The 54,730-nt window shown below is 47.3% G+C and carries 60 protein-coding genes and 1 other RNA gene (1 of these 61 running past the window's edge); 19 read left to right on the plus strand and 42 right to left on the minus strand.

Features of this window, described 5'->3' with window-relative positions; all coding sequences use genetic code 11:
• From hisB to EKM92_RS03445, 6 genes are all read right to left on the minus strand, one after another.
• Positions 1–154, minus strand: the start of a protein-coding gene (gene hisB / locus EKM92_RS03420) for an imidazoleglycerol-phosphate dehydratase HisB (protein WP_125707888.1). Its footprint begins 431 nt before the window's first position; 154 of the gene's 585 nt are visible here — the first part of the coding sequence; its start codon is at positions 152–154; its stop codon lies off the left edge, out of view.
• A gap of 10 nt (positions 155–164) precedes the next feature.
• Positions 165–1,454, minus strand: coding sequence for a histidinol dehydrogenase (hisD, locus tag EKM92_RS03425; protein ID WP_125707890.1), 1,290 nt, complete (start codon positions 1,452–1,454; stop codon positions 165–167).
• On the minus strand, positions 1,451–2,083 hold the full coding sequence (gene hisG / locus EKM92_RS03430; RefSeq protein ID WP_125707892.1) for an ATP phosphoribosyltransferase: 633 nt from the start codon (positions 2,081–2,083) through the stop codon (positions 1,451–1,453). The genes hisD and hisG overlap by 4 nt, the downstream gene beginning before the upstream one ends.
• Complete coding sequence (locus EKM92_RS03435) at positions 2,080–3,210, minus strand: ATP phosphoribosyltransferase regulatory subunit (RefSeq protein ID WP_125707894.1); 1,131 nt, start codon at positions 3,208–3,210, stop codon at positions 2,080–2,082. Before EKM92_RS03435 ends, hisG begins: the two co-directional genes overlap by 4 nt.
• Before the next feature lie 431 nt (positions 3,211–3,641).
• Complete coding sequence (locus EKM92_RS03440; RefSeq protein WP_125707896.1) at positions 3,642–4,196, minus strand: NUDIX hydrolase; 555 nt, start codon at positions 4,194–4,196, stop codon at positions 3,642–3,644.
• A 45-nt stretch (positions 4,197–4,241) separates the two neighbouring features.
• A complete protein-coding gene (locus EKM92_RS03445; protein ID WP_125707898.1) occupies positions 4,242–5,105 on the minus strand; it encodes a DegV family protein in 864 nt (287 codons plus the stop codon).
• 126 nt (positions 5,106–5,231) lie between these two features.
• Between EKM92_RS03445 and EKM92_RS03450 the strand changes: the two genes are divergently transcribed.
• The 5 genes from EKM92_RS03450 (at position 5,232) to EKM92_RS13855 (ending at position 10,499) form a co-directional block, all read left to right on the plus strand.
• Positions 5,232–6,929: an NFACT RNA binding domain-containing protein gene (locus EKM92_RS03450; protein ID WP_125707900.1), complete on the plus strand. Its 1,698-nt coding sequence runs from the start codon at positions 5,232–5,234 to the stop codon at positions 6,927–6,929.
• 193 nt (positions 6,930–7,122) lie between these two features.
• A complete protein-coding gene (locus EKM92_RS03455) occupies positions 7,123–7,869 on the plus strand; it encodes a LysM peptidoglycan-binding domain-containing protein (RefSeq protein ID WP_420812557.1) in 747 nt (248 codons plus the stop codon).
• A 657-nt stretch (positions 7,870–8,526) separates the two neighbouring features.
• Positions 8,527–8,982 (plus strand): hypothetical protein, encoded by a 456-nt coding sequence (locus tag EKM92_RS03460; protein WP_125707904.1) that lies wholly within the window; start codon positions 8,527–8,529, stop codon positions 8,980–8,982.
• Positions 8,983–9,081: 99 nt separating this feature from the next.
• Positions 9,082–9,408 carry a hypothetical protein gene (locus tag EKM92_RS03465; protein ID WP_125707906.1) on the plus strand — a complete coding sequence of 109 codons (327 nt, stop codon included), beginning with the start codon at positions 9,082–9,084 and terminating at the stop codon, positions 9,406–9,408.
• A gap of 260 nt (positions 9,409–9,668) precedes the next feature.
• On the plus strand, positions 9,669–10,499 hold the full coding sequence (locus tag EKM92_RS13855) for a LysM peptidoglycan-binding domain-containing protein (protein WP_125707908.1): 831 nt from the start codon (positions 9,669–9,671) through the stop codon (positions 10,497–10,499).
• Positions 10,500–10,595: 96 nt separating this feature from the next.
• Here EKM92_RS13855 and pyrE read toward each other — a convergent pair whose 3' ends face one another.
• The 12 genes from pyrE to EKM92_RS03530 all read right to left on the minus strand — a co-directional run bounded on the left by pyrE (position 10,596) and on the right by EKM92_RS03530 (position 23,959).
• Positions 10,596–11,228, minus strand: a complete 633-nt coding sequence (pyrE, locus tag EKM92_RS03475) for an orotate phosphoribosyltransferase (RefSeq protein ID WP_125707910.1) — start codon at positions 11,226–11,228, stop codon at positions 10,596–10,598.
• On the minus strand, positions 11,221–11,940 hold the full coding sequence (gene pyrF / locus EKM92_RS03480; protein WP_125707912.1) for an orotidine-5'-phosphate decarboxylase: 720 nt from the start codon (positions 11,938–11,940) through the stop codon (positions 11,221–11,223). Before pyrF ends, pyrE begins: the two co-directional genes overlap by 8 nt.
• A 58-nt stretch (positions 11,941–11,998) precedes the next feature.
• On the minus strand, positions 11,999–15,178 hold the full coding sequence (gene carB / locus EKM92_RS03485) for a carbamoyl-phosphate synthase large subunit (protein ID WP_125707914.1): 3,180 nt from the start codon (positions 15,176–15,178) through the stop codon (positions 11,999–12,001).
• Positions 15,171–16,265 carry a carbamoyl phosphate synthase small subunit gene (locus EKM92_RS03490; RefSeq protein ID WP_125707916.1) on the minus strand — a complete coding sequence of 365 codons (1,095 nt, stop codon included), beginning with the start codon at positions 16,263–16,265 and terminating at the stop codon, positions 15,171–15,173. Before EKM92_RS03490 ends, carB begins: the two co-directional genes overlap by 8 nt.
• Before the next feature lie 32 nt (positions 16,266–16,297).
• Positions 16,298–17,566: a dihydroorotase gene (locus tag EKM92_RS03495; RefSeq protein WP_125707918.1), complete on the minus strand. Its 1,269-nt coding sequence runs from the start codon at positions 17,564–17,566 to the stop codon at positions 16,298–16,300.
• Positions 17,550–18,488: an aspartate carbamoyltransferase catalytic subunit gene (locus tag EKM92_RS03500; protein ID WP_125707920.1), complete on the minus strand. Its 939-nt coding sequence runs from the start codon at positions 18,486–18,488 to the stop codon at positions 17,550–17,552. Before EKM92_RS03500 ends, EKM92_RS03495 begins: the two co-directional genes overlap by 17 nt.
• A 1-nt stretch (position 18,489) precedes the next feature.
• Positions 18,490–19,776 carry a solute carrier family 23 protein gene (locus tag EKM92_RS03505; RefSeq protein WP_125707922.1) on the minus strand — a complete coding sequence of 429 codons (1,287 nt, stop codon included), beginning with the start codon at positions 19,774–19,776 and terminating at the stop codon, positions 18,490–18,492.
• A gap of 3 nt (positions 19,777–19,779) precedes the next feature.
• The gene (pyrR, locus tag EKM92_RS03510) at positions 19,780–20,322 is read right to left on the minus strand and encodes a bifunctional pyr operon transcriptional regulator/uracil phosphoribosyltransferase PyrR (RefSeq protein WP_054716312.1); all 543 of its coding nucleotides are present in this window, start codon (positions 20,320–20,322) and stop codon (positions 19,780–19,782) included.
• Positions 20,323–20,473: 151 nt separating this feature from the next.
• On the minus strand, positions 20,474–21,391 hold the full coding sequence (locus EKM92_RS03515) for an RluA family pseudouridine synthase (protein ID WP_125707924.1): 918 nt from the start codon (positions 21,389–21,391) through the stop codon (positions 20,474–20,476).
• Positions 21,391–21,846, minus strand: a complete 456-nt coding sequence (gene lspA, locus EKM92_RS03520) for a signal peptidase II (RefSeq protein ID WP_125707926.1) — start codon at positions 21,844–21,846, stop codon at positions 21,391–21,393. The genes EKM92_RS03515 and lspA overlap by 1 nt, the downstream gene beginning before the upstream one ends.
• Positions 21,847–21,873: 27 nt before the next feature.
• On the minus strand, positions 21,874–23,547 hold the full coding sequence (locus tag EKM92_RS03525; RefSeq protein WP_125707928.1) for a formate--tetrahydrofolate ligase: 1,674 nt from the start codon (positions 23,545–23,547) through the stop codon (positions 21,874–21,876).
• Positions 23,540–23,959 carry an EbsA family protein gene (locus EKM92_RS03530; protein ID WP_125707930.1) on the minus strand — a complete coding sequence of 140 codons (420 nt, stop codon included), beginning with the start codon at positions 23,957–23,959 and terminating at the stop codon, positions 23,540–23,542. The genes EKM92_RS03525 and EKM92_RS03530 overlap by 8 nt, the downstream gene beginning before the upstream one ends.
• A gap of 108 nt (positions 23,960–24,067) precedes the next feature.
• Between EKM92_RS03530 and EKM92_RS03535 the strand changes: the two genes are divergently transcribed.
• On the plus strand, positions 24,068–24,454 hold the full coding sequence (locus tag EKM92_RS03535; protein WP_125707932.1) for a ribonuclease HI family protein: 387 nt from the start codon (positions 24,068–24,070) through the stop codon (positions 24,452–24,454).
• A 55-nt stretch (positions 24,455–24,509) separates the two neighbouring features.
• Here the strand turns inward: EKM92_RS03535 and EKM92_RS03540 are convergent, their stop codons facing one another.
• Positions 24,510–25,112 (minus strand): nitroreductase family protein, encoded by a 603-nt coding sequence (locus tag EKM92_RS03540; RefSeq protein ID WP_125707934.1) that lies wholly within the window; start codon positions 25,110–25,112, stop codon positions 24,510–24,512.
• Between the two features lie 103 nt (positions 25,113–25,215).
• Here EKM92_RS03540 and cls point away from each other — a divergent pair, with 103 nt between their 5' ends.
• Complete coding sequence (gene cls, locus EKM92_RS03545; protein WP_125707936.1) at positions 25,216–26,661, plus strand: cardiolipin synthase; 1,446 nt, start codon at positions 25,216–25,218, stop codon at positions 26,659–26,661.
• Between the two features lie 143 nt (positions 26,662–26,804).
• A complete protein-coding gene (gene nrdH / locus EKM92_RS03550; protein ID WP_125707938.1) occupies positions 26,805–27,038 on the plus strand; it encodes a glutaredoxin-like protein NrdH in 234 nt (77 codons plus the stop codon).
• A gap of 93 nt (positions 27,039–27,131) precedes the next feature.
• Here the strand turns inward: nrdH and EKM92_RS03555 are convergent, their stop codons facing one another.
• From EKM92_RS03555 to EKM92_RS03580, 6 genes are all read right to left on the minus strand, one after another.
• Complete coding sequence (locus tag EKM92_RS03555; protein WP_125707940.1) at positions 27,132–29,024, minus strand: M13 family metallopeptidase; 1,893 nt, start codon at positions 29,022–29,024, stop codon at positions 27,132–27,134.
• 82 nt (positions 29,025–29,106) lie between these two features.
• Positions 29,107–29,334 carry a hypothetical protein gene (locus EKM92_RS03560; protein ID WP_125707942.1) on the minus strand — a complete coding sequence of 76 codons (228 nt, stop codon included), beginning with the start codon at positions 29,332–29,334 and terminating at the stop codon, positions 29,107–29,109.
• Between the two features lie 48 nt (positions 29,335–29,382).
• Positions 29,383–30,300, minus strand: coding sequence for an NAD(P)-dependent oxidoreductase (locus EKM92_RS03565; RefSeq protein WP_125707944.1), 918 nt, complete (start codon positions 30,298–30,300; stop codon positions 29,383–29,385).
• A gap of 63 nt (positions 30,301–30,363) precedes the next feature.
• Entirely contained in the window at positions 30,364–31,290 is a 927-nt protein-coding gene (locus EKM92_RS03570) for a DUF7916 family protein (RefSeq protein WP_125707946.1), read from the minus strand.
• Between the two features lie 18 nt (positions 31,291–31,308).
• On the minus strand, positions 31,309–32,478 hold the full coding sequence (locus tag EKM92_RS03575) for a GNAT family N-acetyltransferase (protein WP_125707949.1): 1,170 nt from the start codon (positions 32,476–32,478) through the stop codon (positions 31,309–31,311).
• A gap of 14 nt (positions 32,479–32,492) precedes the next feature.
• Positions 32,493–33,746: a PTS sugar transporter subunit IIC gene (locus tag EKM92_RS03580; RefSeq protein WP_125707951.1), complete on the minus strand. Its 1,254-nt coding sequence runs from the start codon at positions 33,744–33,746 to the stop codon at positions 32,493–32,495.
• A 120-nt stretch (positions 33,747–33,866) separates the two neighbouring features.
• On the opposite strand from EKM92_RS03580, the gene EKM92_RS03585 reads away from it, so the two are divergent.
• The gene (locus tag EKM92_RS03585) at positions 33,867–34,508 is read left to right on the plus strand and encodes a helix-turn-helix domain-containing protein (RefSeq protein WP_164509880.1); all 642 of its coding nucleotides are present in this window, start codon (positions 33,867–33,869) and stop codon (positions 34,506–34,508) included.
• A gap of 38 nt (positions 34,509–34,546) precedes the next feature.
• Here EKM92_RS03585 and EKM92_RS03590 read toward each other — a convergent pair whose 3' ends face one another.
• The 9 genes from EKM92_RS03590 to lepB all read right to left on the minus strand — a co-directional run bounded on the left by EKM92_RS03590 (position 34,547) and on the right by lepB (position 39,453).
• Positions 34,547–34,927, minus strand: coding sequence for a hypothetical protein (locus EKM92_RS03590; RefSeq protein ID WP_125707956.1), 381 nt, complete (start codon positions 34,925–34,927; stop codon positions 34,547–34,549).
• Positions 34,928–34,942: 15 nt separating this feature from the next.
• A complete protein-coding gene (locus EKM92_RS03595) occupies positions 34,943–35,473 on the minus strand; it encodes a DUF3278 domain-containing protein (protein ID WP_164509881.1) in 531 nt (176 codons plus the stop codon).
• Positions 35,466–35,663 carry a helix-turn-helix transcriptional regulator gene (locus EKM92_RS03600; protein WP_125707960.1) on the minus strand — a complete coding sequence of 66 codons (198 nt, stop codon included), beginning with the start codon at positions 35,661–35,663 and terminating at the stop codon, positions 35,466–35,468. The genes EKM92_RS03595 and EKM92_RS03600 overlap by 8 nt, the downstream gene beginning before the upstream one ends.
• 85 nt (positions 35,664–35,748) lie before the next feature.
• The gene (locus EKM92_RS03605; RefSeq protein WP_125707962.1) at positions 35,749–36,489 is read right to left on the minus strand and encodes a LytR/AlgR family response regulator transcription factor; all 741 of its coding nucleotides are present in this window, start codon (positions 36,487–36,489) and stop codon (positions 35,749–35,751) included.
• A complete protein-coding gene (locus EKM92_RS03610; protein WP_164509882.1) occupies positions 36,486–37,607 on the minus strand; it encodes a sensor histidine kinase in 1,122 nt (373 codons plus the stop codon). The genes EKM92_RS03605 and EKM92_RS03610 overlap by 4 nt, the downstream gene beginning before the upstream one ends.
• A gap of 325 nt (positions 37,608–37,932) precedes the next feature.
• A complete protein-coding gene (locus tag EKM92_RS03615) occupies positions 37,933–38,304 on the minus strand; it encodes a hypothetical protein (protein ID WP_125707966.1) in 372 nt (123 codons plus the stop codon).
• An 18-nt stretch (positions 38,305–38,322) separates the two neighbouring features.
• Entirely contained in the window at positions 38,323–38,634 is a 312-nt protein-coding gene (locus EKM92_RS03620) for a role in replication (protein ID WP_125707968.1), read from the minus strand.
• 18 nt (positions 38,635–38,652) lie between these two features.
• Positions 38,653–38,850, minus strand: a complete 198-nt coding sequence (locus EKM92_RS03625) for a hypothetical protein (RefSeq protein WP_125707970.1) — start codon at positions 38,848–38,850, stop codon at positions 38,653–38,655.
• Between the two features lie 30 nt (positions 38,851–38,880).
• On the minus strand, positions 38,881–39,453 hold the full coding sequence (lepB, locus tag EKM92_RS03630) for a signal peptidase I (protein WP_225420709.1): 573 nt from the start codon (positions 39,451–39,453) through the stop codon (positions 38,881–38,883).
• A gap of 260 nt (positions 39,454–39,713) precedes the next feature.
• Here lepB and EKM92_RS03635 point away from each other — a divergent pair, with 260 nt between their 5' ends.
• Positions 39,714–40,232: a hypothetical protein gene (locus EKM92_RS03635; RefSeq protein ID WP_125707972.1), complete on the plus strand. Its 519-nt coding sequence runs from the start codon at positions 39,714–39,716 to the stop codon at positions 40,230–40,232.
• Between the two features lie 80 nt (positions 40,233–40,312).
• Here the strand turns inward: EKM92_RS03635 and EKM92_RS03640 are convergent, their stop codons facing one another.
• A complete protein-coding gene (locus tag EKM92_RS03640) occupies positions 40,313–40,807 on the minus strand; it encodes a hypothetical protein (RefSeq protein ID WP_125707974.1) in 495 nt (164 codons plus the stop codon).
• Positions 40,808–41,006: 199 nt separating this feature from the next.
• Between EKM92_RS03640 and EKM92_RS03645 the strand changes: the two genes are divergently transcribed.
• A complete protein-coding gene (locus EKM92_RS03645; protein WP_125707977.1) occupies positions 41,007–41,444 on the plus strand; it encodes a hypothetical protein in 438 nt (145 codons plus the stop codon).
• 313 nt (positions 41,445–41,757) lie between these two features.
• Here EKM92_RS03645 and EKM92_RS03650 read toward each other — a convergent pair whose 3' ends face one another.
• The gene (locus tag EKM92_RS03650) at positions 41,758–42,102 is read right to left on the minus strand and encodes a hypothetical protein (RefSeq protein WP_125707979.1); all 345 of its coding nucleotides are present in this window, start codon (positions 42,100–42,102) and stop codon (positions 41,758–41,760) included.
• Between the two features lie 193 nt (positions 42,103–42,295).
• Here EKM92_RS03650 and EKM92_RS13560 point away from each other — a divergent pair, with 193 nt between their 5' ends.
• Positions 42,296–42,442 carry a hypothetical protein gene (locus tag EKM92_RS13560; RefSeq protein ID WP_164509883.1) on the plus strand — a complete coding sequence of 49 codons (147 nt, stop codon included), beginning with the start codon at positions 42,296–42,298 and terminating at the stop codon, positions 42,440–42,442.
• Positions 42,443–42,774: 332 nt separating this feature from the next.
• Here the strand turns inward: EKM92_RS13560 and EKM92_RS13565 are convergent, their stop codons facing one another.
• Entirely contained in the window at positions 42,775–42,948 is a 174-nt protein-coding gene (locus tag EKM92_RS13565) for a hypothetical protein (RefSeq protein WP_164509884.1), read from the minus strand.
• A gap of 259 nt (positions 42,949–43,207) precedes the next feature.
• On the opposite strand from EKM92_RS13565, the gene EKM92_RS03655 reads away from it, so the two are divergent.
• The 4 genes from EKM92_RS03655 to EKM92_RS03670 all read left to right on the plus strand — a co-directional run bounded on the left by EKM92_RS03655 (position 43,208) and on the right by EKM92_RS03670 (position 47,527).
• The gene (locus tag EKM92_RS03655) at positions 43,208–43,408 is read left to right on the plus strand and encodes a hypothetical protein (protein WP_125707981.1); all 201 of its coding nucleotides are present in this window, start codon (positions 43,208–43,210) and stop codon (positions 43,406–43,408) included.
• 5 nt (positions 43,409–43,413) lie between these two features.
• Positions 43,414–43,965, plus strand: coding sequence for a hypothetical protein (locus EKM92_RS03660; RefSeq protein ID WP_125707983.1), 552 nt, complete (start codon positions 43,414–43,416; stop codon positions 43,963–43,965).
• Positions 43,966–44,103: 138 nt separating this feature from the next.
• Positions 44,104–45,846, plus strand: coding sequence for a helix-turn-helix transcriptional regulator (locus EKM92_RS03665; RefSeq protein ID WP_125707985.1), 1,743 nt, complete (start codon positions 44,104–44,106; stop codon positions 45,844–45,846).
• Positions 45,847–46,237: 391 nt separating this feature from the next.
• Positions 46,238–47,527 carry an LPXTG cell wall anchor domain-containing protein gene (locus tag EKM92_RS03670; protein ID WP_125707987.1) on the plus strand — a complete coding sequence of 430 codons (1,290 nt, stop codon included), beginning with the start codon at positions 46,238–46,240 and terminating at the stop codon, positions 47,525–47,527.
• 308 nt (positions 47,528–47,835) lie between these two features.
• Here the strand turns inward: EKM92_RS03670 and EKM92_RS03675 are convergent, their stop codons facing one another.
• Positions 47,836–48,201, minus strand: a complete 366-nt coding sequence (locus EKM92_RS03675) for a hypothetical protein (RefSeq protein WP_125707989.1) — start codon at positions 48,199–48,201, stop codon at positions 47,836–47,838.
• A gap of 273 nt (positions 48,202–48,474) precedes the next feature.
• Between EKM92_RS03675 and EKM92_RS03680 the strand changes: the two genes are divergently transcribed.
• Positions 48,475–48,912 (plus strand): hypothetical protein, encoded by a 438-nt coding sequence (locus EKM92_RS03680; RefSeq protein WP_125707991.1) that lies wholly within the window; start codon positions 48,475–48,477, stop codon positions 48,910–48,912.
• A 65-nt stretch (positions 48,913–48,977) separates the two neighbouring features.
• Here the strand turns inward: EKM92_RS03680 and EKM92_RS03685 are convergent, their stop codons facing one another.
• From EKM92_RS03685 to EKM92_RS03700, 4 genes are all read right to left on the minus strand, one after another.
• Positions 48,978–50,111 carry a THUMP domain-containing class I SAM-dependent RNA methyltransferase gene (locus EKM92_RS03685; RefSeq protein ID WP_125707993.1) on the minus strand — a complete coding sequence of 378 codons (1,134 nt, stop codon included), beginning with the start codon at positions 50,109–50,111 and terminating at the stop codon, positions 48,978–48,980.
• 122 nt (positions 50,112–50,233) lie between these two features.
• Positions 50,234–50,592, minus strand: an RNA gene (rnpB, locus tag EKM92_RS03690) — RNase P RNA component class B.
• Positions 50,593–50,604: 12 nt separating this feature from the next.
• Positions 50,605–51,003, minus strand: coding sequence for a cell division regulator GpsB (gene gpsB, locus EKM92_RS03695; protein WP_056962188.1), 399 nt, complete (start codon positions 51,001–51,003; stop codon positions 50,605–50,607).
• A gap of 90 nt (positions 51,004–51,093) precedes the next feature.
• Positions 51,094–51,648: an SLOG family protein gene (locus tag EKM92_RS03700; RefSeq protein WP_164509886.1), complete on the minus strand. Its 555-nt coding sequence runs from the start codon at positions 51,646–51,648 to the stop codon at positions 51,094–51,096.
• Positions 51,649–51,720: 72 nt separating this feature from the next.
• Here EKM92_RS03700 and recU point away from each other — a divergent pair, with 72 nt between their 5' ends.
• Positions 51,721–52,338 (plus strand): Holliday junction resolvase RecU, encoded by a 618-nt coding sequence (gene recU / locus EKM92_RS03705; RefSeq protein ID WP_125707997.1) that lies wholly within the window; start codon positions 51,721–51,723, stop codon positions 52,336–52,338.
• Positions 52,331–54,649 carry a PBP1A family penicillin-binding protein gene (locus EKM92_RS03710; RefSeq protein ID WP_125707999.1) on the plus strand — a complete coding sequence of 773 codons (2,319 nt, stop codon included), beginning with the start codon at positions 52,331–52,333 and terminating at the stop codon, positions 54,647–54,649. Before recU ends, EKM92_RS03710 begins: the two co-directional genes overlap by 8 nt.
• Positions 54,650–54,730: the final 81 nt, after the last annotated feature.

Consider the following 54,730-nt stretch of genomic DNA (forward strand, 5'->3'; position numbering starts at 1 on the left):
CTAACCCAAAGCGACCGTGTTTGGCAAAAGCATTCAACATATGATCGAAAAAGCCGATCCCAGTGTCGATATCGATGGTTGAATAATCATCTAAGTTTAAGCTGACGTAAATTTTCGTTTCTTTGGTATTGCGAGTGATTTCTGCTGTGCGCATAAGCTGCCTCCTATTTTGCGTCGTCTTCAAAACGAGATTCAATGGCGCGAGCGTGGGCTTCGAGGCCTTCAGTGCGAGCCAATATGGTGATGGCACTGGCTTCTTTTGCTAAGGCTGGTTGGGTGTATTGCACGAATTGGATACGTTTGACGAAATCTTCAACGCCTAGTGGTGAGAAGAACCGTGCTGTCCCAGCAGTCGGTAAAATGTGGTTAGGACCCGCCACGTAATCGCCTAAAGGTTCTGAGGCGGTCCGGCCTAAGAACACTGAGCCGGCGTTTTGAATGCGGTTGAGGTAAGTGATCGGTTCGTCGACTTGGACTTCCAAGTGTTCAGGAGCGATCAAGTTCATTAAATCAAAGGCTTGATCTAAATCTTTGGTGATGGCAATGAAGCCTTCGTTTTCAACCGAAGCGCGAGCGATTTCTTCCCGTGGTAAGGTTTTGAGTTGACGTTCGATTTCTGCGCTGACCGCTTTAGCAACTTCAAGGCTTGGGGTGACGAGCATTGGCCGAGCGAGCTTGTCATGTTCCGCTTGAGATAATAAGTCAGCAGCTAGTTGCCGAGCGTTGGCCTTTTCGTCAGCGATCACACCGATTTCAGAAGGTCCGGCGATCATGTCAATGGCAACTTGGCCGAAGACTTGCTTTTTCGCAGTGGCGACGAAGATGTTCCCAGGGCCCATGATCTTATCCACCCGCGGGATGCTTTCAGTGCCAAAAGCTAATGCTGCGATGGCTTGCGCACCGCCGATTTGGTAAACGGCATCGACGCCTGCGAGTTTTGCCGCAGCCAGTACTGCCGGGTTGATGCCTTCTGGTTGTGGTGGTGTCACCATGACGATGTTTTTAACCCCGGCAATTTTTGCTGGAATGGCCGCCATCATGATCGTGGAAGGATAGGCAGCTGTGCCACCTGGGACGTATAAACCAACTGCGGCTAATGGGGTGAGCTTTTGGCCGCGGATGACACCTAGTTGTTTGGCATCGATAAAGCCGCGGGAGACTTCTTGCTCATGGTAGCTGGTGATGTTTTTCTTAGCCAAGCGCAAGGCGTCGAGTAGTTCTTCAGAACAAGCGTTGTAGCCGGCTTCAATGGTTTCATCAGAAACTCGGAATTCATCGACTTGGGTTTTATCGAATTTGGCGGAATATTCTTTTAACGCTTCATCGCCTCGAGTGCGAACATTGGCAATAATGTCTTGAACTGCCGATTCCACTTCTGGGCGGCTAGCCGCTTGTTGTTCACGTTTGGTAACTTGGTTTTCTAATTCTTCAAATGATCCAGTTAAAATTTTCATAAGGCAGCCTCCTGAATGGCTTGTTGTAATTGTAAAAGCAGTTGTTTGATCTCACCTTGTTTTTGCTTTAAGGCGAGTTTGTTGACGACTAGGTGCGTGGATACTGGCATTAACTCCGCGTAAACTTGCAGGTGATTTTCTCGCAAGGTATCGCCAGTTTCAACGATATCGACGATCGCGTCGGCTAATCCGACTAATGGTGCTAATTCGACTGAGCCTTCAATTTTGATGATTTCAACATCTTCGCCGATCGTGTTGAAGTAGTCTTGAGTGATTTGCGGATACTTGGTGGCGATGATCTTGCGTCGCGCCAGCCCTGGGTCAAAATCTTTGGTTGACGCTAAGACGAAGTGACAACGACCAGTATTGAGATCGAGCATGTCGTATTGTGGATTGCGTTGTTCGACGAGAATGTCTGACCCGACGATTCCCACATCCATCGCTCCGCCGTTGAGATAAGTTAAAACGTCTGGGCCTTTAGCTAAGATCACATGATAGTTGGGATCATCATTGAAAATCAACCGCCGTCCTTTGTTGAGGATCGGGTCAATGTTCATACCTGCGCGTTTGAGTAGTGGTAACACCATTTTTTCGGTGCGGCCTTTGGTTAAGGCAATGTTGATCGTCATTGTGTCACCTCCTGAGTTAAATCAATTAATTTGGCACCGAGACTTTCTGCTTGGGTGCGGGCTTGGCGCAAGTTGTCATATAAACAAAGCGTTGCATTAGGCGTTTGTTGCACCAAGGATTGGGCCTGTGCCCACTGACTTTCGTTGAAAAAGATCAAGGTCGGTTGTGGTTTGGGGGTGTCTGGTAAAGCAAGGCTTAACGCGTCAACATCAAATGAGAAACCAACTGCTGGCTGCAAGGTTTGTTGAAAACTGGATAATAAGCGATCATAGCGACCACCGGAGAACAAGTAATCTGCAGACTGTTTGGCATAAGCGCGAAAAACTAAGCCGGTGTAATAAGGTTGTGGTGTCGGGCTAGATAAGTCGACGGTCAGCTGCAATTGTGGGGCGTTTGTTTGCAGAAATGCCACCGTCGCTTTCAAGTTAGCGACCGCTTGTTGCAAGGCTGGCAGCGCTGGGATCTTGGCTAAGACCTCTGAAGCGTCCCCGAACAACCAAGGCCATTGGGCTAAGAAATCATTTAGCGGGGATGCTGGGAGACGTTTGAGTTGTTCAGCATATTGGGTGAGGTTTTTGGCAAACAAGGCTTGCTTTAGAGTGTCACGGGCAACTTCTGGGAGTTGTTCAAGGACAGTGTCGACGAAGCTGGCGTCTGATAATTCTAAGGTGACGTTTTGAATCCCTAAGTCTTTGCATAAGCCTGCTGCCAGCAACAAACATTCTGCTTCAGCTTTTTGACCAGGATAACCGATAATTTCTACGCCAGCTTGGGTGATTTGGTTGTAGCCGCCTGAGTGCCGCTTTTTGATGCGAAACACATCGCCGACGTAACACCACTTAGTCGGTGGCGTGATCCCAGTGGTACTCATCACCCGCGCGACTGGCAACGTCAGATCAGGTCGCAAAACTAAAGGTTCACCAGATTCTTCTAGGAATTGATAGGCATTTTCTAAAGTTGGTGCCATGGCATCAAACACAGCGCGATATTCCAACACTGGGGTTTTGATCGGGGCAAAGCCGGCTTTAATAAAACGTTGTTGTAAGGTGTTGGTCAGTTGCACTTTTTTTAATGCTAACGGTCCGAATTCATCGCGGGTACCGATGGGTAAGTTGCGTTTGGACATGTGTTTCACTCCTTTTGGTCATGAGGATACAAAAAATCGCCCACGACAAGTCATTAGACTTATCGAGGACGATTCATTCACCGCGGTTCCACCTCTGTTTGTCGCCACTTCACAATGACGACCTCACACTGCCGATCAACAGCGGCCACATGGCGATTGTTGAGGGTAGCTATGATAACGCAATTCCTGCGTGCCCTCCTACTTGATTCAGAAAGCAAGTTCATAGATGTGGACGTGTTGGGTAGCGATCCCTTCTCAGCTAGTGGGACTCTCTTAACACCCTGAACAACACGCGGTTTCTAATCACAACTTCATTTGATTAATGTTTATTTAATATGTCTATCATATTAGCTCATTTTTCGAGGATGTCAAGCACCCAATTTAATTTTTTTCACAAAAAAAGCGCCTGCCGCAGCAGACACTTTGAACCGTTAGCGAACAAACGCCATATAATAGCTAATTGCAGACACACTTTGGGCACTGGCGATACGACCGTCTTGTACCGCTTCAAGCACTTCTTTCAACGGGACGAAGGCGCTGGTAACGAATTCATCTTGATCAAAATGTTTCGCGGCTTTTTTCTCAGGATCAACAGCCGCCAAAAACAAATGCACCACTTCATCGGTCATGCCTTCACTGGAGCGCACGGCACACAGTGGGGTCAAGCTTTGGGCTAAATAGCCGGTTTCTTCTTCCAACTCGCGTTTGGCTGCTTGCTGTGGTGTTTCACCCTCATCGATCAAGCCCGCAGGCAAGGCGTAAGCTTCGGCGTTGATGCCGATACGATATTCGCGATTGATCAAAACTTGATCGTCATCAGTGATCGCAAGCAGCGCCACAGCTGGCGCGTGTTCGATCAAATCACGTTGCACCGTTAACCCATCTGGCGTTTGAACTTGATTGTTGGTGACGTTAAAAATATGGCCGGTGTAGCTGATTTCACTGGATAAAATTTTCCCTTTGGCACTATCAGATTGAATAAACATGTCTGCCTCCAAAAAACAGCCGCTGAACGCGCGGCTGTTCGTCAATTATTTACTTTCGTCTTTGATCCAGCCTAACGCGATCGCGCGTTCACCTAGGTGAGTGCCGATGACCGGACCGAAATAAGAGCGTTCAATGCGTACTTGCGGGAACTTGGCTTGTAGTTCCGCTTGCCAACGGTCACCTTCTTCAGGATCGTTGGCATCGATCACCCAAGCAAGGATCGGATAATCGACGCGTTCAAGTTCTTGGGTAAATAAATCTTCGATCCGTGCGTAGGCTTTTTTCAGCGAACGGATCTTCTCAAAGGCAACGATTTTGTGTGAGTCATCGTCAAAGGTCAGCAAAGGTTTGATCTTAAGCATCCCACCGATAAACCCTGCAGCGTTAGACAAACGCCCACCGCGGACTAAGTTTTGTAAATCGTTGACTAAGAAATATTCGCCGGTGGTCGCCCGTAGTTCATCCATGTGGGTGACGATTTCATCAACGTTTTTACCTTCGGCGGCCATGTGGGCAGCGGTTAAGACTAATTGACCCATTAAGATCACGGTGATCTGAGAATCATACACCACGACATGTGCTGGTTCGAAGTCCGCAGCGGTAGCTTTTAATGTGTTCACGAAACCGGAGATCGTGCTGGCTAAGTGAATACTTAAAATTGTGTCATAGCCTTCATTAGCTAAGTCTTCATAAACCTTCAACACTTCGCCTAAAGGAGGCTGGGAGGTGTTGGGGAAAGTTTTGGCGGTGCGTAATAACTTATAGTAATCTGCAGTTTGAATATCCTTGCCTTCATCGTAAACCGTCCCATCCAAAATCACTGGAATCGGCACGACTTTAATGTGGTTAGCTTGGATCTGTTCTTCAGAAAGATACGCAGTGCTGTCGGTGACGACGGCGATCTTCATGCGGTTCACCCACTTTTCTAGAATTCACTGCATTATCGTACCATATTTTCACAGATTTTTGAATGCAGAGGCGTACTTGTCATAAATGGTATAATAGAAACAGACATTTTTTTACAGGAGGCGCTCATGTCATTTGATGGTATTTTCACCCACGCCATGGCCCACGAACTGGCTGACTTATTAGTCGGTGGTCGGGTCAACAAAATTCAACAACCTTATCCTTATGAAGTGGTGCTCACAATTCGTGCTCGGCGCAAAAACTGGCCGTTGTTATTGTCTGCCCATCCAGAATACGCCCGTGCGCAAATTACGCAAATTCCCTTTGCCAATCCCAAAACTGCAAACACCTTTACGATGACCTTGCGCAAGTACCTAGCCTCGGCCCAATTGATGCGCTTGGCGCAAGTCGATAACGATCGGGTATTGCACTTAGATTTTAAAACGCGCGATGAACTCGGTGATGACTTATCGCTGCGCTTGGTGGTCGAATTCATGGGTCGGCACTCGAATATCACCTTAGTCAATTTGGTGACTAATAAAATCATTGACTTGATCCACCACGTTTCCCCTGATCAAAACCGCTACCGATTGTTGTTGCCTGGAGCTGATTATGTGGAACCGCCAAAGCAAGACAAAGTTGATCCTTTCGTTGACGATACCCGCGGCTATTTGGAACTGATGAAAACCACAGATGTGCCGTTGGCCAAGTTGTTGCAACGGCATTATCAAGGCTTAGCCAGTGATTCCGCTAATGAGTTGGCGGCTCGATTGATGAGTGGGGATGCTGATGCCGCTTGGAATCAGTTTATCGCTGACATCAATCACGCAACCCCAACGATCACGACTGGTGACAAAGTCTATTTTTCAGCGACACCTTATCAGACTTTGGCTGGTGACGTTGAGACTTATCCTACCGCCAGTGAGATGCTGGATGCTTTTTACGCTAAAAAAGCGGAACATGATCGCGTCCGTCAGCTTGGCAGCAACTTGATCCATCCGTTGAAGAATTTGATCGAAAAAGATGAAAAGAAGCAAAAAAAGCTTGCAGCTACATTGAAGTCCACTGAAAAAGCTGATGATTATCGAATTCGCGGGGAGTTGTTGTCAACGTATTTGAATCAAGTGGAACGCGGGATGACTGAAATCACCTTGCCGAACTTCTATGATGACAACAAACCGTTGAAGATCAGTTTGTCCAATGAATTGTCACCGTCGAAAAACACGCAACGCTACTTCACCAAATATCAAAAACTCAAAAATGCTGTGGCCTTCGTACATGAACAAATGGCTGATAACCAAGCAGAATTGGACTATTTGACTGGTGTTATGACCCAAATCGAATTGGCCGCGCCAAAAGATTTGGATGATATTCGCAGTGAACTGCAACAAGGTGGCTTTTTGAAAGTGCAACACAAAGGCAAAAAAGCCCCTAAGCATAAAGTCGCTAAGCCGGAAGAATTCTACGCTAGCGATGGCACCAAGATCCAAGTCGGCAAAAACAATTTGCAAAACGACCAGTTGACCTTACGGACGGCCAATAAATCAGACATCTGGCTCCATGCCAAAGATGTCCCAGGCTCGCATGTCATCATCAGCTCCCCAAACCCCAGCGACAAAACCTTGCTGGAAGCGGCGAACTTGGCAGCTTATTTCTCGAAGTCTCGTGCTAGTGCCAATGTGAAAGTCGATTGGATCGAAGTCAAAAAGATCCGCAAACCAAACGGCGCGCGCCCAGGTTTTGTGGTTTATGAAGGCCAGCGCACTGTGGTGGTGACGCCAGACGAAGAATTAGTCGCCAAATTGCGTCAAAAGCCCACAATGTAACTCTGACGTAACATTATAATCAAAATTAAATATTTTGTTACAGTTTTGCCCCTACTCTTGTCAAGTGAAATCGCTATACTCATGGTAGGAAAAACAATTAGACCCGTAAACTACTTGAGGAGTGAGCATCATCAAAAAATCACAATTAGCATGGCTCTTCACCCCTGCGCTGGCGCTGCTTCCTGGCACTATCTTGGCACAAGGACACGAAGTCAAAGCCGATACCAATACCGACACCGATACTGACTACACCGTTAAATCTGGTGATACCTTGTCTCAAATTGCTTTGGACAAGAACACGACAGTCAATGACTTGGCAACGACCAACAACATTGCCAACAAGAACTTGATTTTGGTGGGTCAACAATTAAAAGTTAAAACCGCTACCCCTGTTGCTGACAACACCTATACGGTTAAAGCCGGTGACACCTTATCTCAAATTGCGTTAGACCACGATACGACCACTGCGGCATTGGCTGCAGCAAACAACTTGTCCAATGCTGATTTGATCTTGGTGGGTCAAACGTTAAAGCTTACCGCTGCCGCTGCTACTACCACTAGCACGCAAACGACGACGGCGCCTGCACAAACGACCACCACGCAACAATCGACAAGCACTGCGACGACGACATCAACTAGTACCGCTGCCGCAACGACCACTGGTGCTACCACCAACTACGGCACATTCAAGTTGTCATTCTACGATCCTGCTGTGTTAGGCTCCAACATGGGCTACAGCGGTGTTGCTGCCAATTTGTCCGTCTTCCCTAAAGGCACGCATTTGAAGATCACGTTGTCCAATGGCACTGTTTGGTATCGGACCGTTAATGATACCGGTTCGTTTGCTTATTCCAACCCGCATCAATTAGACGTTGCCATGCCTTCCAGCCAAATTCCAAGTGCTGGGATCTTGTATGCAACTGTTGAAGTGTTACATTGATCTTCTTAGCCTCCTGTCATGGGAGGCTTTTTTTATGCGATAAAATTTTTTGCACCAAATGCTTGACAACTTTGTTAGCGCTTGCTAAAATGCGATTACCATGTTAAGGGTATGGCTTCTTGACATGGTATGGGTCAACCTGGCAAAGTTTAAGACTCATGGTTTCAAAGTGACGTGTGGTGGCTGGAACGCACGCACTGCTCCCCGCGGGCTAGTCTATCGGCATGCCAAAGTTCTGCCGACCAATTTCCTATTGCGGCCAAAGTGAGTCACCGCTGGTTTGATTGATTGAAATAATTTTCGTTGCGTCGCTTCCTCAAATGGATGGTCTTCAACTTCACAAAGCTCTGTTGGCCTCAGGTTGTAGATGTGCGCTTCAACGTTAGTTCAATTGATCAGATCATGTGCAACGCGGATCCAAAGTTCTACCTTTACCCACAGTGATCTTGGTGCTGTGGCGCAGCCCCCAAAGTGCCCGTGGTGACGTTAGTTTTACCCTAGTTTTTTGGGACTAGGCCCTACTTAATGATGATATTTTTGAAGAGTCAGGCGATGCCTGGCTATTTTTGCGCCTCAAAATTGAAATGGTTTGAATTTAGGAGTGTTTTTTAGGAGGTTGGCGCATGCGGTGATATGCTAAAAATGGAGGTGAACGCGATGCGACTCTCAGAATATATCAAACTTCCCTATTCCGCTAAAATCTTAGCGCTGTATCTACATGTCTCCAATCCAACGTATAAGAAGCTGGTCACCAAACAAACGGTGCAACGTACTGTTATTAAACAATTGATGCCGAAATTACAACTTGACCGTTCCCTAATCCTTGCGCATTTAGATTCCTTAAAAGCAGCGCAACTGCCCTTTGAGCCACCTGTGCTGGCAATCGATGAATTAAAGGTGACATCACATGCACCGATCGCAAACATTGAGAAGCATGTTAATATGTTCGTCATTGAGGACTCAAAGGGCCCTAACGATGAGCTGATTGTGTGTGCGACTAAGAGCTCAGCCACCATGCGACGCCGTGTGAATCAATCACTGTATTCGGGAAGATGGCCTCAACTAGAAGCGTGTCCGCGCGAACAACTGACAAGCGATCAGTTGGTGGCGTGAAGCAAATATTTCGGGCACAAACTTCCCAAAACTGTCGCTTTGGTTTTCCATCATGTTCAACCTAGGCGTGATTTATCGCGATTGCTGCCTGATTTCGCCATGATTGCTTTGATCATCCAGCAACACGATCAGCAAAAAGGGCTACAGTTTGTCATCGGTAATCATTCAGGAAAAGTTGATAGTCCGCGATTGGCACGGTTGTTGAGAAAGCTTGAGCTACTTTTATATGAGACCTTCGATGTTCACGTGGTGATTCAGTTCGAATCACCAGATCACAGCTTGGAACTTCAAGCAGCTGATATTTTTGCTAAAACGCTGTTAAAGTTACCAGAAGAACAGTGGCCACTGCGCGTTATCGTGCCTGTGAAATACGAGACCTTGGCGATGAATGCGTTATTCAAAACCATCATGCATATGAAAGTCTAAAAACTATTAAGAATTATATAACACGATATTTTATATAGATGTGATACTGCAATGACTGTAACGTTTTGCAATAACATCTGAATGCAACAAAACGATGACAATGTGTCAAAATACGCACTTTTTGTCACCTCTTTGGCTTTGGCTTGTTATCTGTGGCCGGTATACTGGTCCCAGTTGTTAAGCAATCCAGACATTCAAAATAGGAGTGACATATTATCAAAAAAGCACATCTCGTATGGTTATTCTCGACGACCCTTGTCTTGACCGCTGGTGCGGCCTTTGTCTCGAGCAACCGAGTAGACGCAGCCACTGCTCAGTCTGCTTACACCGTCAAAGCTGGTGATACCCTTTCAGCAATCGCCAACGCCAATGACACGACTGTTGCGAAATTAGTTTCCGCCAACAGCATTCAAAATGAACATTTGATCCATGTGGGTCAACAATTAAAATTATCTGAAGCGGCCACGACTTACACCGTTAAATCCGGTGACACATTAGGTGCCATCGCTGAAGATACTAAAGTGACTGTTGCTAACTTAGTGACCTACAACAATATCACCGATGCTAACTTCATTCATGTGGGTCAAGTCTTGAAGTTGACTGGCACGACTGCAACAACTGCTGCAGCAGCCACCACAACCAGCGCGCAAGCAACGACCCCTGCAGCTTCGACCCAAACAGCGGCTACAACAACGCCTGCAACCACGAGTCAAGCAACGACGACTCAGTCAACGACAACGTCAGCAACCACGAACACCACACCTGCAGCATCGACTACCACTGCTGCGACGGCGCAAGCTAACACCACCACGAGTACGACCACTAGCTATGGCTCATTTAAGTTATCCTTCTATGATCCAGCGGTATTAGGTTCAAACCTTGGCTACAGTGGTGTTGCCGCCAACTTGTCGGTGTTCCCTAAAGGCACGAAGCTGAAGATCACCCTTTCTAACGGCACAGTTTGGTACCGGACCGTCAATGATACTGGCTCTTTTGCTCAAAGTAATAGTCACCAATTAGACGTTGCGATGCCTTCCAGCCAAATTCCAAGTGCCGGCATCTTATACGCGCAAGTATCTGTTGTGAAATAAAGCTAAATTTCGATTTGATCCCTCGCTAACCAGCGAGGGATTTTTTTGCCACAATCAAAAAGCCGTCGCGATAATTTCGCGACGGCATAGACCAAATTATGCTTGCCAATGTTCCGGATCTTGACGCCAAGCGTGCAATAAAGCTAATTCTTGGTCGTCGATTTGACCTAAACTTTTGGCTTGTTCGATCAAGGCGGTGTAGTTGGTCAGCGTAGTAAATGGTACCCCTGCCTCAGCGAAGTTCGTGGTGGCAGCAGGTAATTGGTAACTAAAAATTGCAGCCACGCCGATCACATTAACACCTTCACGCTTGGCAGCCGCGGCTGCTTTTAACACTGAGCCACCGGTACTGAGTAAGTCATCGATCAAAACCATTTTTGCACCTTCGACCAAGCGGCCTTCGATTTGACGGCCTTGACCATGATCTTTAGGCTTACTGCGGATGTAAGCCATTGGCAAGTGCAAGCGATCTGCGACTAATGCGGCGTGCGGAATGCCAGCTGTGGCAACACCGCCGATGGCTTCCACATCAGGAAATTGCCGTTTGATGACTTGGGCCAAGCCACTAGCGATGCGATCGCGGACCTCTGGATAAGAAATCGTGATGCGATTATCGGTGTAAATTGGAGATTTAATGCCACTGGCCCAAGTAAAAGGTTGTTTTGGGCGTAAAGTAACCGCGCCGATGGTGAGAAGATCTTGGGCAATTTGATTTTCAATTTCAGTCATGATCAATACTCCATTCTGTTTGAATTGCATGATATGCAGCAATTGGATCTTCTGCTTTGGTGATCGGTCGTCCCACAACAATGCCAGAGCTCCCAAGTTGTTTGGCTTGCGCCGGCGTGACGACGCGTTTTTGATCACCGATTGCAGCCCCTGCTGGTCGAATGCCAGGGGTGATGATCAAAAAGTCTGGACGCACCACTTGCCGAATGTCTTGTGCTTCTTGTGCGCTGGCGACAACACCGTCAGCACCCGCCGATTGCGCCAAAGCAGCTAAGTGCTTTACTGATTTACGCACTGGACCTTGAATTTGCAATTGCTGATGAAGCATGTTTTCGTCAGTTGATGTCAATTGCGTGATAGCCAGCAATCGCGGTGGTAAACACCCAGCATCCTTGGCCCCTGCTAATAATCCGCGTTTGGCGGCGGCTAACATCTCACTGCCGCCAGCAGCATGGGCAGTGGTTAAGGCGACGCCTAAGCGCCCAAGTTGATATGCCGCCATTTCTACAGTATGCGGGATATCATGTAACTTTAAGTCTAAGAAAATATTCAATGGGCGCAGTGCTTGCAAGTCACGAATAATTTGTGGCCCTTCAGCGTAATACAATTCCATTCCCACCTTGACGAACAACGGCTCATTCCTGTCGAAGCCAGCGACAAAGTCCAAGGCGTGCTGTTTGTTAGGAAAATCTAAGGCGATGATAGGTTGCATGGTGTTGACTCCTTTCTCACAAAAACTACCAGACGACGTCGGTCTGGTAGTTTTTCGCTTATAATGCCGTCGTGGTAAATGCCCGTGATTCAAGCACTGAAGCGATGGCATTGGCAGTGTCTAGACTGGTCATCAGCGGCACCCCATGCATGATGGCGGTTTGCCGGATCAAGTAACCATCACTAGTGGTGGCGCGATCGGCACTGGTTGTGTTGACCACCAATTGCAGTTTTTGATCGGCGATCGCATCGAGGATCGCATTTTCACCATTTTCACCGAGTTTCGCAATGGCGGTGACAACGATACCTGCGTCTTCCATGGCTTTAGCAGTGCCGGCAGTGGCAACGATTTGATAGCCCACTTCACGGAAGCGCTTGGCTAAAGCGACTGCTTCGGCTTTATCGTTGTCAGCAACGGTGAATAATGCGGTACCAAAGGCTGGCAAATGCGTATGGCTAGCTTCAAAAGCTTTGTACAACGCTTTTTCAAGTGTCGCGTCAGAGCCCATGACTTCACCGGTAGATTTCATTTCTGGTCCGAGCATCGAATCAACAGCGTTGAGCTTGGAGAAGCTGAACACTGGCGCTTTGACATGCACACCAGGACGCACTGGCAAGATCCCAGTTTCAAACCCTAATTGACTTAAATCTTTGCCTAAAATCGCTTGCGTTGCCACTTGCGCCATTGCCACGCCGGTAACTTTACTCAAGAATGGTACCGTCCGACTAGCACGCGGGTTAACTTCGATGACGTAAACCTGACCATCATGAACAATGAATTGAATGTTCATGATGCCGATACAATGCAAGGCATGTGCCAATTTAATGGTGTAGTCTTCGATTTGGGCTTTGACAGCTTCAGAGAAATCTTGTGGTGGGTAAACCGCCATGGAATCCCCTGAGTGCACCCCAGCGCGTTCGATGTGTTCCATGATGCCAGGAATGACGACGGTTTTACCGTCAGTGATGGCATCCACTTCACATTCAGTGCCGATCAAGTATTGGTCGACTAACACCGGATGATCGTTGGAAACCGACACCGCGCGATCGATATAATTTGCCAGTTCTGCTTCGGAGTGAACAATTTCCATTGCACGGCCACCTAAGACATAACTTGGTCGAACTAAGACAGGATAACCGATTTCGTTACCGATTTTTAAAGCCCCTGCTTTGTCAGTGGCTGTGCCGCCGACTGGTTGTGGGATCTTCAATGCTTTGATGATTTCATCGAACCGATCACGATCTTCAGCAGCATCCAAGTCATCTAAGGAAGTCCCTAAGATTTTGACGCCATGCGCTGCTAGTGGCGCTGCTAAGTTGATCGCCGTTTGTCCGCCAAATTGAACGATGACGCCTTTTGGTTGTTCCAAGTCGATGACGTTTAACACGTCTTCAATGGTCAGCGGTTCAAAGTACAATTTGTCAGAAATTGAGAAGTCGGTAGAAACTGTTTCTGGGTTGGAGTTCATGATGATGGCTTCATACCCAGCTTTTTGAATCGCTTTAACGGAATGCACCGTCACATAGTCAAATTCGACCCCTTGACCGATGCGGATCGGGCCAGATCCTAAGACTAAGATACTTTCGCGATCAGAACGTACCGATTCCGTTTCCGTTTCATAGGTGCTGTAGAAGTATGGCGTCGTGGATTCAAATTCACCAGCGCAGGTGTCGACCATTTTGTAAACTGGCACTAACCCAGTCGCTTTGCGATGATCACGAATCTCGTCAGCAGATTCATGCCAGAACTTCGCAATGGTTTCGTCGGCAAAACCATTTTCCTTGGCGATCTTCAACAAGTCATCGTCATCCACATTAGCTTTGAGTTGGTCTTCCAGTTCGATGATATGCAAGATCTTATCCAAGAAGAACTCGTTGATGCTGGATAATTCTGCAATTTCAGCGATGGTGTAACCGCGACGGAATGCTTCAGCGATGGCAAACAAACGCATGTCGTTTGGGGTGATGATCTTGTCTGACAATTCTTGATCAGTGAAGTCGGCATCTTCTTTGCGCCATAAGTGCACAGCGCCAACTTCCAAACCGCGGACGGCTTTAAGCAACGCTTCTTCAGCGGTGCGGCCGATCGCCATCACTTCACCAGTGGCTTTCATTTGAGTGCCAAGGGTGCGATCGCCATTTTCAAATTTATCAAATGGGAAGCGTGGAATCTTGGCGACAACATAATCGAGCATTGGTTCAAATTCAGCGTAAGTGGCGTCGGTGATCGGGTTTTTGATTTCATCAAGCGTCAAGCCGACAGCAATTTTAGCAGCCATTTTGGCAATTGGATAACCAGTGGCTTTAGAAGCTAAAGCTGATGAACGACTGACCCGTGGGTTAACTTCAATGATGTAGTATTTGAAGCTAGTGGGATCCAAAGCTAACTGCACATTGCAGCCGCCTTCGATTTTCAATGCACGAATGATCTTCAGTGACGCATCCCGCAACATTTGGACTTCTTTATCAGTCAAGGTTTGCACTGGTGCAAACACGACGGAATCGCCGGTGTGCACCCCGACTGGATCGAAGTTTTCCATGTTGCAGACCACCATGGCGTTGTCTGCAGCGTCGCGCATCACTTCAAATTCAATTTCTTTGTAGCCGGCAATGGAGCGTTCGATCAAACATTGGGTCACTGGTGACAAGTTCAAGCCGTTTTCGACGATGGTGGCTAATTGATCAGCGTTTTTGGCGATCCCACCACCGGTGCCGCCCATGGTAAAGGCAGGCCGGACGATCACTGGAAAGCCGATTTCATCGGCGAAAGCTTTGGCTTCGTCATAGTTGTGCGCGATCGTAGATTCAGGGATCGGTTCATGGAGCTTTTGCATCAAGTTCTTGAATAATTCCCGATCTTCTGCTTGATCGATCGCTGAAAGCTTGGTGCCCAGTAATTCGATGTGAAGTTCTTCCAAAATGCCAGAGTTAGCGAGTTCCATGGCTAAGTTCAAGCCGATTTGTCCGCCGATGGTCGGTAAAATGGCATCTGGGAGTTCTTTGCGTAAGATCTGGCTGACGAATTCTTTGGTCAAGGGTTCAATATACACTTGATCGGCGATTTCTTTGTCTGTCATGATCGTTGCTGGGTTGGAATTGACTAAAACAACTTCGTAGCCTTCTTCTTTTAACGCCAAGCAAGCTTGGGTGCCAGAGTAATCAAATTCTGCTGCTTGGCCAATGATGATCGGGCCAGAGCCAATGACTAAGATTTTATGAATATCTTCGCGTTTAGGCATGAGTCAGTTCCTTTCCTTCACGGTTGTTGAACGCATCCATCATTTCCATGAACTCATCAAATAGGTGATCAGCGTCATGAGGACCAGGGGCTGCATCTGGGTGAAATTGCACAGAAAATGCGGGATACAAGCGGTGACGTAACCCTTCGACAGTGTGATCATTAATTTCTTCATGGGTGACAAGTAATTGGTCTGGATCGATTGAATCAGGATCAACTGCGTAACCATGGTTTTGACTGGTAAAGTCGATGCGTCCAGTGGCAATTTCGCGTACTGGGTGATTAAAGCCTCGGTGGCCGAACTTCATTTTGAAGGTGTCGGCGCCGTTAGCTAAAGCGAATAATTGGTGACCTAAGCAGATCCCAAATAATGGAATTTTACCTTCGATACCGCGGATCATGTCTAATGCCGCGGGCACATCTTTTGGATCACCAGGGCCGTTGGTAAGCATCACGCCGTCAGGATTGAGATCCAGAATTTCAGCAGCGGTGATGGTTGGTGGCAAAATCGTCAAGTTGCAGTTGCGCTTGGCTAACTCCCGTAAAATCGAGTGCTTCAAACCAAAGTCGACGACGGCAACATTGCGACCAGTGCCAGGGGCTGGATAAGCTTGAGTGGTTGCGACTTGTTGCACTTGGTTTTTCGGTAACACTAAGGCTTTAAGTTGATCAAAGGCATGGGCGTCAGCAGCGTCAACGATACTTGCTTTCATCGTACCAACTGACCGCAACCGCTTGGTCAACGCGCGGGTGTCGATCCCAGAGATCCCAGGGATGTGCTTGCGCTTCAAAAATTCGTCTAAACTCATTTGGGCGCGCCAGTTACCGGTGACGCGCGCTAAGTTTTTAACCACGACCCCTTTGGCTGTGGGGTTGATACTTTCATAGTCGTCGCGGTTGATGCCGGCGTTGCCGATCAATGGATAAGTGAAGGTGATGATTTGACCGTTGTAACTTTGGTCGGTGATGGTTTCTTGATAACCGCTCATCCCAGTGTTGAATACAATTTCGCCAGTGGTGACAGATTCAGCGCCAAAGCCTTCACCTGCAAATACACTGCCGTCTTCAAGGATCAAATAACGTTTCAAAATGACTGCTCCTCCCTTTTTGCGATGATGCGTTAGGCTTTGTAGGCGATCCGGCCGCCGGCGATAGTGTAAAGCGTGCGACCGTATACTTGTTCGCCGATAAATGGACTGTTGTGCCCTTTAGAGAACCAATCTTTAGGATCGATGGTGTAAGGGTCGCAGAGATCCATCACCGTCAAATCTGCAGGTTCACCGACTAACACATGACCGGCGTTCAACCCGAATTTCTCAGCCGGGTTAGTGCTCATCCAGTTAACCAGCTGTTCCAAGGTGAAGATGTTGGTCATCACAAAGTGGGTATACAACAAGGCAAACGCGGTTTCGCTGCCGACGATCCCAAATGATGCCTTCAACATGGAACCAGTTTTTTCAGCGGCAGTGTGTGGCGCGTGATCAGTCGCGATCATGTCTAGCGTCCCGTCTAATAAACCGGCGATCAATGCTTGACGATCTTTTTCGCTCCGCAATGGTGGGTTCATTTTATACATGGCGTCATCTGCTGGAATGTCCTGGTCCGCTAACAACAAGTGATGCGGACTGACTTCGGCAGTGACGTTCACGCCGCGGGCTTTGGCAAAGCGGATCAAATCAACAGAGGTCGCAGTTGACACATGGCAAGCGTGATAATGTACGCCGCTAGCTTCTGCTAGGACTAGGTCGCGCGCCAGTTGTGCAGTTTCCGTTAAATTGCTCATTCCTGGCAAGCCCAGTTCGTCTGCCTTAGGCCCAGCGTTCATCACACCATCGCCTTTAAAACCTTCATCTTCAATGTGAGCAACGATCGGCGCATTGACTTTTGCCGCGCCTTGCATCGCTTGATACATGGTGGCAGCATCTTGAACGCCGACCCCATCGTTGGAGAACCCGAGGGCACCTGCAGCACGTAAGCCGGCATAGTCGGTATGCTTTTGGGAATGCAGGCCTGCGGTGATCGCCGCAAATTGATAGACGTGGATCTTGGCATCAGTGTGATTTTTAGCGATCAGGTTTTCTAAGTCAGTCACATTATCAGGTACTGGGTTTAAGTTCGGCATGGCGACCACAGTGGTGTAACCACCATGAGCGGCGGCTTGGGCCCCGGTTTTAATGGTTTCTTTGGCTTCGTAGCCTGGTTCGCGGAAATGCACATGGACATCGACCAATCCTGGCATCAAAGTCGCGCCTTTTAAATCGATGACTGTGGTTTTAGCAGGGGCTTGTAAATCGTGACCTAAAGCACTGATCACCCCATCGGTGGTTAACAAGTCGCCGTCGAATGGTTCCGGGCCGACAACATGAGCGTTTTTAATGAGTAAATGCATGAACGCGACTCCCTTCAGTGGCTTGTGGCATCATCACTTGTTCCAACATGGCCATCCGCATGAAGACGCCGTTGTGCATTTGTTGGAAGATCCGCGATTGTGGGCATAAGACTAAGTCATCAGCGAGTTCAATGCCGCGATTGACTGGCGCTGGATGCATGATGATCGCAGATTTTTTTAATTTCGGATATAACTTGTCGGACAACCCGAAGCGTTCATGGTAAGTCGCTTCGGAAAATTCTGACTTCTCGGCTTCGCTTAAACGTTCGAATTGCACTCGCAAAAGCATCAGGACATCGACTTTAGGCACGATGTCAGCCATCGGTTCGTATGGCCCATATTTCTCAAATTCTTTGGTGTACCAAGCTTTGGGACCGGAGAATGTCAGCTCGGCGCCAAGTTCGTGCAACATTTGCATATCGGACTTGGCGACGCGTGAGTGGCTTAAGTCACCGACAATTCCGATTTTCAAGCCTTTGAAGTGACCAAATTCTTCATGGATCGTCATCAGATCAAGCATCATTTGACTGGGATGTTGCCCGGCGCCGTCGCCTGCGTTGACGATGTGCAATGGGAGATGTTCTGCGAGTAGCGATTGATAGTAAGCTTTGACAGGGTGACGAATGACGGCGACTTGGACGCCGATGGCAGCTAGCGTCCGTAAGGTGTCCGCCAACGTTTCGCCTTTGGTGACGGAACTTTGTCTTGGATCAAAAGGCAGTACCGTTATGCCGAGTTTACGTTCGGCCATTTCAAAGCTGGTGTGTGTGCGCGTGCTTGGTTCAAAAAACAGATTCGCTGCATACATCGGTAATGGCAAGTTGGGTGTTGCCCCGCCCTTGAACGCCTCGGCCCGGCGGATCAATTGATCTGCGAGTTGCGGGGTGACTTGGTTTGCTGAAACGAAATCTGTAATGGACATGCTATGCCTCCTCGTTGGCAGCGTGCTGTGGCAAAATGAAGTTGAGCAAAATGCCGATGACTGTGGCTAACGCTAAACCGGAAAATTGGAAAGTCCCGATTTTCAAAACGGCGTTGCCGATCCCGATGACTAAAATCGTCGAGCCGATCATCAAGTTACGCTTTTTGTTGAAGTCGACGTGTTTGTCGATCAAGACTTTCAACCCGTTTGAAGCAATGACCCCAAACAATAGGAAGGAGATCCCACCGATAACTGGACTTGGGATGGTGCGGATCAAGGCTGAAAGCTTACCGATAAAGGCGAACAAGATCGCAAACCCGGCAGCGCCGCCGATGACCCATACAGAGTGGACTTTGGTCATCGCCATGACGCCGATGTTTTCACCGTAAGAAGTCACTGGCGGGCCGCCGACAAAACCTGCGATGATCGAGGCGGTACCATCACCTGCTAAGGTGTGATTCAAGCCTGGGTCTTTGAAGAAGTCACGATGCGTCATTTCATTTAAAACCATGATATGACCCATGTGTTCGGTCATAGTGACGAAGGCAATGGGTGCCATTGAGAGAATGGCGTCTAAATATAATTTCGGGGTGTAAGTGATCCCTGGAATTTGGAATTTTGGTAACGATAACCAAGCGGCTTGTTGCACTGGGGTGAAATCAACGATTCCGACGATCACGGCGAGAATGTAGCCGGTGATCAACCCCAGCAAAATCGGCAGTAAGGAAATGAATTTCTTGAGGTACATGTTGTAAGCAATCGTTGCCGCTAAGGTGACGATCGCAACGGCAAAGTATTTGATGTCGTAGACGCTAGTGCCATTTGCTAAGGTGCGCATCGTTGCATCGGTGGCGGCGGTGCCGGCTAACGACAAACCGATGACCATGACGATCGGGCCGACCACAATTGGTGGTAAGGCTTTGTCGATCCAAGCAGAGCCGGCAAAGTTGACGATCGTGGCGACGATCAAGTACACGACCCCAACGGCGATGGTGCCTTGGGCGATGGCCGGATAGCCGGCGCCTTTCATCAAGGCTTGCATGACAGTGATGAAGGAGAAGCTGGAACCCATATATGCAGGAATTTTGCCGCGGGTGATCAAAATGTAAAGCAAGGTGCCGACACCGCTTGAAAACAACGCGATCGATGGATCCAAGCCGACTAAGATCGGAACTAAAACGGTGGAGCCGAACATGGCGAACAAATGTTGAATCGAAAGCCCTAGCCAGTGACCAAAGGCTGGGCGGTCATGAATATCTAAAACCGCGTCATCGTTATGGTAAGCCATCAATTACGCCTCCAGCTTGGAAATGGAAATGCCATCTTCGCCATCGAGCTCAGAAACTTCAACGTTGATTTCTTCAGACAAGGCAGTTGGAATGTTCTTCCCGACAAAATCTGGGCGAATTGGCAATTCGCGATGACCGCGATCGACTAAGACGGCCAAGCTGATCTTGTTCGGACGACCTTGATCCATCAAGGCATCAAGTGCGGCGCGGATGGTACGGCCAGTGAAGATCACGTCATCAACTAAAATCACATGTTTGTTGGTGATGGATACTGGCAAGTCAGATCCTTCAACGTCAGGGGTCAAGGAATGATCAAGTTTGTGGACATCGTCACGATACATGCGGATGTCGAGTTCCCCGACTGGCACGTCGATATTTTCCAATTGGTTCAAGCGCTTGGCGATGCGATCTGCCAAGTAAATGCCGCGAGTTTTGATCCCCACGATCACCAATTCATTCAGATCCTTGTTTTGTTCGATGATCTCATAAGTGATCCGTGTTAATGCCCGTTGCATGGTGACCCCATCGACTACTTGCTTTGCCATAATTCTCTCTCCTTTTGGTATAAAAAAAGTCGCCTTCTATCCAGTTTGGTTAGAAGGCGACCGTCAGTCGTAATTGATCTGCCGCAGCAGACGTGATACCTTCTAAGCCTCTCTGGACTTAGTTAAAGGTGCTTGTTAAGTTGTGAATAGCTTATCGAATCACGCGAGTTTTGTCAATGCCTGCACGCAAATCCGTTAAAGTTTTTTGAAAAATTGTTGGCGGGTCGGCGTGAAATTCCAAATATTTGCCAGTGGTGGGATGCACAAAGCCTAAGGTTTGGGCATGGAGAAACTGGCCATGGTTCGGTAATGTGCGCTTGGGACCATATAACGGATCCCCTGCCACTGGGTGATGAATATACGCCATATGCACCCGAATTTGATGGGTGCGCCCAGTTTCCAGTTGGCATTGCACCAACGTATAATCACCAAAGCGCTCCAACACTTTAAAATGCGTCACCGCATGGCGGCCATCGGCGACAACTGCATGTTTCTTGCGATCTTTAAAGTCTCGCCCTAACGGTGCGTCGATGGTACCAGAATCTTCTTTGATGTTGCCGTGAACGATCGCCAAGTAAACGCGAGTGTTGGACTTGGCTTTCAATTGCGCAGATAATGACGCTTGTGCGACAGCAGTTTTAGCAATCATCAGCAAACCACTGGTGTCTTTATCGATGCGATGGACGATCCCAGGGCGCAACACATCGTTGATCCCAGAAAGCTTGGTATGACCTAAAATGGCATTGACCAAAGTGCCATCAGGATGACCAGGTGCTGGATGCACCACCATACCTTGAGGTTTGTTCACGACGATCACTTGGTCATCTTCATAAACAATGTCCAATGGAATATCTTGCGGGACAGCTTCAAGCGGAACCGGTTCAGGGCGGATGATGGTGATCACATCGCCTGATTTCACCTTATATTTGGCTGCGACTGGTGCCCCATTGACTTGGGCGTGCCCACTCGTGAGCCACTTTTGCGCTTGCGAACGGGTGACATCAGTAAAATTATCAGCAATGACTTTGTCAATGCGGCCAGTTTGGTCGGTAATGGTTAACTGATTCATTAGCGCACCGGCTTTTTGCCATCAAAAAACAGCAAATGGATCAACACCAAGATCACGCCGACAGTCAAGCAAGCATCCGCAAAGTTAAAAATCGCAAAATTCATAAAGTCCACTTGGAACATATCGGTGACAAAGCCTTGTCGCAAACGGTCGATAAAGTTACCAATCGCGCCTGCCAAGACAAACACCAAGCCTAAGCGATAGGTCCGAAAGCCTTTGGAGTCTTTCCATAACCAAATGACAACTGCAATGGCAGCGACGGTGATCAAATAGAAAAACCACTGCTTGCCTTCCAACATTGAAAATGCTGCCCCAGTGTTTTTAATGTGGGTCAAACTCAACACTCCAGGGACAAAGCCGATGGTTTCGCCGATCGCTAAGTGGGCCACGACCCATGCTTTGATCAATTGGTCTGCGGCAATCAAGCCCACAGCCAATAACAAGTAAATCACCAAAAAACGATTCCTCCAAAAGATAAAAGTTTAAAACAATCCTGAGATCACGCCATCATCAGACACATCCATATTCATCGCAGCTGGACGTTTTGGTAAACCAGGCATGGTTAATACCGATCCTGTCAATACGACTAAGAAGCCGGCGCCAAGTTTTGGTTGAATGTCACGGACATGCATAGTGAAGCCAGTGGGTGCCCCTAGCGCTTTGGGATCATCAGATAATGAATATTGGGTTTTCGCCATACAAATTGGAAGCTTATCCCAACCGTTTTGGGCAATGGTCTTCAACGCCAACTCTGCTTTATGATCATACACAACATCAGCCCCACCGTAAATCTTTTGGACAATGGTCAAGATCTTGTCTTTGACTGGGGTGTTGACGTCATACAATGGTTTGAAGTCGCCTGGTTGATCAAGGGCTGCAACTAAAGCGTCTGCTAACGGCAATGCGCCTTTCCCACCTTGACCCCAAACATCAGAAGCAAAAGCTTGAACGCCAAGGTCAGCGCAAGCTTTGATCAATGCATCCAGTTCTGCTGGAGTATCAGACACAAATTGGTTGATCGCTACTAACACTGGACGACCATAACGTTGCATGTTTTCGATATGCTTTTTAAGGTTCTTGAAGCCGTTTTGTAAGGCGTCAAGATTTTCAGTGGTTAATTCTTTAAGGGGTTGACCACCGTTATACTTCAAGGCACGCACTGTAGCGACGATCACCACGGCGTCTGGGGTTTTGCCAAGGACTGGGGTTTTGATGTCCATGAACTTCTCGGCACCAAGATCCGCACCAAAGCCCGCTTCAGTCAAGGCGATGTCCCCTAATGCTAAAGCAGTTTGGGTGGCCAAGACAGAGTTACAACCATGTGCAATGTTAGCAAAAGGCCCACCATGGATGAGCGTTGGTGTGTGTGCTAAGGTTTGCACCAAGTTCGGCTTTAAGGCATCTTTTAACAACATCGCAATGGCACCGGTCACTTCAAGATCTGCCACGGTGACAGGTTTGCGGTCATAAGTGAAGCCGATGACGATATTTGAAATGCGTTGCTTGAGTTCGTGCATATTTTTAGATAAGCACAATACCGCCATTAATTCAGAGGCGACAGTAATATCAAACGAATTCTCCCGTGGCACCCCACTCGTAGCACCACCGACACCGATCACTGTGTGCCGCAAAGCGCGATCGTTGATGTCTAACACGCGATTCCAAGTAATGCGTCGCGGATCGATGTTTAACGCATTGCCTTGTTGCAAATGGTTATCGATCAAAGCGGCTAAGGTGTCAACCGCAGTGGTCAAGGCATGCATGTCACCGGTGAAGTGTAAGTTGATATCTTCCATTGGTACCACTTGAGAGTACCCGCCACCAGTGGCACCGCCTTTCATCCCCATCACCGGACCGAGGGATGGTTCACGTAAAGCAATCACCGCATTTTGGTGACGTAAGTTTAACGCGTCGCCTAAACCGATAGTGACGGTGGACTTCCCTTCACCTGCAGGTGTTGGGTTGATCGACGTGACTAAGACTAACTTACCGGGCTCAACGTTTTCGAGGCGTTTAAGCGTCGGGTAGCTTAACTTTGCTTTGGCTTTGCCATATAATTCCAGATCATCTGCGGTTAAACCGACAGTTTCGGCCACTTGGGTGATCGGCAACATTTCAGTTTTTTCATTTGCTTGGGCAATTTCAATATCAGACATTAGTTTCCCCTTTTTGTGTGACGTGGATGCCAACAGTTGATAGTGTCGAAAGCATCGGTTTGAGCTTGCCGATGCGAACTAGTTTTATTTTACCATACGAACGGGTGTCGATGATAAAACTATATTTGTTCGCATCTACGCCAATAATTGTATTAATTGGGAGTTTAATATTATTTCCGGGAAAAATTCGCCGAATGATCACTTGCTGATGATCGATCACCAACTGCAAGCGCCACACTTGAACAGCAGCAATCACGAACATGATGACGATCAAGGCGATCGGTGGCCAATATAAATAATCATAAGCGCCGATCTCCATTTGAAAAATCACGCCAACGCCGATCCCCGTTAAGATCAAACCCCAAAAAATCGCGCAGTCAACGCCGGTGGGTTGATAACGATATGTATGCACGCGGTTGCCTCCTTTGAATCCATAGGTTTAATGATACCACGCCGGCGAGTACTTGGGGATGTTGTGCTACAATACAGAAGTCAAATTTACGAAAATGTGAGGCCTAACATGATCAAATTAAACACTGATGCAGCAACATTAGGCAATCCAGGTCCAGCAGGTGCTGGTATTTTGATCGTGGCGAATGGTCAACAAGATCAAAGCCATTTGCACCTACCAAACATGTCAAATCATGAAGCTGAATTTGCCGCAGCCATTGCCGGATTCAAGCGACTTCACGCGTTGAACTTGCAAGGGTTAGTGAGTTTTGCCAGTGACTCCAAGCTGGTGATCCAGTCCCTTGATAAACGCTACGCCAAACACTACCAACCGCAAGTAGACGAATTGTTGGCTTTGATCGAAAGTTTTGATCAAGTGCTTTGGCAATGGGTCCCAGAGCGCGAAAATCGCGGTGCGCATATGCTGGCACAACAAGGATTACATGCCGCCGACTAAAAAATACCCGCATTGCTTCTTATATAGAAGCAATGCGGGTTTCATTTTGTTACAATTAACCTAAGACTTTGAATTGATCGTCTTTGCTCATGGTGTCTTTGTCGCCGGCTGGTGACAAGATCTCACCGAAAGGCATTTGGGCACGTAAAGTCCAACCTTCTGGGATATCGAAAGCTTTAGCCACTTCTTCATCGATCAGTGGGTTGTAATGTTGCAAAGAAGCGCCGATGTGGTTGTTGGCAAGGGCTACCCAAGTGTTGAGTTGTGCAGAACCTTGGCCTTGTTCAGCCCAAGTGGCAAAGTTGTCAGCATAAAGTGCAAAGTCCTTTTCTAATTGGTGAACGACCTTGGTGTCAGTGAAGTACAAGATCGTCCCGTAAGCAGCTTTGAAGCTGGCAATTTTTTGCTTGGTTTTTTCATAAGCGGCTTCAGTTGGCACTTCAGACTTCAGGCGCTTGACCACGATGTCCCACAATTGATCATGCTTGTCACCGAATAAGAAAACGGCGCGCGTGGTTTGGGAGTTGAAAGCCGTTGGGGTTGCTTGAATGGTATCTTCAACCAAGTCAACGATTTCTTGCTTCGAGGCGTTGATGTTCTTGCCTAAAGCGTAAATGGAGCGGCGTTGTTGCAATAAGTTTAATAAGTCTGTATTCATAATTGGGTTCCACCTTTGATTTAAGTATGGTTACATTGTACCAACTTGCTTTTAGTAAGTAAAGCGAATAAGCATAAATTAATTATTTTGTTCGGAGGAACTCATGTCGTTATTTACAGAACTGTTCATGATTTTCTTAATATTAAACACCATTGGCGCGATTTTCACCGTGCTGCGTTCCGTACGGGATATCGCGACAACTTGGGCGTGGCTCTTGGTGTTGATCTTTTTACCTGGGATTGGGTTTGTCATTTATTTGTTTGTTGGACGACGCTTATCTGCGAAAAAAATGCGCCTGATCCAAGCTGAATATGCCAAAGCCTCTGCCGCCTTCGTCCACCTCCAAAAAGCAGCCAATGCCAAAGGTCGCTTAGTCCCTACCACCACTAAGGCGGGACAAGAGTTGATCAATTTATTTTTAAATTTGGCCCGCGCGCCTTTGCTACATAACCAACAGGTGAAATTGTTTTATGATGGCCAAGCGAAGTTTGCATCCTTATTTGCTGATATCGAAGCCGCACAAAACGAGATCTTGGTGGAATACTACACGATTTATCCTGATGCGTTAGGGACACAATTGCGTGATTTGTTAGTCAAAAAGGCCAAACAAGGCGTCACCGTCCGCGTTGTGTATGATGCTTGGGGATCGATGGGCGCAACCGCAACTTGGTGGCGACCGTTGATCTTGGCAGGTGGTTGGGCAGAATCTTATTTTTCATCCAAGCATTTGATCGCAGATTTTCGGATGAATTACCGTTTGCACCGTAAGATTGTGATCATTGATGACAAAATTGGGTACATCGGCGGGTTCAACGTCGGTGATCAATATGTCTCACGCTCTCAGAAATTCGGTTTTTGGCGCGATACCCATCTGCGCATTGTCGGTAACACCGTAATGGCATTAAAAATTCAATTTATTATGGATTATAACGCCACTGTCAGTCACGGTCGTCAACTGCCTTATCCCAGTCAACCACTTGCCGACGCCCCTTTACCGACGCAAGGCGCGATGCAAATCGTGGCTTCTGGTCCTGAATCTGCAGGCCAGCAGATCAAATTCGGCTATGTGAAATTGATCTCTGGCGCCACGAAGTCTGTGTGGTTGCAAACCCCTTACTTGATCCCTGATGACACGGTGTATGATGCGTTGATGAATGCCGCGTTATCTGGCATCGATGTGCGGGTGATGATCCCTGACATGCCGGATCACCCGTTTATCTTCCGTGCAACGCAATACTATGCTACGGCGTTGACCAAAGTCGGCGTGAAAGTCTACCACTATCAAAATGGGTTCTTGCATGCCAAAACCATGGTCGTCGATGGTCATCTTGCGAGTGTCGGCTCGGCCAACTTAGATATTCGCAGCTTCAAATTAAATTTTGAAGCCAATGCCTTTATTTATGATGATGACTTGGCGCAACAGCTACAACAAGCGTTTCTCGACGATCAAAAACACGCCTATTTATTGACGATGGACGCGATCAATGCCCAAAGTCACTGGTTGAAATTCAAGCAACAATTCTCGCGGTTGTTGTCGCCAATCTTGTGAAAACCGCCTAGTGGTGCTATGATAGCTCTACCCCATATCTTGGGGATGACATCGTCTCCTACTATATCTAGTGATATTTCTTGACAGCTACCACAACTGCCAGTATACTTACAATATCTACTAACCAAGAGAGGCGATTTTCCATGAATAACGACGTCACATTATTTACTAAAAACGGTTGCCCGCAATGCCGCATGACCAAAAACTACTTGCGGACGCACGGGATCGATTTTGTTGAACACAACATCAATGAGGAACCTGAATACATCGACTACTTGAAAAACAAAGGTTTCCAAGCAGTGCCTGTACTTGAAGCAGAAGGTCTTGAAGCCTTCTCCGGTTTCCGTCCTGATGCTTTAAAGCAACTCGCCAGCTAACAAATAGGCGCCATGCTCATTCACTTGAGCATGGCGCTTTTTTTGCCTGACAAGAAAAAACGTGCCGCGACTAAATCGCGACACGCTTTTCAATTACCAAATCGTAATGCGTTTGTCTGGGGCTAAATACATCCCATCGCCTGGTTGCACATCAAAGGTCGTGTACCAGTCTTCAAGGTTTTGGACTTGGACATTGGCGCGCAGCTTTGCTGGGGCGTGGACATCGATGCTCAATAGCAATTGCATATATTGCTTGCGGGCTTTCATCCGCCAGACTTCCGCCCAGTTGGTGAAGAAGGCCTTCAAGTCCGTGTCGTCTAGACCTTTAGCAGTTTCCAACGCGGCAGCTAAACCACCAGCATCGGCAATGTTTTCAGATACGACGAGTTTGCCGTTGACGGGACCGGCTTCAGTTTCCAAACCATCAAATTGATCGATCATCTTTTGAGTCAAAATCTTGAAGTGATCGTAATCTTCTGGTTGCCACCAGTCGGCTAAGTTCCCGAATTCATCAAATTGCGCGCCATTGTTGTCGAAACCATGAGAGATTTCATGAGCGATCACGGCGCCGATGCCCCCAAGGTTTTGGGAATCGGATTGCGTCAAGGCATAAAATGGTGCTTGCAAAATTGCCGCTGGGAACGTGATGTCGTTGCGTGAAGGGTCGTAGCATGCGTTGACCAAATGGCCTGGCATTGCCCATTCACCGCGATCAACTGGTTTGGTCAATTGTTGCAAGTGATAGGCGTGACGCGTTTTGGCAATTTCCGTCGCTGCAGTCAACAAGTCTGCTTTCTCGTCAACATGAAGCAAGTCGTATACCGCATTGGCTTTGTCTGGGTACCCCATTTTCAAAACCATGGTGTTGAGTTTGACAATGGCTTTGTCTTTAGTCGATTGCGACAACCAATCAGACTGGGCTAAGCGGCGTTTGTAAGTGGCGATCATTTTCTCGACGAGTTTGGTGACGTCGGCTTTAGCGGCTTCACCAAAGTAAGTCTTCCCGTAGTAAATGCCGATTGGTTCAGAGAACACGCTATTAGCTAAGCGATAAGCGTGCTTGGCTTGAGTTGGTGCGGCTGCTAAACCAGATAAGGCACGCGAGAAGCTCCCGCCTAACACACGTAAATCGTCGGACAAGTAGCCGGTGTTGCTCAGCAATTCGATCACGTAAGCCCAGTGTGCATATTGAATGAAGGAACCCGCATTGAACAATTGCGTGAATTCATCTAAGAAACGCGGATCTGCGACGATCACCGTATCTGGATGTGCAGGCAACAAGGTGTCAGCATATTTTGCAAAGTCAAACTCACCGAATTTTTCAGCGACGTCTGCGAATTTATACGGGTTGTAAGCTTTGGGATAGTCGGCCCATTCTTCTGAAGACTTCACGTGTTTTGCGATTTCCGCATCAAACGCAATGGTGTCGTTCAAATAAGCAGTTTGATCTTCTGGCAACAAATCGGTTTGCGCGAGGATCTTTGCCGCCATGTCTTTCCACAACTCCAGCAGTTGTGGGCCTTGGGGGTTATCGTCAGCGTAATAAGTCGTATCTGGCAAAATGGTACTTGGGCCAGAGACAGTGAACACATTTTGTGCCGTGTTCTTCATATCAGGTTCCACCCCTGCAGAAAATGGCAGTGGGAAGAGATCCAAGTCCAGTTGCGCAGCTTTGGCGTTAAACCCTGCCAAAGAGTCCACTTGATTTAAAGTGGTCAAGCGATTTAACACTGGGGTGATGCCAGCAGCGTCGCGTGCTTTGAAATCTGCGGCTTTTTGATAAAGTTTCACCGCTTCAGCAAAATATTGATCAGGTGCTGGTTTGTCACCTTTGGCAACTGCATCAAAGTCACCCATTAATTTCTTTTCAACATCATCTGCGAGGTCTGCAAAGCCCCCGGTCGTTGGCTTATCATCAGGAATCGTCGCCGTTTTGGCCCATTCACCATTCACGGCTTCATATAAATCATCTTGCACTTTGGTCATTGACAATACCCCTTTCACACATGTGGTTGCTTTTGATTATACCTTTCAAAAAGCCGACTTACCAGAGGTAAGCCGGCTGAGTTTAAGCCCATTTGATGTGCACGATCGCATATTCAGCGACATGCTTGGGGCCTTTTTTGGTGGTGACAGTGATGGTCGAGCGTTCGGCGTAAGGCTTCACTTGGCCTGGGGTGATCGCATCGATCACGCCGTGTAAAGTCGTTTTGTCCATGGTTTTCACAATGACTGGGCGTTTGGTCAACAAAGCATCTTCAAGCAAACTGATGATTTCTGTTGTGCGTTGCGACATAGACTTCCTCCTCTTCGTTGGAAACGATTACACCCATAGTTTACCCCATTAATACCCGGCGCTCAAGTTTACTTGGTGACTATTAAGGGTGCCAGTTTGTTCGAGGGATTCGACATTCGGGAGGAAAATAGCCGCCACTTTCACCCGCAAATGGGTGACTAAACCAGAGATATGCGGCGTCATCCACACCTTCGGCTGCGTCCAAAATGGGGAATCTTGAGGCAATGGTTCTTTTGTGAAAACATCTAGCACTGCCCCTTTAAGTTGATGATCCAACGCTTTCAACAGCGCTGCTTCATCAACACTAGGCCCGCGACCGACATTGATGAACAAGGGACGATTTTGTAATTGATCAAAGAAGTTTGCATCAAAATATTGATGAGTCGCTGCAGTCAATGGCATCACATTGACGATAATGTCCGCCTTGATTGCTGCTGACTTCTCAGTGGTGACGTGATCAAATGGTGGTTTGGCAATGCCGTGGCGATCAACGCCGGTGACTTGCACCCCAAATTGTTGGAGATGCTTGGCAATCGCTGAACCGATGTGGCCCGTGCCATACACCACCGCTTTAGCCTCTTGAAGTTCCCATTGGTTTTCTGGGTGATGATCCCATTGAGTTGAAATTGGAAACATCCCACGAGCAAAGCTTAACACCCCAGCGGTGACGTATTCAGCAATGGCTTCAGCGTGAATGCCTGAAACATTGGCGAGTTGAATGTGCTGCTTGGCAAATTCTGCAAGGGGCAAATAATCAACGCCTGCAGACATTGCTTGAACAAATTTCACCTGATTTGGGCCTGCGATGATCGCATCGCCAATGGCATTCCAACCGACGATCACATCAATCGTCGGCGCCATTTCTGGTTGATAATCGTCTTTTGCAATGAAATGCCAAGTGGGATGTTCACTTTGCGCTTGTTGGACGGTGTCGTCGCGTAAACCAAATAACATTAAAATATTCATGTGTCGCCTCCAGAAATTCAAAAAAGCCAGAGCGCCTGCTCTGACTTCATTGTACAACAGATATCAGCGATTGATCGAACGGGCCATCCGTTCAATTGTGTGACTGATCCCGCGGACTGCGCGACTCAACGCAAAAATATTTTCTAGCGGTGATTCATTGGTCCAAGCCGCGTCACCGATATGTTGAATATCGACGCCACAAACTTTATTGCGAATGGCGATATTTTCGATGTAATGCGCGCCAGAGCCTTCTTGACTCGTCCCAATGGTTGACATCACAAGGGCTTGATGAGCATGTGCAAGTTTGACGATATCGATCATTTCGGCATCGGTCCAACCAGGGACAGTCCCGACCGCAGGTACTAAGATCACGTCAGCACCGGCTTCAAGAAATTGGGCCACGGCTTCATGAGACGCCACGGCTTCATCGACACCTGAGGCATGCATTTTGCCAGCGATCACTAAACCTGAGAACAATTGTTTGGCCAAGCGAACATTCGCGGCGATTTGCTCGTTGGTGACACCTGATCCTGGGTTACCAGTCAGGCAAATGAAGTTAAAGCCGAGTTTCTCCGCTTCACGCAACGACTTCATGGAAGCCGTCCGCCCTTCTGACACCACTGACCGCGTCTCTGTCATCGGGGCTAAGGCGTCGACAGGTTCGAGGTTTACGCCGATAGGACGCCCTACCAGGCGTTGCAAATGTTTGATGATCGAGCCATCGCGGTGAATTTTTGCGGTATCAAGGTCGTTTTCATTGTCATAAAGTCCAACGATGCGGGGATTGAAGACGTCAAACAAGTTGAGCAAAATCATATCCGCACCAAACGCAGCAGCGACTTCAGAAGTCGAGATATCATCCATCACATTTTGAGTGACGACGTTTTCGCTGACAATGACGCGGCCTTCGCTAGCTTTAATGCTGGTTTTCAATTGTTGCGCATTCATCGCTAACATTTCGGAACTGGAAGCTGAGATCAATCGTTTCATGGGATGAGTCCTTTCAACTTAGAAATAATCTTGGAATTGTGGGAGTACGTGGGTGAAGATCGTATCAAAAATTTCAATTTGCGCTGCTGGCAGCGTGACCTTACCACTGCGAGCAAGGTCTGCCATTGACTGGGCGCCAAATGCTGCTTTGGTCAAGGCTTGAATGCTGATGGCATCAGTGGTGTCATCGCTAACTTTGGCAAGCGCCGCGGCGCCTTGATGAATGGTCAATTGCCAAGTCCCAGTGTTTTGTGGCAAATTGTCATCTTGAACGGCAAATGTGAAGGTCGGCAATTCATCAACAAGGTAAGGATACCGCAGCAAAAAGTCATCGAGATTGACGATCCGCGCCATCATGTAAGGCACGACTTGGGCAGTCAATGGATATGGCTCTGGCAACAGATCCCCACGATAACGGGCATCAGGATCGTCAAAGACTAAATGATGGAAGCTATTGCGATTAGCCGCAATAAACGCAATCAAAGTTTGATACGCAACAGGCGTTGGTGCGATCAATTCTTTGACGGTCAATGTGTCTGCGTCGCGTTCATACAACACATAGCCTGCTGGAAGATCTTGGGCATCACGATACAAACCCACATCCCAGTGACGCTTATAAGTGAGATATTCCCACCACCAGTCTTTGCGGATCATGCCGCCAGCAAGATTCATTGACTGGTGCGCGTAGATGGGCTTGATCTTCGGTAATGCCTCGTCCCAGGTCAATCGCTCAACATATCCGACTTTGACTTTTGGATGCAAAGCCGGCATTTTATCTGTTGAGATGCTGTAATGCATATGATTGAAGACTTGTTCATACCCAAACTGCCGGTAGTAGCGATAAGAAAATGGTGCCAGATAGGCAAGGGTCACCCCTGCTTGCAACATTTCAACAAGCGATGCCTGCAATAATTCGCCGGCGCCACCGCTGCCTGCGGCTTCTGGTGCGGTCATCACATCACCGATACCATTCATCGGGTAGTCGACGCCGTGGAAGTTGACGGCTAGTGGCAAGCTGTACAACCCACTGACCAGTTTTCCATGGGCCTTTTTTCCGAAGATCCAACCATGATCATAACGAAAGTTGAAAAATTGTCGGCGAGCTGGTGAATCGGTTGCGTTAAAACAAGTTAAATATAATTGATAAAAGGCGTCGCGTTCCGCGGCTCCGATGCGATGATCAGCCACAATATCCCTACTTTCTATTTAGCTTCGGCTTTGTCAGCGGTTTCAGTTTCATGCGCTAACATTTGCTTTTCAGCAACTTTAAAGAATGGATAGTACCCAGCACCGGCGATGACCAGTTCAAGGGCTGACCAAACGGCGGCCCGCCAGTCCCAACCAGTTGCCATTAAAGGTCCGATGATCGGAGGCATCGTCCAAGGCACCATTGCAGAAGGTGCAGAGATCCAACCAATGGTGATCAAAATATAAGACATCGTTGCCAAAACCAATGGGATCACGATAAATGGGATCATGGTCAATGGGTTCATGACAATTGGGAAGCCAAAGATCACCGGTTCATTGATTTCAAACAACGCAGATGGAAATGCCAAACGACCAAGGTCGCGGTAAGTCTTAGATTTAGAGAACAACATCAAGGCCACTAAAGTAATGGTGGCACCAGTGCCGCCGACATTGACGAATAAACTCGAGAACCCACTGGCAGTAACATAAGGTAATGGTTGATGGTTCGCCAGTGCCGTCCCGTTGGCAGCTAAAAATTGCAAGAAGATCGGATCGGCGATGCCTTCAAGGGTCATATCGCCGTGCACCCCACATACCCATAATACTGATACTAACAGCGTATACACGAGAATGCCAGGCAGAGAATTCATCGCAAACAATAATGGATGGAAAATATTTTGAATCACTTGATTAATATCAATATTCAACGGTTCGCGAACGACCCAGAATAAAATTAAAATCACAAACCCTGGAAGTAACGCAACGAAAGAATTCGACACTGCCGTTGGCACCCCATCAGGCAGTTTGATGACAATGTTGCGTTTGATGAAGAATGAAAAAATCGACACTGCGATAAACGCTGTAATAATAGCTGTAAATAAACCACTGGATGAAAAATTGTCGACGTTTAAAGTATGCTTGTTGCTGAAGCTGGTGATGACAAACGCCATCGTCGCCAGCCCTGCCCCAGAAATTGCATCGACTTCTAAGGCTTTCGCCAATTCATAGCCGATCCCGATCACTGCTAGCAAGGAAATGATCCCAAATGACCCATTGACGGCGACATTGATCATGTCTTCATATGGTTTGATAAAGTTCAACCAAGGCGTGATCGGAATGTTCCCTAAGATCAAAAACACAGACCCACTGATGATCGCCGGTAAGGTCAGCACCAACCCATTACGGATAGATACGAGATACTTGTTGTTGCCGACTTTTGCCATCGGCGGCATCACTTTTTCTTGAAGCCAGGTCATGAAGTTGTTCATGTTGACTCCTCCTCTCAATTTGTAAGAACAAGTTGAGTATATAGCGCTTTCAAAAATAGTGATAACGTTATCACGAAATTTATGTTAGAATTTGGTGGTCAATTATTTGGAGGAACGAATATGGAAAAGCCATTATTGTCTTGGATCGATGAACAAGCGGGGATCAATGCCTTTTTAACTGGAGAAGTCGATAGCCTACCGCTTGGCAATCCGATCGGGGTGACGACTGATTCACTACGCGCGCAACAAGATAGTTTGTTGATGGGACTGGCTTTGTTAGCACGCGAAGCAACAGTGTTGGGACTGCAGACAGAAGTCGCTCATGACTATTGTTGCCAATATTTGCCGATCATTGAAAACACTACCGAATGCACCCTTCCTCAGGTGGCACATGACTTGGCATGGGGCTTGCGGCGGCAAGTGATCGCCATACGTGCCGGAAGGTATTCGCTGCATGTGACGCAAGCGTTGCGCTTTGTCGATCAACATATCGAAGCCAAACTCACGGTGAAGATGATTTCAGAATACACCGGGATCTCAGAGCGCCACCTCGGACAGTTGTTCAAACAAGAAGTTGGGACCACCCTTTCAACTTACATCGCTGGGCAAAAAATCGAGGCCGCCAAGCGCATGCTACGCGATGGTCATGCAACAGTGGCAGAAATTGCAGACACATTGGGCTATGCGAATCCGTCATATTTTTGTTCAAGCTTCCGAAAAGCAACACAAATATCGCCAAAACAATATCAAATGCAACATTAAAACCCATCAGCTGTGTCGGCTGGTGGGTTTTGCTCTGGTTATTGTTGATGACTAGTTTCGAGTGCACGTTCACCTTGTTCAATTTGCATTTTGCGAGTGACGGTTTTGATCACCTTAATGCCTGGGAAGAAGTCCATGTGCTCTGGTCGCGTCAACGCCCAATCGACTTCGCCATATTTCCCTGATAAACGTTTCAAATCAGCTGCGGTATAGCCTATTTCATCAGCAAGCGTCCACATGATCGTCAATTCGCGTTTGTTGTCGCGCTGCAGGCGTTGACCGACTAATAAGGTTGCGATCATGCAGATCATATACAGGCTCCAACCTACAATAGAATCTATATCCAAGCTGAAAAAAATCACCACAGTCACGGCGACCATTAATCCCCCACACAGTTGAATCACCCAGCGATGTCGCATGTCACTACCCCCTAGTTAATCGTCTTCCTTTGCCTTCCGCAACTGCCAACGTTGGATCCCGTACATCATCGCACCCCAAAGTACAAATCCGAGCACGCCGCGGCGAATTGATTCTGGTTTAAATAGCTGGGCAATATACCCAGCTTTACCCATTTCAAGCCAAGACGTAAGTAACCAATACCCGATTCCGAAAAACAAAGCTCGCAAGGCCCATTCAAACTTCAGATGACGAATCGCCTTTTTTGCCTTGGCTTCTGGTAACTCTTGAACAAATACTTTGCGATGAATCAGCACAAACTCCATACCCAAGAAAATTGCACTGGTACCTAGCATTTCACAAATCCATAAGATTGCAGCCACGGTTTCAAAGTCTTTGATCGGCGCCAAAAACATGTACATGCCAAAGCCGAGCAAAAAGATCAACTGGACACCGAAAAATACCATTAATGTCTTCGTTGCGACTTTCCCAAGTTCTTGCTTGAACCGTTCGTCGACGATTCCTCGCCCGCTGAAGAACCACTTTAAAAACTTATCCCCTTTACTCATCTTCATCCCTCCAAAACAACGTGTTCAAATCCGTATGCAACACCCATGCCAACTTCAAACAAAGATCTAGCGATGGGTTGTATTTATCGTTTTCGATCAAGTTGATAGTTTGCCGCGCAACGCCGATCGCGTCAGCTAAGGCCAATTGCGAGAGTTTCTGTGCTTTGCGATACTCACGAACGTGATTCACCACTGCCCCTCCTGTCACTTATATTTGACATCTTTAAGATACAGCGATTGTGGAGAAATGTCAATCATATGTGACATTTTAATTTTCAGTGCGTCAAATTCAATTGTCGCAACTGCCGCGACATCGTTAACGGAAAGGTACAGGATAATTCTTCGGGAAATTGGATCACCCGCTGTTTGAAGTCGATGCTGAGGATCTGCTTAGGATTGATCAAATATGATTTTTTCACTCGCATTAGATCAGGATATGTGTCAGCAATATCGGAGAGTTTGGCATAAAATTCGTACATGAACGCTTCGCCATATAACACCACTTTGTGAGGACGCGCGGCCGTTTCGATATAGTAAATCGCATCGAAATCCACCCGTACCTCACGCGAACCCACTTGAAATTCGAAATAGTGATGCTCGCTGTGGCCGTCACGCCTGATATTGGCGTCAAGTTCAGCTAAAAGTGATTGAATCTGGGCCTTGTCATCATCGCCTTTTCGAATAAAATCCAACGCAGCGACCCGACGCTTCAAGGTTTCATAAGCGAGTTCTTGGTGCGATGTGATGAATACAATTTGCGCATCCAGATCTCGATGGCGAATCTCCACCGCGACATCTATGCCAGTGAGTTCGCTGTGCAAATCGATGTCTAAACAAAACAACGCGTCGGTGAGTTGAGGATGCTGATGTAAATAGTCGCGAATATCTTGCACATCAGTGGTCGCCACTAACACTTCCATATCGTAGGCATTGATCATGATCGTATTTTGAATGATGCGTTGATATTGATTGAGGATGCGTTCATCGTCATCACAAATAAAAATAGGCAAGGTCATGCCAATACCTCCTTGGTTAATACCAGCGACGCCCCATAAAGTTCAGCCGCTATATAGTTGGTCAAGGCGAGTTCCGCGTGTTGATCGAGTAAGGTTTCAACGTTGGCCAAACCAAAGCCACGATTCTCCCCTTTGGTGGAGAAACCTTGCTTGCGCATTTGGGCAACTGGTGGCAACTGCCCAGCATATGAATTCTCGATGATCAGTTCTTGATCGTGATCGCTGTCGATCAGGAGCACTTTCATCTGTTTGTGGATACTATCAGCACTGGCTTCGATCGCATTGTCTAACAAAATGCCGACGATTCGAATCACAGTGATTTCATCGCTAGCAAGTTGCGTGATCGAATTTAAACACTCAAAGTGAATATGAATACCTTGTTGCTGAGCCAAGGTTAATTTCGTCACGATCAAGGTTTTGAGTGTTGGCACTTGCACCCGGGTCAAATCACTGAAACGCAAGACGTTTTGCGCTAAAGCTTGGTCGGAATAGTCATGTAAAGCAGCTAAATATTGCGCTTGCTTGTCATCTTCGGGCTTGCCAGCGTCAATGGCTAAGAGCAAGTTCTTGAAATCATGGCGAAACTGGCGCATTTGATCGTAGCTTTGTTCCAATTGCTTGGTGTAGATACTCATGCTTTCAAGCTGTTGTTTGACTGAAGTGATTTCGGCTTCTTGCTTGTCTTTGCGTAACGTTGCAATCGCTCGAGTTGTCGAGTACGCGGCTTGCGTCAATAAGAAAGCAACGACCAGGAATTCATAGACGCCTTGCGACCGGCGGAGGCGTAAAAACTCAATGACAAACAGCATCATGATCACGACATACACCATTTGTGGGAAAATGATGTTCAATTCACGCTGAGTAAAACGGATCTTTGAAAGCCACTTACTTATACCGAGTGTGGCCAGAATGACGATCCCGTATCCGATCAGACTAAACAACCATTCGCCGTCCATGCTAGCCGTGTACGCGGTATTGAATTCCGGTTTGAAAATGAATAATTCAATCTCAGACCATACACTTGATACCACAATATTGATCAACAATACCAGCACAAACACAAATAATTCCCAGTTGCGTTGCCCAACATTTGCCCGCCAGTGTCGAAAACGGAGCAAGGCAAAAAAAACGCTGAAAGATATGATAAAAACTAGCATGTCGAGGATGGAAATCACTACCATTACCGGCATAACTAAAGCAATCCCGATGTAATACGAGCGTGAATGGATATGCCCGAGATAGCCGACGAGCGCAGATATTATCAAATAGTACAGCGTTTCTTGAAAAATCCCCATTCCCGGACTGACAACCACCATGATCCCGCCCCCACGTGCTTGAATCCCTTTACATTCACTCTACCGCATTTATTTTAGATCGCAATATAAATTTATTTAGGCGAATTGAATGCGCACACGAGGGTGAAATTTTTGATAACAGGCACTTTCAATGCGAACGAAGTGAATCAAGATAATTACTGATCAGTAATGGCAAGATGGTTAAGGCGATAGCGATTCCGTGTAAGGTGATCCCGCGCGTGGAGAGCACCCAACCGATCATCACGATGCCTAAAAGCGAGCTCCCAAGGATGAGCTTTGACGGAAGCGGCTGTGGGTTCGGTGCAGATGCGTGACGCGTATTTTTCCCTTGTGCGATTGCAACGGCACCGCCGATATACATGATGCCAAAAATCAACAACCCAGCGAGCATTGCCAGACGCCGAGCAAGATTCCAATCTCCGATGAAGAAATCGGTAATTGCAAGGACACAGATTGCTGAACCAGTAAGCCCGTATAATGAGATGTACATTTTTTTCATCTTGCACCCCCTACTGCGTTAATCGAACATATACTGCTTGGCAAACTGCTTTGCCGAAACGATGCGATGATTTGTCACATCTAAGACATCCCCAGGATAGCCGAGCACATACATGTTATAGCCAGCAAAGCCACCACCAATTGTACCGATCGCGCCAGATTTTAAATTGGTACTTACAGACGGGTTCAAGGCACTCATTAACACTCTCACATGATTATCCATCCAAACGATATAATGCTTAGCAAAAGCTTCCTCGACCCAATCAGGTTTCGGCGTCGTTTTTCCAATTACCCATACTTCGGCAACTTTGCCATCGTAATGTGTTTTCATAGTTATCCCTCCAAATTGTTAGTGAACTTGTTTCAACTTTCTCCAAGCCCGAAAAGCTAAATTTCCACCAATCATTAATGGAATCAGCCGTGAAATCATCGTATTCCAATCATCGTCTTCAGTGGCGAATTCAATGATGATCAAAATCACCATAAACGCACTGAGTAATAGCCATAATGCAAACTGCCAAATCAATTTTTTGCGATCATGAGACAAAGCAAATCCTCTCCTCTCTTTCTAGCAACTCTACGGAAACGTCCGCATCTGATCGAGCGGCCAGTACCGCCAAACTACTACAGATTCTACTTGCGCTGCAGTCACAAAACCAAAGGCGCGACCGTCATGGGAGACAAAGCGATTGTCTCCCATCACAAAATACTCACCAGCTGGTACGGTTTGGCTGCGGGTCGCTTTGTCTGTCGCAATATTAAAATCACGAGTAAACTGCATACCAGTCGTATCTTTCCCCGTTATTTCGCCCCATTCTTTGATTTCGTTGCGCATGAAACTAGTTTTCAGGTACGGTTGTGCTTGTTTTTGACCATTGATATACAGTTGCTCGTTTACCACTTTGACGCTGTCCCCTGGCAAGCCGATCACGCGTTTCACATACAGTTTATTCGGACGATCCGGGGCATCGATCACAACGATATCGTTGCGTGAAATGTGTTTGTGACGCACAGAGATGACCCCGTCTTTATCTTGCAGTGTCGGACGCATCGAGTCGCCTTGAATCTGGTCTTTTGCCAGCACTTGGGTCATCAACAAGCGACTGCCGGCAAAAGCGATGACGGCGATTAGAAAGAGTCCGATCCACAAGCATGTTTTTTCATCATGCACCTCTCCTATTCAGTCTCACTTCTGACTTCTCCATGATCAGTGTGCCATCGAAATGATGCGTGTGGGTCGAAATGTCCCCAATTGACGTTTATTGGTCTTGAAATGAATCCAGTTGTTGCTTCAGGAGGGTTCAACAAATATTGCTTGGCGAAGCCAATACCGTATGATATACCAGAAGGAGAATAAAGCGTTTGCAATTAAGTGCAACGCTGAAAGAAAATTACTCGGAGGCACACATTATGGAAAAACTACGATTCTCGATATCGTCTCTGATGTTTGGTACTTTCATCGTTGGTTGCGGCTGGATGCTATATGTTTATGCGGAGCAAATTGGTGGCATCGCATATATGATGATTGGGCTCTCTGCCATATTGATAGGCTTGATCTTACCTGGAAAATTTGCGGATACAGGGAATTCAGATCTGGCAATTTTGATTTTTCTAGCACCAATGTTGAGCTTGAGTCATCAAACTGCTTGGATCATAGGCGTCTCAGGCTTCATTTGTTTGATCGCCATCGTGCGAACAGTCTGGACTCGTCGACGGATGCAACACCTACTTGCTCAAATGTGGCACTTGGTCGATCAGTATGGTTTTACTGTGGGACAAATTCAACAAGTCGCCATTGCCGCAAACAAATCGGCAGATTACCCCGAAGCAAATTGGTTACTGACTCGTGCAGAACATCCACACTTTTATCCCAATGCCAAAGCAGTTCGAGCGATCGTGGATGCGATGCAAGTTGGGCGCATGGTATAGATATAATACATGAGCTGCAAACAAAACGACGACTCTAGGCAAGAAACATTGTCTCAAGTCGTCGCTTTTAAAATGCATCGTTAACGTTCGATCAAATAATTTGCTGGATCACTGTAATACTCACGATATTGCTGAATGTTCTGCCAATGGCGCCAAGTGACTAATCCTATCGCAATGATTAACGCGACGCCGATCCAGCGGATGCTTGAAATTGGCTGCGTGAAACTCGAAATCATGAACAAACCGAATAACACGATTTGTGTATATGCCCATGGTTTACGTGCTTTGAGCGCAAGCGCCCAGCCATTGCGCTGAAGCTCTTGCATCAATGGTGCATTGACTTCAAAGGCTGCAAACAAAGTCGCCATCATGGTCATGATCCACAATTCATTGGTGAAATTGGCTTGTTGCAGCTGCATCAGCAAGGAATCGTCTTGTGCTTGCAAAGCATTTTGGACTGCGCGCATCGTTTGTGCTGTTTGTAGCGACCGCAGTAAATAGCCGCTACCGATCACGGTCAGACAGGCAAAGATCCAGTACACAGAATTTAAGATTCGTTGGGTGCGGTTTTCCATGATGTCTCCCTCACGACACTAAAATGTAAGCCTTTTAATTGATTTTAATGGAGCTGCCATTAAAAGGCAACGTGAATAAGCGATGTCGAACCCACTGGGGAGTATCCTGAACGCTAAGGCATGGAAATTCGCTTGACTAACTGCTGATAACATGCGAAATTAAGAATTAATTATTCCGTTCTCATTGGAGGGTTGTCAATTGAGGCGCATGTATTTTGCCATTGTGCTGATCTTGGAATTGATCATTTTATTGCTTTTCCAAGACCATCTCGGCCATGCTTTGCCGGTTGAATTGAATGTCTTCACCGGATCGATCGTGATGTCGGCAAATTATTCAGATGGGATCTTGCTGCCAGCGATGTTGTTGCTAATGGGCATTCACGTTGCTGCATTTGGTTTACAAGCCCTTTCGCAAGTGTTTCAACAGCGAGAAGCGACCTTCTCTGAGTTAGACGCCAAGTTGTTGCATGTTTTCAGTGTTTATCTGGAAGGCTTCTCCATCATCTTGATGTTTTATCTATTCAAGTTTGCGCTGAAAGGCATTTTGCTGATGATGCTCAGCTATGCCTGCTTGGCAGTCGTTTTGCTTGAATTGGGACTAGCGTTTAAGGCGATGCATAGCGGGCAACACAACTAAGGATTGAACAACACCAAACACAAACATCGCGGTTTCTAATAAATACAAACAAATCATGCTGACCGTCACGAAAATTCCACCGATGAACGCAAACAATCATTGATGCGTGCCTATTTCAAGGGTATACTTAATTCCAGATATCGATAAATTTTTCAAAAAAATTCGACCGGCCGGTCAACAGAAAAAGTCTTCGCCAGAATCGCAGTTTGCGTATCTGGAACGCTATCCTTTCGATAGTTGATGATTTCTGATGACCAGCCGGTTTTTTGCGCGCAAAATTCGAATCAAATCTAGGGGGAAGCACACACTTGTTCTAGGAGGAGTTCATTTTGAAAAAGCTAACGACTCTTACCATCATCGCAACATCCGCATTGCTACTTGTAGCTTGTGGCAACAATTCTTCATCTTCTTCGAAGGACTCAACTGGTTCAAAAGACAAATCCGCATCCGTCTCAAAGGCTAAATCATCTTCTAAAGCCAAAGCGGCTTCGGAATCTAAGGCTAAAGCTGAATCCAAAGCCAAAGCTTCATCTGCGGCGGTAAGCTCAAAGGCTAAAGCTGACGCTGAATCACAAGCAGCCGCATCTTCCAGCGCAGCAGCTTCTTCCAGCGCCGCTGCATCCAGTGCTGTAGCGGCAAGTTCACGAGCTGCTGCCACCAAGGTCGTTCCTCTAACGCTTAGTGACAGTAACTATGTCGTCCAGACTCTCTTCAAATTTAACCAACAAACGCCAATCGGATTCGAACCAACTCTTGGCATCACACCAGACATCACTGCCCCGTTCAACTTTACTTCAGGCGTTCAAAGCGACGGCTCTTACGGACTACCTTGCTATGGTGGCGCTAAAGGCATGAACATTTACCTTGTTACGAAGTACGCCAATGGATCAGCAAAAATTGATGCATACTACGGCTCGGTTCAAGACACGACTGACTTTAAGACTTGGCAACATTCTACCTACACCACCACTTTTGCGACAACAACCTACGACTTTTAACCTCTACGCACAATTTGCGAGCTTGGCTTACTTGCCAGGCTCTTTTTGTGCTCCATGGATCTAATGACAAATCTTGTCACCTAATTGGAGTCACTCATCACGTCATGATCACCAATGATGACTTAAACTTTCGGTTGATGAACTACTCGGGAATAAATTCCCGAGTTTCCAAGATCATTGTGAAAACATCGTAAACTGCAAATCATAAGAAGTGCTCATGATCTTAGAACCATTATGGGAAACCCCGTACAACAGCTAACCCAAACTAACCTGCATATCTTCTGGTATGCAGGGCGGTGTTCTTCGAAAGCGACACCCCATTCCATTGCAATTTAGTCGCGGCGCTTGCTAGCTCTCAACCAATAATTCGTCAAAATAATACACCAACCGATGACGTTAAAGGAGACACCCAACACAAGCATGGTAGTTCCCGATAAATACAAACAAATCATCCCGATCATCACAAAGATCCCACCGATGATCGTGATCAACGTATTTTTTGTCATGCTTCCCCCACTTCTCCAAGTGACCAGACTACCCCTAGATCATTAGCTTTAATGTAAGCCTTTTCTATCATGTGGTCAACTGAATCCCTGTTTTGACGGTTTCCGCTGGTCAAACGCGTTTGCATGTCGTATACTTGTCTTCCACCTTAATTGACCGCAACTGCTGAAAAGTAGTCACGCGGCGACGCAGCAACACATTGGGTAACAAATGTCGCCCGCAGGTAGTGATACCTGCCGTCAAATTAAGGAGGATGTTGTCATGTCACACAAGTCAACCAAGTTACCAAAAGAACTAGTCAAAGGCGCAAAGCTAGTGCCGATCGATCCAGACATCAGTTCAGTCGTTGCACCAGAGCCTGATGTGCTTGAGGCATTTTTAATGCAAGAAGCAACTGATCTCAAGATCCGCGAACACCTCAAGTCAATTACCGACGAAGACACCAAAAGTCAACGGAGGTAGTGGCCATGACGGTGCAACCACACTTCGAACTGCTCGACGACAAAACCGACGAAACCATCGCGTATGGCCCGCTGGCGTTGATCCAAGAAGTCGAGAGGAAAATGCTTTGGGCGCATTACACCCCGCAAGCCGATCAACAAAAGCTTTCCGATCCTTGCAAGTACGCCTTGGCGGATGAACCACCATTCTTAGGCGTTTGGGAAGTTTGTCGCTGGAAGCTACGCGAGTTGTTTGGCGAATGGACGAAGCCGTGTTACTGGGAGATCATTCAAGATCTGTTAGGGTGCACGCTGTTTTTAGTGGTCAATGATCACCTAAAAGCCTTGCCACCATACGACTATCCCGAATACTGGAACGAGTATCTCTATTTGAAAGAGCCTTGTTCCGGTGTTCCGGAACAGTTCATGGCAGAGCTGCCGCAATATTTAGACGATCCAGTCGCCTATAACGCTTCAGGCATTCGGCCTTGGTTGTTTTGGACAAGCCTTGAAGATATTCAAGGCTTTACTGAAACCACCTTTCCAAAGCCTGGAGACGGGATCAAGTTCGATTGGTAACCAAAAGCCAGTCAAGCTGCGAAACTTCGCGGTTTGACTGGCTTTTTTTGAGGTCAAGAATTTGTTCCCCTACCAGCGTAAATCATCTAGTCAGCAACTTCATCATTCGTTAAAATAAGGACAGGAGGCGGATGATCAATGACAGACTTAGGGACACTTTTTCAAAATTTTCGATCCGCTCGCCAGATTTCACTACGCCAGGCAGGTCAAGGCCTTGCTGCTGCGACCATCAGTCGATTTGAACGCGGGATCGTCGATATCAAAGCGCCATATGCCTTTGCATTAATGACAAACATCGGCTTAGACGCCACTGAGTTAGATTTTTTACGCGGGGAGACCTTCCCTGATCCTTACCCAGCCTTCATTCGCGGTGATTTCAAACAGTTGCATGACGATGCTGAGGCTTATCTTGCGCAACATCCGCATAATTCGCTGACTGATTTGATCGAAGCGTCGTTGCCATTTTTAATTCAACCAGCGAAGCCAACGCCTGCACTTGAACAACAATTAGCAGATCTGCTGGCTTACCCATTGCTTTGGAGTCAAGTTGAAGCCACGATCTTGATTGCAGTATTGCCATATGCAAGCGTTAATTTCTGTCAACTGATTTGGCGACGGATCGGCAGTTTTGCAGTTGCACATCCGAATTGGGAACAACTCACCGTCGCGACTAGTGCGTTGACGTTACTTCAACACGAGCCGCTGCAAAAAACGATCCATGCAGATTTAGTTGCGTTACTTGAAAAAAACCGGCGTGCTACCCGAAACTTGTCAACCAAACCACTCCTCACAGCAGGCACGATTTTAGGAACCTCAGCTACTCTCGATTCGCAACTCGACGCACTGGAAGCTTTACATGCTGATTCCTTGGTTGATTACCTCAAGCGGGTTTCGAATGCAGTCAGCCACCCTGTTCCCGCTTGGCATAACGACGCATTGAAAGATCACTATCAACCTAAACTTGAGATCCACACTGATCAATCGATGATGACAGGCCCAGTGCTGCGACTACTTCGCAAACAACGCGGACTCACGCTTGAGCAAGTCGCCACTGATTGGAACGTCTCAACGCAAAGTCGCTTTGAAGCGGGTAAAATCGATTTGAGCTTCACCAAACTATTAACCTTGCTTGATACGCTGATGCTACCATTGAGTCGTGCAGTGGTGGGCCTCGACAGGATCTCCTCATTTGAACATTTGCAACGCCAATTTGCGGATATGGGTGAAGATATTACCCATCACACAAAAGCAGACTTCCTCACCCTGCGCGATCGGTTCAAAGCAAACCATAGCGATATGCCATCTGGGCTACTTGACATGCAACTGTACGCCGTCGAAACCTCGATCGCACGCTTCGCACCGACTTTGTACGAAGGAAGCGAAGATGCGCCGGAGCTTTCAACTCAAAGGCAAGACGCAATCATCAACTATGTGAACTCGCTGCCTGCACTGAGTCACTTGGACGCCTTGTTGTTGGTGAGGATCTTACCTGGGGTCGACAGTAAACATATTTCTGCGATGACTCAGGCGATTTTATCAAAATGTCAGGTGTTAACGCCGGCGGAGTCTGTGTTGTATCAACGGATGATGACCTTAGCATGCGGTCCACTATACTTTCAAAAAGGTGACCTGCTGCGCAACGTTGCTAACTTTTTCACCTACCATTCACGCTTTGATGCGGACTGGCGAATTCAACGGCACTGTTACCATGTGAAACTTCTCGCTAATGTCTTCGAACGCCCAGACGATCAAACCACTCAGCGCGCACATCAGTTTTTGGAAGCCTTTAAAACCGTGATTCACTTTCCAAATCTTCCGTTTATGCCAGATCGTTGGATGCAATTTGCCATTGATCGCGATTACGATAAACTGGAACACTAAACAAACATAGACCCGCATACACTTCGATTTTAAGGGTATGCGGGTCTACCTTTTGGTCCAAACACAAGGCGGTTATCTTTTACGCGATTAGAACGCAACTGGCAAGATATCAGCGCTGACGCGGTGCTCTTTGGGCCTAATATTGAAAGTGAACATGATTTTTTGCTTGCCGTTCATCCGTGCAAGCGTTACACTACAAGATAGTTAACTAACCTCATTTTCAAAAATTGATCGGCCGATCACAAGAAAAGTCTTACCTCAGATATGAATTTGCGTATCTGGAACACTTGGAAATCACCAAGCAAAGATTGTTTCTCACATCGGCCGATTTTTTGTGGCCTCGTTTGGGGCGAGTCACTTTGGAGTTAAACATACTTTAGGGGGAAAATTGATGAAAAAATCTACTTTAAAGAAAACCGCATTTACTGTCGCCGCTGGCGCTGCATTATTCGCACCTGCCATCTTAGGTAGTCAAAGTGTCAGTGCTGCTAGTGAACCACCTATCATCTACAATGACGACGGCACAGTCAACTGGGACGCCACTGACCAGGCAGCCATTAAATGGGGCGATGATAACCAAAAAGCCACCGATAAAGCCGACGGTGTTGACGACATTACCAAGTCTGACGAATGGAACGACACCGAAGCTGGTTCAACTGCCGCTCAACAAGGTAAAACCACAACGGATGGCGATTATGTGCCATCATATGACTGGGTAACCGGTGCAAATGAATTAATTGACCAAGCAAATGCCAATGCGATTAAGTACGATCAGGAAAACAACACCATCAATGGTGCTCAGACTATGACTGATCCTAATGCATCATACACGACGAATGCTGACGGCTCGCAAACTGTAGAGTCCACGACACCATCATCCACAACCAATACCACGACTACAACGCCAACCGAAACTACTTCAACCAGCACTACTGCGCCTGCTCAGTCAAACGATGCTGCTAAGGCCACTGAGAGCAACACGAATCAAGCGACTGACGAATCCGATACGTCATCACAAGCAACCGATGATTACCAACCTGGTGCACCTGCTGACCCTAACACGGCAACTGGTGTTTACGTCAACAACGAAGGTGGCATCACCACTGCTATCAGTAAAGACGCAGACGGCAACACTAACACCATGATCGATGATCTCAACAACGGAGTTACGACTTACACAATCACCGATCCTCAAGGCAATGTCATCAGCAAGACCATCACTTCTGACGCAACTGGCGAACCCGTTGAATTAAACGCAGATGGCTCGATCAAGTCCTCACCTGCCGATCCTAACACTTCAACTGGCGTCTTCGTCAAAAACGACGGCACTGATGCTGGCTCCACTTCAATTACTGGCGACACGACTGACACTAACGCCCAAACCGGTGATAACAAGACCTCAACCACTAGCACGGACAAAGATGCCACTACCAAGTCCAAAGACGCTAAGTCCGGCGCAACTAAAGGTGCTGAGGCCAAAGCTACTGCTTCTAACTTAGCTGCTAAGGCTGGAACTTCGACGACTGCCGCAGTTGCTGAAGCCGCTGATAAGACTGCTACTAAGTCTACTGCTGCAATGCCTACCACTGGCGATGACGTAAATGTCGCATTATCTGCCGCTGGCGTTGGTTTAATCGCTGCAATGGGTGCATTTTTCGGCTTCAAGCGTCGTCGCGCCTAACCACTTAACTTAATAGAAGAAACACGCCTTAGGTCTGGTAGTAGACCCGGTTCAATGTTCGTTGGACCCCTTCTAGCGAGCAGATCGCATAACGACAGGCCCCCACCACGAGCCTCAGTCGTCGTGATCCGGTTGTGAACTTCAAAATGAAAGCTTGGCATAACTGCCAGGCTTTTTTTAATCACGTGCCAAAATGCCTCCCAAAAGTAGAAATTCTACTTTTGGGAGGCATTTGTTTTCGTTTAGTTTGGTCTGGCGGAGCGAAGTGAGATCAAGTCAACTTGAAATCATCACGAACAGACTCATACCTAGGCCAGCTTAGTTCTGTTAGCGTTGAATTCTATTCCAAAGAGGATTGCGGCAAACAGCAATGGTACACCAACTTGCGCCCATAAATCAGTCCAAGCTTTGTGATAAATCAACGCTAAGACAAAAAGTACAACCATCAGCCCAATCGCCCGCAATTCGAATTTGGGGTGATAACTTTTGTGCGCAATGATTTGGAAGATACCGCTGGCAAACATGCCCACTGCGGTGAGAAACCCAATTAACTCCGTGAACACGCTACCCTCGTTCATGCCCAAAACTGCTATGACGCCAATTAAAGAGAGAAGCAAAGGTGAAAATCCAGCCAGTAACGCAATGATACCTGAGATCAGCTTTGCAATTTTCATGTCCATCCTCCACTTGGGGAAAGAATAATTTCCCTTGTTTCTAATCTGAATTTACGCTAATTTTCGGCGGAATACAACTAACAGATTCATAATACTGCCACATTTATTTATGTCGTGGTCGCCTGCTTTTGCTTAGGCTTAACCGCAATTGCTTGTTGATCAAAGCGCGATCAAACCGATTTTTGGTGTCTGAACACATTGTTATTGCACTAATACAATTTGAGTGATATACCGAGGTTATCGATAAAACGTTTTCTACAAGGAGGCAACGACATGAAGCGACGGTATTTTGCAATTTGTCTGGTCATCGAATTGGCAATATTATTACTATTCCATTCACAGCTCGGAGACACCATACCGATGCAACTCAGTATGTTCACTGGCTCTGAAGTCATGACGGCGTCTTATGCTGGTGGGATCATGGTGCCTGCTGCATTGTTTTTGCTGGCCATACATGTCGCTGGCTTTGGTTTGCAATCACTGGTACCGATCATTCAAGCTAAAACATCGCTGTTTGCAGACATTGGGGCGAAATTATTACGCGTGTTCAGCGTCTATCTCGAAATTTTCTCAGTTGTCTTAATGTTTTACTTTTTTGACTCCGCGATCAAAGGGATTCTCCTCAGTGCAGCGAGCTTTTCACTGTTAGCGGTCGTCCTTTTAGAATTGTTCGCCAGCTTCAAAGCCACGCACGTTAGCCAACATCATTAACCTCCCGACACGTAAAAACGCGGCCTCATCACATCGAATTTCCGATGCGATGAGGTCGCGTTTACTTACTTTCGTGGCGCTCTCTGTGCCCAGTATTGGTAATAATCTGTCCGTAAAGCCCCGTTATATAACTTCCGACGCTTTGTCGCTTTAGAGCCGTATACTTTTTCAAACCCAAGGTCAGCCGTCAAAATATATTTGCTCCAACCAGGTAATGCCGCATAAGTTTGACCCATTTCGCGATAAAGTTTGCGGGCCGCGTCAAGCTCCCCTAACCGCTTCCCGTAAGGTGGGTTTGCGACGATGACGCCACGAGGTTTGTCTGTTTTAAAGTCTTTGGCAGCAAGTTGTTTGAAAGTAATATCATTCAACAAGCCCGCTTGCTTGGCGTTTTCTTGGGCAATAGTGATCATCTCTTGGTTGATATCATAACCTTGAATGTCGAGTTTGATATCCCAATCGGCTTTATCCATCGCTTCGTCTTTCACTGCTTGTAAGACTTTGGGATCCATGAACCGGAAATCTTCAAAGGCAAAATGCCGCAACATCCCAGGCGCAATGTTGTGTCCGATCAATGCCGCTTCAATTGGTAAGGTCCCAGAACCAGTGGTGGGATCAACAAACGGCATATCAGGATGCCAGTTGGTCAACATCACTAAGGCTGCGGCGAAGTTTTCCTTCAGTGGCGCATCACCTTTGGCAACCCGATAACCACGTTTGAATAAACTTGAACCGGTGGTGTCGATAGTCAATGTGGCAACGTCTTTAAGAATCGACACTTCCAAAGGATATGTGGCACCAGTTTCTGGCAAGCGGCCGCGGCGATGGTACACTTCAGATAATTTGTTGACGATCGCCTTTTTGGTGATGGCTTGCACGTCAGGTTCTGAATGTAAGATCGAACGTACCGAGCGGCCTGCCACAGGAAATGCGGCGTCCATCGGCAAATAGTGATCCCAAGGTAAGGCTTTGACCCCTTCGAATAATTCATCGAAAGTCGTGACTTTGAATTGCCCTAAAACGATCTTCACTCGATCCGCGGTGCGCAACCACACGTTGGCTTTTGCGATGGCGGTTTCGTCACCTTCAAAAAAGACTTTTCCGTTTTCATTGCGGGTCTTGTATCCGAGATTTTGTAATTCGCGAGCGACTAAGGCTTCCAGGCCCGCTGCCATATGCGCGACTAATTGATATTGCATAAATATAACTCCTTTGTGAGCGTGGCGCCAATTCAGCGCACGGTTGAATCAAACAGTTTCAGTATACCTAAATTATCATAAAAAAACGACCCAGGTTGCCCCAGGTCGTGCCTCTTGTAAACCTCTATAAGCCATGTTTTGTTCCAGTAGCTACCAGGCAGCAGCTACCTTCAGTAATCATCTATCTCAGCTTTCGCTGTCTGAGCGTTGGTTCATTTCCTCTACTCAGACGCCCCTACCAAAGTTTGGGTTACTCGCTCGCGGGGTTTACCCGTTCCAATCCACCGGTTTCCCGATGACATCGTCTCTGTGGCACTTTTCAGACTCGCCTGCATGACCGAAGTTTTAGCAATTGAGTCGCCGTTATCCATTACTGGATACCCAGGCTTATTGGGCCTGGCACGAACACTACTGGCATCGCAGCCAGTGCGGGCATGGACTTTCCTCACCTAACAGATGCTAGGCGCGATTACTCAAGGTTTACAAGTTGTTATCAATATTGATCAATACCGCCGCCGTTGTTGTGACTTTGGGTACTGTTGCCGCCGTCTGAAAGCTTAGAGCCAAAGACGTGGCGTTCCAAATTGCTGAGACGCTTCAAAATGTCGTAGTTCGTGACATTGCCACTTGGTGCTTGTGGCGTAGCCGTTGCAACATTTTTAGACACGTTGAGTTGTTTGGTCAACTCATCAACCCGGCTGAATAGCCGGTTGTTTTCTTCATTTAAGCGATCGATCTCGGCAGTAAAGCTTTCGTAGTCACGAATGATCCCATCCAGAAATTCATCAACTTCATCAGGATCGTACCCGCGGACTTTGTTCTTGAAGCTCTTGTCCAAGATATCCTTGGGTCCGTATTTGACGGAGAAAGTTGCGTCGCTTTTGTTATCCATAATCGAACACCTCATCATCACAGCACAGGATGTATTTATCATACCACAGGGTTGCGCGCTTTGCACGGGCAATCTGAAAAAATTCTGTGATCACGAATTGTCACTTAATTCTCGTGCAGCCTCTTCCAAGTCATCCATACTTAATGCCTTCACCGGATAATCACGGCGCTTGCTTTCGGCGATCGCCACATTGTATAAATATTCTGCTTTACCTGGATAATCGGTATCATATAGAAATAACGCGCCATCAGTGTGTTGGGCCATGAAGCGATTATATCCTGATAATTGCGCCGGTTGTTGGTAAGGCAAGTCACTAGTGGCCCGGGTGAAGGTCACTTGGCTTTGCAAAGTTTTCAGTTTACCAAGGTTGGTTTCATTCCAATGACTCCCAAAATCCGTGAACGGCGTCATCAACGCCGTTTTCAATTGTGAGTAATCTTTGCGCAGTTCGATCGCGACTTCTAAGCTCCATTGCTCAACGCCGAGCTCGCCACCGGTGATCACCCACTCAAGGCCGTCTTCGCAAGCAGTCACAAGTTCATTTTTTAAAAGATATTTAATCACTGTCAATTTCGGGTCTGCGTCGCCATGAACGCTTAATTCCCAAGATCGATAGCCACTGATCCACAGACGATCGCCCATAATTTCACTCCTTTAGTGGTAGGCGTTAGGACTTTCACAAAAAGCTGGTATAATATCAACTAGGAGTGTGATCACATGCCAATTCATTACCCTAATGGTAAGCCATACCAAGGCGGCGCGCAAACTGCATCGCAAGCGGTGAACTACGGCGGGCGCGGGATGACCTTGGAACAAGAGCTCAATGCCACGAATGATTATTATCGGCAATTGCGCATGGCGGTGGTGTATAAGAAACCCACCCCGATCCAAATCGTCAAAGTCGATTACCCGTCGCGCGCGCAAGCCGTGATCAAAGAAGCGTATTTTAAAACCCCTTCCACCACTGACTACAATGGGGTGTACAAAGGGCTATACTTAGATTTTGAAGCCAAGGAAACGAAAAATAAAGCGTCCTTCCCGCTGAAAAATTTTCACCCGCATCAAATCCGGCATTTTGCTGAATGTCTCGGACAAGCTGGGGTATGTTTTGTGGTGATGCGCTTTGTCACCTTGCATCGCTTGTTCGTTTACCCTGCCAGCAACTTGATCACTTATTGGCAAGCTGCTGACAACGGCGGGCGCAAATCGATCCCGCTATCAGAAATTGAAGTCAACGGGTTTGAACTGCACCCGAAATTACAACCACCGATCCCATATCTGACAGGTGTCGATTGGTTGATCCAAACAAAAAAGGTAGGAATTATCGATGAGTAAACCAGCACCTTCTCGCATGGCCAATCGCCGCAAACAAGCTGCGCCGAAAAAGCCTAAAGGTAATTTGTTTGTCCGCATTTTAAAATGGTTAGCGATCGCGTTCGTCGCGGTATTAGTTGCCGGCCTGGCATTGTTTGCCTGGTATGCTAAAGATGCGCCGAAAGTCAATCAAGAAGTGTTGACTTCTGCCGGCAGCTCGATCATTTACGATGACCAAGGCAAAGAGTTGACCACTTTAGGCGTGGAGAACCGCTTATACGTCAATTCGAGCCAGATCCCGCAAACCTTAAAAGATGCTGTGGTTTCCATCGAAGACCGCCGCTTTTATAAAGAAAAGTTCGGGGTCGACCCGATCCGGATCGTCGGGGCGTTCATTAACAACGTCACTGGTCGCTCTAACGGCCTTGAAGGTGGGTCAACATTGACGCAAGAGTTGATCAAGTTGTCGGTGTTCTCCACTAAAGCCAGCGATCAAACTTTGCGGCGTAAAGCCCAAGAAGCATGGCTGGCGATGCAAGTCGCTCAGAAATATTCTAAAGCCCAAATTTTGGAATATTACATTAACAAAGTTTGGATGGATAATAACCAATACGGGATGTCCACGGCTTCTAAGTATTACTTCTCCAAAGACTTGAAAGATCTGACTTTAGCACAAACCGCGTTGTTAGCCGGCATGCCACAGTCCCCTGCAAGCTATGATCCTTACACGCACCCAGACGCTGCTAAGACGCGCCGCGATGATGTGATCGACGCGATGTTGCGAGACAACAAGATCACCAGTGCCGAAGCGTCCAAAGCCAAAGCCACACCGATCACCGACGGCTTAGTCGCCCAAAAGAGTACCACCGCTAGCTCGACGAATGATAAAGTGATCGATTCTTATTTGACCTCAGTGATCTCAGAAGTCAAAAAGAAAATGAACACCAACCCATACACTGCTAACTTACGCATTTACACCAATATCGATCTCGATACCCAAAAGAAGTTATATGACATCGTCAACTCTGACCAATACATCAACTTCCCTAGTGACAAAATGCAAACTGCGGTCACTATGACGGATCCAAACTCCGGTAAAGTGATCGCTCAAATCGGTGGTCGTAAAACTGGTGACGTCCAACTCGGCTTTAACCGCGCCACTCGCAACACACGTTCCAACGGGTCAACGATGAAACCATTGATGGATTATGGCCCGGCAATCGAATATTTGAACTACTCCACTTATCAATTACTTGATGATTCGGCATACACTTACCCTGGCACCGACATTCAACTGTACGACTGGGATAAGAAGTATCAAGGCACGATCTCCATGCGCAAAGCTTTAGTAGGTTCCCGTAACGTTCCTGCGGTGCGTACCTTGGCAACAGTCGGCATGTCGCGTGCCACGACCTTCTTGAAAGGCTTAGGCATCAACTTGTCCAGTGCTGAAAAGCAAGCCTTATCCAGTGGGATCGGCGCGACGGTCAATACTGAAGAAGAAGCTGGGGCTTATGGGGCATTTGCCAATGGTGGGACTTATTACAAGCCTTACTACGTTCGCAAAGTTGTCGCCGCTGATGGCACCACCACCAACTTTGATGCCACTGGCACTCGCGCCATGAAGTCTAGCACCGCCTACATGATCACTGATATGCTGAAAGGTGTGTTGACCTCTAGTGATGGGACTGGCTCGGCTGCGAAGATCTCAGGGCTTTATGAAGCCGGTAAAACTGGTACCACCGATTACACCGACGATGAACTGAAAGCTAACCCTGAGTTGAACGGCACTGGTATTTCCAAAGATTCTTGGTTCACTGGCTACACCAAGAAACGCGTGATCTCCGTTTGGACGGGTTATGACAAACCAACGTATGCTGGGATGGATTACACCGAACAAGAAATCGCTCAAAAGATCTACAAGTACTTGATGGAATACGAAGTGGAACACGCAAACCTGGCCAACTCCGACTGGACGCGACCAAGCAACGTCAACGTTTACCACATTCTTTCCGGTTCCAATCCTGGCACTGCGATCACTGGCAATACCAGCGGCACCACGCGTGAATTGTACTTGTCTGGGCATGGCCCAAGCAGTCAATCTGCCGTTGCTAGCTCCTCGAAGTCTAGTTCAACGAGCAGCTCAACCAGCTCTTCTGAATCAACTTCCAGCTCGATTGAATCAAGCTCCAGTTCGATTTCAAGTATTGTTGAAAGCTCTAGTGCCGCAACTGACACAGCCCCGTCAAGCAGCTCAAGTGAGAGTTCTTCACAGCCGGTTGCGTCGTCAAGTTCGACACCAGCAACAAATAGCAGTTCAGCATCAAATTAGCAACAGTCAAAAACCACCCGTTAAACGGGTGGCTTGCTCTGGGGCTATAAGCCCCCGTTACCGGCAGCGTCTCAAGGCGCT

This window comes from Lacticaseibacillus porcinae, from assembly GCF_003946305.1.
Classification (GTDB): domain Bacteria; phylum Bacillota; class Bacilli; order Lactobacillales; family Lactobacillaceae; genus Lacticaseibacillus; species Lacticaseibacillus porcinae.

What these genes read in the sequence shown, in the direction of transcription:
- hisD (WP_125707890.1), bottom strand. Translation starts at nt 1,454, where the DNA reads ATGAAAATTTTAACTGGATCATTTGAAGAATTAGAAAACCAAGTTACC.
- hisG (WP_125707892.1), bottom strand. Translation starts at nt 2,083, where the DNA reads ATGACGATCAACATTGCCTTAACCAAAGGCCGCACCGAAAAAATGGTG.
- EKM92_RS03435 (WP_125707894.1), bottom strand. Translation starts at nt 3,210, where the DNA reads ATGTCCAAACGCAACTTACCCATCGGTACCCGCGATGAATTCGGACCG.
- EKM92_RS03440 (WP_125707896.1), bottom strand. Translation starts at nt 4,196, where the DNA reads ATGTTTATTCAATCTGATAGTGCCAAAGGGAAAATTTTATCCAGTGAA.
- EKM92_RS03445 (WP_125707898.1), bottom strand. Translation starts at nt 5,105, where the DNA reads ATGAAGATCGCCGTCGTCACCGACAGCACTGCGTATCTTTCTGAAGAA.
- EKM92_RS03450 (WP_125707900.1), top strand. Translation starts at nt 5,232, where the DNA reads ATGTCATTTGATGGTATTTTCACCCACGCCATGGCCCACGAACTGGCT.
- EKM92_RS03460 (WP_125707904.1), top strand. Translation starts at nt 8,527, where the DNA reads ATGCGACTCTCAGAATATATCAAACTTCCCTATTCCGCTAAAATCTTA.
- EKM92_RS03465 (WP_125707906.1), top strand. Translation starts at nt 9,082, where the DNA reads ATGATTGCTTTGATCATCCAGCAACACGATCAGCAAAAAGGGCTACAG.
- pyrE (WP_125707910.1), bottom strand. Translation starts at nt 11,228, where the DNA reads ATGACTGAAATTGAAAATCAAATTGCCCAAGATCTTCTCACCATCGGC.
- pyrF (WP_125707912.1), bottom strand. Translation starts at nt 11,940, where the DNA reads ATGCAACCTATCATCGCCTTAGATTTTCCTAACAAACAGCACGCCTTG.
- carB (WP_125707914.1), bottom strand. Translation starts at nt 15,178, where the DNA reads ATGCCTAAACGCGAAGATATTCATAAAATCTTAGTCATTGGCTCTGGC.
- EKM92_RS03495 (WP_125707918.1), bottom strand. Translation starts at nt 17,566, where the DNA reads ATGCATTTACTCATTAAAAACGCTCATGTTGTCGGCCCGGAACCATTC.
- EKM92_RS03500 (WP_125707920.1), bottom strand. Translation starts at nt 18,488, where the DNA reads ATGTCCATTACAGATTTCGTTTCAGCAAACCAAGTCACCCCGCAACTC.
- EKM92_RS03505 (WP_125707922.1), bottom strand. Translation starts at nt 19,776, where the DNA reads ATGGCTTACCATAACGATGACGCGGTTTTAGATATTCATGACCGCCCA.
- pyrR (WP_054716312.1), bottom strand. Translation starts at nt 20,322, where the DNA reads ATGGCAAAGCAAGTAGTCGATGGGGTCACCATGCAACGGGCATTAACA.
- EKM92_RS03515 (WP_125707924.1), bottom strand. Translation starts at nt 21,391, where the DNA reads ATGAATCAGTTAACCATTACCGACCAAACTGGCCGCATTGACAAAGTC.
- EKM92_RS03525 (WP_125707928.1), bottom strand. Translation starts at nt 23,547, where the DNA reads ATGTCTGATATTGAAATTGCCCAAGCAAATGAAAAAACTGAAATGTTG.
- EKM92_RS03535 (WP_125707932.1), top strand. Translation starts at nt 24,068, where the DNA reads ATGATCAAATTAAACACTGATGCAGCAACATTAGGCAATCCAGGTCCA.
- EKM92_RS03540 (WP_125707934.1), bottom strand. Translation starts at nt 25,112, where the DNA reads ATGAATACAGACTTATTAAACTTATTGCAACAACGCCGCTCCATTTAC.
- cls (WP_125707936.1), top strand. Translation starts at nt 25,216, where the DNA reads ATGTCGTTATTTACAGAACTGTTCATGATTTTCTTAATATTAAACACC.
- nrdH (WP_125707938.1), top strand. Translation starts at nt 26,805, where the DNA reads ATGAATAACGACGTCACATTATTTACTAAAAACGGTTGCCCGCAATGC.
- EKM92_RS03555 (WP_125707940.1), bottom strand. Translation starts at nt 29,024, where the DNA reads ATGACCAAAGTGCAAGATGATTTATATGAAGCCGTGAATGGTGAATGG.
- EKM92_RS03560 (WP_125707942.1), bottom strand. Translation starts at nt 29,334, where the DNA reads ATGTCGCAACGCACAACAGAAATCATCAGTTTGCTTGAAGATGCTTTG.
- EKM92_RS03565 (WP_125707944.1), bottom strand. Translation starts at nt 30,300, where the DNA reads ATGAATATTTTAATGTTATTTGGTTTACGCGACGACACCGTCCAACAA.
- EKM92_RS03570 (WP_125707946.1), bottom strand. Translation starts at nt 31,290, where the DNA reads ATGAAACGATTGATCTCAGCTTCCAGTTCCGAAATGTTAGCGATGAAT.
- EKM92_RS03580 (WP_125707951.1), bottom strand. Translation starts at nt 33,746, where the DNA reads ATGAACAACTTCATGACCTGGCTTCAAGAAAAAGTGATGCCGCCGATG.
- EKM92_RS03585 (WP_164509880.1), top strand. Translation starts at nt 33,867, where the DNA reads ATGGAAAAGCCATTATTGTCTTGGATCGATGAACAAGCGGGGATCAAT.
- EKM92_RS03590 (WP_125707956.1), bottom strand. Translation starts at nt 34,927, where the DNA reads ATGCGACATCGCTGGGTGATTCAACTGTGTGGGGGATTAATGGTCGCC.
- EKM92_RS03595 (WP_164509881.1), bottom strand. Translation starts at nt 35,473, where the DNA reads ATGAGTAAAGGGGATAAGTTTTTAAAGTGGTTCTTCAGCGGGCGAGGA.
- EKM92_RS03605 (WP_125707962.1), bottom strand. Translation starts at nt 36,489, where the DNA reads ATGACCTTGCCTATTTTTATTTGTGATGACGATGAACGCATCCTCAAT.
- EKM92_RS03615 (WP_125707966.1), bottom strand. Translation starts at nt 38,304, where the DNA reads ATGAAAAAAATGTACATCTCATTATACGGGCTTACTGGTTCAGCAATC.
- EKM92_RS03620 (WP_125707968.1), bottom strand. Translation starts at nt 38,634, where the DNA reads ATGAAAACACATTACGATGGCAAAGTTGCCGAAGTATGGGTAATTGGA.
- EKM92_RS03635 (WP_125707972.1), top strand. Translation starts at nt 39,714, where the DNA reads ATGGAAAAACTACGATTCTCGATATCGTCTCTGATGTTTGGTACTTTC.
- EKM92_RS03640 (WP_125707974.1), bottom strand. Translation starts at nt 40,807, where the DNA reads ATGGAAAACCGCACCCAACGAATCTTAAATTCTGTGTACTGGATCTTT.
- EKM92_RS13560 (WP_164509883.1), top strand. Translation starts at nt 42,296, where the DNA reads ATGAACATTTACCTTGTTACGAAGTACGCCAATGGATCAGCAAAAATT.
- EKM92_RS13565 (WP_164509884.1), bottom strand. Translation starts at nt 42,948, where the DNA reads ATGACAAAAAATACGTTGATCACGATCATCGGTGGGATCTTTGTGATG.
- EKM92_RS03655 (WP_125707981.1), top strand. Translation starts at nt 43,208, where the DNA reads ATGTCACACAAGTCAACCAAGTTACCAAAAGAACTAGTCAAAGGCGCA.
- EKM92_RS03660 (WP_125707983.1), top strand. Translation starts at nt 43,414, where the DNA reads ATGACGGTGCAACCACACTTCGAACTGCTCGACGACAAAACCGACGAA.
- EKM92_RS03665 (WP_125707985.1), top strand. Translation starts at nt 44,104, where the DNA reads ATGACAGACTTAGGGACACTTTTTCAAAATTTTCGATCCGCTCGCCAG.
- EKM92_RS03670 (WP_125707987.1), top strand. Translation starts at nt 46,238, where the DNA reads ATGAAAAAATCTACTTTAAAGAAAACCGCATTTACTGTCGCCGCTGGC.
- EKM92_RS03675 (WP_125707989.1), bottom strand. Translation starts at nt 48,201, where the DNA reads ATGAAAATTGCAAAGCTGATCTCAGGTATCATTGCGTTACTGGCTGGA.
- EKM92_RS03680 (WP_125707991.1), top strand. Translation starts at nt 48,475, where the DNA reads ATGAAGCGACGGTATTTTGCAATTTGTCTGGTCATCGAATTGGCAATA.
- EKM92_RS03685 (WP_125707993.1), bottom strand. Translation starts at nt 50,111, where the DNA reads ATGCAATATCAATTAGTCGCGCATATGGCAGCGGGCCTGGAAGCCTTA.
- gpsB (WP_056962188.1), bottom strand. Translation starts at nt 51,003, where the DNA reads ATGGATAACAAAAGCGACGCAACTTTCTCCGTCAAATACGGACCCAAG.
- recU (WP_125707997.1), top strand. Translation starts at nt 51,721, where the DNA reads ATGCCAATTCATTACCCTAATGGTAAGCCATACCAAGGCGGCGCGCAA.
- EKM92_RS03710 (WP_125707999.1), top strand. Translation starts at nt 52,331, where the DNA reads ATGAGTAAACCAGCACCTTCTCGCATGGCCAATCGCCGCAAACAAGCT.